At 45.4% G+C, this 57,671-nt stretch carries 62 protein-coding genes; 35 read left to right on the top strand and 27 right to left on the bottom strand.

What is annotated here, in order from left to right:
* The first annotated feature begins 159 nt into the window (after positions 1-159).
* Entirely contained in the window at positions 160-1,377 is a 1,218-nt protein-coding gene (locus O8C65_06285; GenBank protein MCZ7356524.1) for an alpha-hydroxy-acid oxidizing protein, read from the top strand.
* A gap of 27 nt (positions 1,378-1,404) precedes the next feature.
* Here the strand turns inward: O8C65_06285 and O8C65_06280 are convergent, their stop codons facing one another.
* On the bottom strand, positions 1,405-2,145 hold the full coding sequence (locus O8C65_06280; protein MCZ7356523.1) for a flavodoxin family protein: 741 nt from the start codon (positions 2,143-2,145) through the stop codon (positions 1,405-1,407).
* 419 nt (positions 2,146-2,564) lie between these two features.
* On the opposite strand from O8C65_06280, the gene O8C65_06275 reads away from it, so the two are divergent.
* Together O8C65_06275 and O8C65_06270 are read left to right on the top strand one after the other, a co-directional pair.
* A complete protein-coding gene (locus tag O8C65_06275) occupies positions 2,565-3,167 on the top strand; it encodes an ATP-dependent Clp protease proteolytic subunit (protein ID MCZ7356522.1) in 603 nt (200 codons plus the stop codon).
* Positions 3,168-3,634: 467 nt separating this feature from the next.
* A complete protein-coding gene (locus O8C65_06270) occupies positions 3,635-4,153 on the top strand; it encodes a dihydrofolate reductase family protein (protein ID MCZ7356521.1) in 519 nt (172 codons plus the stop codon).
* A 344-nt stretch (positions 4,154-4,497) separates the two neighbouring features.
* Here the strand turns inward: O8C65_06270 and O8C65_06265 are convergent, their stop codons facing one another.
* Both O8C65_06265 and O8C65_06260 read right to left on the bottom strand, forming a co-directional pair.
* The gene (locus tag O8C65_06265; GenBank protein MCZ7356520.1) at positions 4,498-5,511 is read right to left on the bottom strand and encodes a NapC/NirT family cytochrome c; all 1,014 of its coding nucleotides are present in this window, start codon (positions 5,509-5,511) and stop codon (positions 4,498-4,500) included.
* A gap of 242 nt (positions 5,512-5,753) precedes the next feature.
* Positions 5,754-6,140 (bottom strand): RidA family protein, encoded by a 387-nt coding sequence (locus O8C65_06260; GenBank protein MCZ7356519.1) that lies wholly within the window; start codon positions 6,138-6,140, stop codon positions 5,754-5,756.
* Positions 6,141-6,650: 510 nt separating this feature from the next.
* On the opposite strand from O8C65_06260, the gene lipA reads away from it, so the two are divergent.
* Genes lipA through lpdA form a run of 5 tightly spaced genes read left to right on the top strand, consistent with a single transcriptional unit; the run spans position 6,651 to position 12,213 of the window.
* Positions 6,651-7,496: a lipoyl synthase gene (gene lipA / locus O8C65_06255; GenBank protein MCZ7356518.1), complete on the top strand. Its 846-nt coding sequence runs from the start codon at positions 6,651-6,653 to the stop codon at positions 7,494-7,496.
* A gap of 41 nt (positions 7,497-7,537) precedes the next feature.
* The gene (gene pdhA / locus O8C65_06250) at positions 7,538-8,617 is read left to right on the top strand and encodes a pyruvate dehydrogenase (acetyl-transferring) E1 component subunit alpha (GenBank protein ID MCZ7356517.1); all 1,080 of its coding nucleotides are present in this window, start codon (positions 7,538-7,540) and stop codon (positions 8,615-8,617) included.
* Between the two features lies 1 nt (position 8,618).
* On the top strand, positions 8,619-9,590 hold the full coding sequence (locus O8C65_06245) for an alpha-ketoacid dehydrogenase subunit beta (protein MCZ7356516.1): 972 nt from the start codon (positions 8,619-8,621) through the stop codon (positions 9,588-9,590).
* A 10-nt stretch (positions 9,591-9,600) separates the two neighbouring features.
* Entirely contained in the window at positions 9,601-10,803 is a 1,203-nt protein-coding gene (locus O8C65_06240; protein ID MCZ7356515.1) for a dihydrolipoamide acetyltransferase family protein, read from the top strand.
* Positions 10,804-12,213 carry a dihydrolipoyl dehydrogenase gene (gene lpdA, locus O8C65_06235; GenBank protein ID MCZ7356514.1) on the top strand — a complete coding sequence of 470 codons (1,410 nt, stop codon included), beginning with the start codon at positions 10,804-10,806 and terminating at the stop codon, positions 12,211-12,213.
* On the opposite strand, the gene O8C65_06230 is transcribed toward lpdA, so the two are convergent.
* From O8C65_06230 to O8C65_06215, 4 genes are all read right to left on the bottom strand, one after another.
* A complete protein-coding gene (locus O8C65_06230) occupies positions 12,208-13,113 on the bottom strand; it encodes a formylmethanofuran dehydrogenase (protein MCZ7356513.1) in 906 nt (301 codons plus the stop codon). The two genes, lpdA and O8C65_06230, sit on opposite strands and share 6 nt — an antisense overlap.
* A 252-nt stretch (positions 13,114-13,365) precedes the next feature.
* Positions 13,366-14,598, bottom strand: coding sequence for an NAD(P)/FAD-dependent oxidoreductase (locus tag O8C65_06225; GenBank protein MCZ7356512.1), 1,233 nt, complete (start codon positions 14,596-14,598; stop codon positions 13,366-13,368).
* Positions 14,595-14,756, bottom strand: a complete 162-nt coding sequence (locus O8C65_06220) for a 4Fe-4S binding protein (protein MCZ7356511.1) — start codon at positions 14,754-14,756, stop codon at positions 14,595-14,597. Before O8C65_06220 ends, O8C65_06225 begins: the two co-directional genes overlap by 4 nt.
* Positions 14,753-16,864: a DHH family phosphoesterase gene (locus O8C65_06215; protein MCZ7356510.1), complete on the bottom strand. Its 2,112-nt coding sequence runs from the start codon at positions 16,862-16,864 to the stop codon at positions 14,753-14,755. Before O8C65_06215 ends, O8C65_06220 begins: the two co-directional genes overlap by 4 nt.
* Before the next feature lie 127 nt (positions 16,865-16,991).
* Here O8C65_06215 and O8C65_06210 point away from each other — a divergent pair, with 127 nt between their 5' ends.
* The 3 genes from O8C65_06210 to O8C65_06200 are packed head-to-tail and all read left to right on the top strand — an operon-like array spanning position 16,992 to position 19,767.
* Positions 16,992-17,618 carry an endonuclease III gene (locus O8C65_06210; GenBank protein MCZ7356509.1) on the top strand — a complete coding sequence of 209 codons (627 nt, stop codon included), beginning with the start codon at positions 16,992-16,994 and terminating at the stop codon, positions 17,616-17,618.
* A gap of 46 nt (positions 17,619-17,664) precedes the next feature.
* Positions 17,665-18,342, top strand: coding sequence for a PHP domain-containing protein (locus O8C65_06205; protein MCZ7356508.1), 678 nt, complete (start codon positions 17,665-17,667; stop codon positions 18,340-18,342).
* A 6-nt stretch (positions 18,343-18,348) separates the two neighbouring features.
* Positions 18,349-19,767: an NAD(P)/FAD-dependent oxidoreductase gene (locus O8C65_06200; protein ID MCZ7356507.1), complete on the top strand. Its 1,419-nt coding sequence runs from the start codon at positions 18,349-18,351 to the stop codon at positions 19,765-19,767.
* Here O8C65_06200 and O8C65_06195 read toward each other — a convergent pair.
* Positions 19,757-20,098 carry a hypothetical protein gene (locus tag O8C65_06195; GenBank protein ID MCZ7356506.1) on the bottom strand — a complete coding sequence of 114 codons (342 nt, stop codon included), beginning with the start codon at positions 20,096-20,098 and terminating at the stop codon, positions 19,757-19,759. The genes O8C65_06200 and O8C65_06195 overlap by 11 nt on opposite strands.
* Positions 20,099-20,164: 66 nt before the next feature.
* Here O8C65_06195 and O8C65_06190 point away from each other — a divergent pair, with 66 nt between their 5' ends.
* The 5 genes from O8C65_06190 (at position 20,165) to O8C65_06170 (ending at position 22,940) form a co-directional block, all read left to right on the top strand.
* A complete protein-coding gene (locus O8C65_06190) occupies positions 20,165-20,305 on the top strand; it encodes a hypothetical protein (GenBank protein MCZ7356505.1) in 141 nt (46 codons plus the stop codon).
* On the top strand, positions 20,302-21,129 hold the full coding sequence (locus O8C65_06185; GenBank protein ID MCZ7356504.1) for a sugar phosphate isomerase/epimerase: 828 nt from the start codon (positions 20,302-20,304) through the stop codon (positions 21,127-21,129). The genes O8C65_06190 and O8C65_06185 overlap by 4 nt, the downstream gene beginning before the upstream one ends.
* A 140-nt stretch (positions 21,130-21,269) precedes the next feature.
* Entirely contained in the window at positions 21,270-21,689 is a 420-nt protein-coding gene (locus tag O8C65_06180) for a hypothetical protein (protein MCZ7356503.1), read from the top strand.
* 4 nt (positions 21,690-21,693) lie between these two features.
* Entirely contained in the window at positions 21,694-22,116 is a 423-nt protein-coding gene (locus tag O8C65_06175; GenBank protein MCZ7356502.1) for an EVE domain-containing protein, read from the top strand.
* 221 nt (positions 22,117-22,337) lie between these two features.
* Entirely contained in the window at positions 22,338-22,940 is a 603-nt protein-coding gene (locus tag O8C65_06170; protein MCZ7356501.1) for a hypothetical protein, read from the top strand.
* 28 nt (positions 22,941-22,968) lie between these two features.
* On the opposite strand, the gene O8C65_06165 is transcribed toward O8C65_06170, so the two are convergent.
* Positions 22,969-24,159, bottom strand: coding sequence for a hypothetical protein (locus O8C65_06165; protein MCZ7356500.1), 1,191 nt, complete (start codon positions 24,157-24,159; stop codon positions 22,969-22,971).
* A 596-nt stretch (positions 24,160-24,755) separates the two neighbouring features.
* Here O8C65_06165 and O8C65_06160 point away from each other — a divergent pair.
* The 12 genes from O8C65_06160 to O8C65_06105 all read left to right on the top strand — a co-directional run bounded on the left by O8C65_06160 (position 24,756) and on the right by O8C65_06105 (position 32,331).
* On the top strand, positions 24,756-25,106 hold the full coding sequence (locus O8C65_06160; GenBank protein ID MCZ7356499.1) for a hypothetical protein: 351 nt from the start codon (positions 24,756-24,758) through the stop codon (positions 25,104-25,106).
* 402 nt (positions 25,107-25,508) lie between these two features.
* The gene (locus O8C65_06155) at positions 25,509-26,177 is read left to right on the top strand and encodes a ribonuclease P protein component 3 (GenBank protein MCZ7356498.1); all 669 of its coding nucleotides are present in this window, start codon (positions 25,509-25,511) and stop codon (positions 26,175-26,177) included.
* Positions 26,174-26,569, top strand: a complete 396-nt coding sequence (locus O8C65_06150; GenBank protein MCZ7356497.1) for a ribonuclease P — start codon at positions 26,174-26,176, stop codon at positions 26,567-26,569. The genes O8C65_06155 and O8C65_06150 overlap by 4 nt, the downstream gene beginning before the upstream one ends.
* 111 nt (positions 26,570-26,680) lie before the next feature.
* The gene (gene psmA, locus O8C65_06145; protein MCZ7356496.1) at positions 26,681-27,454 is read left to right on the top strand and encodes an archaeal proteasome endopeptidase complex subunit alpha; all 774 of its coding nucleotides are present in this window, start codon (positions 26,681-26,683) and stop codon (positions 27,452-27,454) included.
* A 6-nt stretch (positions 27,455-27,460) separates the two neighbouring features.
* Entirely contained in the window at positions 27,461-28,156 is a 696-nt protein-coding gene (locus tag O8C65_06140; GenBank protein ID MCZ7356495.1) for a ribosome assembly factor SBDS, read from the top strand.
* A 5-nt stretch (positions 28,157-28,161) separates the two neighbouring features.
* Positions 28,162-28,971, top strand: a complete 810-nt coding sequence (gene rrp4, locus O8C65_06135; GenBank protein ID MCZ7356494.1) for an exosome complex RNA-binding protein Rrp4 — start codon at positions 28,162-28,164, stop codon at positions 28,969-28,971.
* Between the two features lie 43 nt (positions 28,972-29,014).
* Positions 29,015-29,746, top strand: a complete 732-nt coding sequence (rrp41, locus tag O8C65_06130; protein ID MCZ7356493.1) for an exosome complex exonuclease Rrp41 — start codon at positions 29,015-29,017, stop codon at positions 29,744-29,746.
* Positions 29,733-30,518 carry an exosome complex protein Rrp42 gene (gene rrp42, locus O8C65_06125; GenBank protein MCZ7356492.1) on the top strand — a complete coding sequence of 262 codons (786 nt, stop codon included), beginning with the start codon at positions 29,733-29,735 and terminating at the stop codon, positions 30,516-30,518. The genes rrp41 and rrp42 overlap by 14 nt, the downstream gene beginning before the upstream one ends.
* Positions 30,519-30,520: 2 nt before the next feature.
* A complete protein-coding gene (locus tag O8C65_06120) occupies positions 30,521-30,829 on the top strand; it encodes a 50S ribosomal protein L37ae (protein ID MCZ7356491.1) in 309 nt (102 codons plus the stop codon).
* 2 nt (positions 30,830-30,831) lie between these two features.
* Complete coding sequence (locus O8C65_06115) at positions 30,832-30,969, top strand: DNA-directed RNA polymerase subunit P (GenBank protein MCZ7356490.1); 138 nt, start codon at positions 30,832-30,834, stop codon at positions 30,967-30,969.
* Positions 30,966-31,418: a hypothetical protein gene (locus tag O8C65_06110; GenBank protein ID MCZ7356489.1), complete on the top strand. Its 453-nt coding sequence runs from the start codon at positions 30,966-30,968 to the stop codon at positions 31,416-31,418. The genes O8C65_06115 and O8C65_06110 overlap by 4 nt, the downstream gene beginning before the upstream one ends.
* Entirely contained in the window at positions 31,387-32,331 is a 945-nt protein-coding gene (locus O8C65_06105) for a Vms1/Ankzf1 family peptidyl-tRNA hydrolase (protein ID MCZ7356488.1), read from the top strand. Before O8C65_06110 ends, O8C65_06105 begins: the two co-directional genes overlap by 32 nt.
* Positions 32,332-32,575: 244 nt before the next feature.
* Here the strand turns inward: O8C65_06105 and O8C65_06100 are convergent, their stop codons facing one another.
* The 16 genes from O8C65_06100 to O8C65_06025 form a co-directional block, all read right to left on the bottom strand.
* Positions 32,576-33,607, bottom strand: a complete 1,032-nt coding sequence (locus tag O8C65_06100) for a transcription initiation factor IIB (GenBank protein MCZ7356487.1) — start codon at positions 33,605-33,607, stop codon at positions 32,576-32,578.
* Positions 33,608-33,626: 19 nt separating this feature from the next.
* Entirely contained in the window at positions 33,627-33,872 is a 246-nt protein-coding gene (locus O8C65_06095) for a Gar1/Naf1 family protein (protein ID MCZ7356486.1), read from the bottom strand.
* 65 nt (positions 33,873-33,937) lie between these two features.
* Positions 33,938-34,582: a histidinol phosphate phosphatase domain-containing protein gene (locus tag O8C65_06090; protein MCZ7356485.1), complete on the bottom strand. Its 645-nt coding sequence runs from the start codon at positions 34,580-34,582 to the stop codon at positions 33,938-33,940.
* Positions 34,579-34,872, bottom strand: coding sequence for a signal recognition particle protein Srp19 (locus O8C65_06085; protein MCZ7356484.1), 294 nt, complete (start codon positions 34,870-34,872; stop codon positions 34,579-34,581). Before O8C65_06085 ends, O8C65_06090 begins: the two co-directional genes overlap by 4 nt.
* A 45-nt stretch (positions 34,873-34,917) precedes the next feature.
* Positions 34,918-35,883: an inorganic phosphate transporter gene (locus tag O8C65_06080; protein ID MCZ7356483.1), complete on the bottom strand. Its 966-nt coding sequence runs from the start codon at positions 35,881-35,883 to the stop codon at positions 34,918-34,920.
* A 48-nt stretch (positions 35,884-35,931) separates the two neighbouring features.
* Entirely contained in the window at positions 35,932-36,561 is a 630-nt protein-coding gene (locus tag O8C65_06075; protein ID MCZ7356482.1) for a DUF47 family protein, read from the bottom strand.
* Between the two features lie 118 nt (positions 36,562-36,679).
* Positions 36,680-37,333 (bottom strand): phosphate signaling complex protein PhoU, encoded by a 654-nt coding sequence (gene phoU, locus O8C65_06070; GenBank protein ID MCZ7356481.1) that lies wholly within the window; start codon positions 37,331-37,333, stop codon positions 36,680-36,682.
* A 1-nt stretch (position 37,334) separates the two neighbouring features.
* Positions 37,335-38,093, bottom strand: coding sequence for a phosphate ABC transporter ATP-binding protein PstB (pstB, locus tag O8C65_06065; protein MCZ7356480.1), 759 nt, complete (start codon positions 38,091-38,093; stop codon positions 37,335-37,337).
* Between the two features lie 16 nt (positions 38,094-38,109).
* A complete protein-coding gene (pstA, locus tag O8C65_06060; protein ID MCZ7356479.1) occupies positions 38,110-38,946 on the bottom strand; it encodes a phosphate ABC transporter permease PstA in 837 nt (278 codons plus the stop codon).
* Positions 38,943-39,947 (bottom strand): phosphate ABC transporter permease subunit PstC, encoded by a 1,005-nt coding sequence (gene pstC, locus O8C65_06055; protein ID MCZ7356478.1) that lies wholly within the window; start codon positions 39,945-39,947, stop codon positions 38,943-38,945. The genes pstA and pstC overlap by 4 nt, the downstream gene beginning before the upstream one ends.
* Complete coding sequence (gene pstS, locus O8C65_06050; protein ID MCZ7356477.1) at positions 39,948-41,051, bottom strand: phosphate ABC transporter substrate-binding protein PstS; 1,104 nt, start codon at positions 41,049-41,051, stop codon at positions 39,948-39,950.
* Between the two features lie 132 nt (positions 41,052-41,183).
* A complete protein-coding gene (locus O8C65_06045; GenBank protein MCZ7356476.1) occupies positions 41,184-42,074 on the bottom strand; it encodes a sugar phosphate isomerase/epimerase in 891 nt (296 codons plus the stop codon).
* Positions 42,075-42,179: 105 nt separating this feature from the next.
* Positions 42,180-42,587 (bottom strand): phosphate-starvation-inducible PsiE family protein, encoded by a 408-nt coding sequence (locus O8C65_06040; protein ID MCZ7356475.1) that lies wholly within the window; start codon positions 42,585-42,587, stop codon positions 42,180-42,182.
* A 121-nt stretch (positions 42,588-42,708) separates the two neighbouring features.
* Complete coding sequence (locus tag O8C65_06035) at positions 42,709-42,867, bottom strand: hypothetical protein (GenBank protein ID MCZ7356474.1); 159 nt, start codon at positions 42,865-42,867, stop codon at positions 42,709-42,711.
* A gap of 14 nt (positions 42,868-42,881) precedes the next feature.
* Positions 42,882-43,031 carry a hypothetical protein gene (locus O8C65_06030; protein MCZ7356473.1) on the bottom strand — a complete coding sequence of 50 codons (150 nt, stop codon included), beginning with the start codon at positions 43,029-43,031 and terminating at the stop codon, positions 42,882-42,884.
* A 145-nt stretch (positions 43,032-43,176) separates the two neighbouring features.
* A complete protein-coding gene (locus O8C65_06025; protein MCZ7356472.1) occupies positions 43,177-44,070 on the bottom strand; it encodes a hypothetical protein in 894 nt (297 codons plus the stop codon).
* 831 nt (positions 44,071-44,901) lie between these two features.
* Between O8C65_06025 and O8C65_06020 the strand changes: the two genes are divergently transcribed.
* The 7 genes from O8C65_06020 (at position 44,902) to O8C65_05990 (ending at position 55,605) form a co-directional block, all read left to right on the top strand.
* On the top strand, positions 44,902-46,551 hold the full coding sequence (locus tag O8C65_06020; protein ID MCZ7356471.1) for a Ppx/GppA phosphatase family protein: 1,650 nt from the start codon (positions 44,902-44,904) through the stop codon (positions 46,549-46,551).
* Positions 46,552-46,773: 222 nt separating this feature from the next.
* On the top strand, positions 46,774-47,271 hold the full coding sequence (locus tag O8C65_06015; GenBank protein MCZ7356470.1) for a hypothetical protein: 498 nt from the start codon (positions 46,774-46,776) through the stop codon (positions 47,269-47,271).
* Positions 47,272-47,419: 148 nt separating this feature from the next.
* Complete coding sequence (gene ppk1 / locus O8C65_06010; protein MCZ7356469.1) at positions 47,420-49,594, top strand: polyphosphate kinase 1; 2,175 nt, start codon at positions 47,420-47,422, stop codon at positions 49,592-49,594.
* On the top strand, positions 49,584-50,582 hold the full coding sequence (locus tag O8C65_06005) for a CHAD domain-containing protein (GenBank protein MCZ7356468.1): 999 nt from the start codon (positions 49,584-49,586) through the stop codon (positions 50,580-50,582). Before ppk1 ends, O8C65_06005 begins: the two co-directional genes overlap by 11 nt.
* Positions 50,583-50,600: 18 nt before the next feature.
* Positions 50,601-52,106, top strand: coding sequence for a YfcE family phosphodiesterase (locus O8C65_06000; GenBank protein MCZ7356467.1), 1,506 nt, complete (start codon positions 50,601-50,603; stop codon positions 52,104-52,106).
* Complete coding sequence (locus O8C65_05995) at positions 51,992-54,010, top strand: hypothetical protein (protein MCZ7356466.1); 2,019 nt, start codon at positions 51,992-51,994, stop codon at positions 54,008-54,010. Before O8C65_06000 ends, O8C65_05995 begins: the two co-directional genes overlap by 115 nt.
* A gap of 5 nt (positions 54,011-54,015) precedes the next feature.
* On the top strand, positions 54,016-55,605 hold the full coding sequence (locus O8C65_05990; protein MCZ7356465.1) for a PEP-utilizing enzyme: 1,590 nt from the start codon (positions 54,016-54,018) through the stop codon (positions 55,603-55,605).
* A 175-nt stretch (positions 55,606-55,780) separates the two neighbouring features.
* Here O8C65_05990 and O8C65_05985 read toward each other — a convergent pair whose 3' ends face one another.
* Together O8C65_05985 and O8C65_05980 are read right to left on the bottom strand one after the other, a co-directional pair.
* On the bottom strand, positions 55,781-56,554 hold the full coding sequence (locus tag O8C65_05985; GenBank protein ID MCZ7356464.1) for a hypothetical protein: 774 nt from the start codon (positions 56,552-56,554) through the stop codon (positions 55,781-55,783).
* A 427-nt stretch (positions 56,555-56,981) separates the two neighbouring features.
* The coding region (locus O8C65_05980) for a DUF4010 domain-containing protein (GenBank protein ID MCZ7356463.1) at positions 56,982-57,671 on the bottom strand (690 nt) is incomplete at its 5' end.

Raw genomic sequence — 57,671 nt, 5'->3', positions numbered from 1 at the left:
TAAGAGGAATCTATGATGGAACACGGATTACACGGATTACGGATAATGGAAAATCAGTGTAAATCCGTCCGTGCCATCAGTGTTCGATTTCATAGTGATGTTTTCAAAGGACAGAGATAGAAAAAGTTAAACGCTTGATCAGGGGAGGCCTGATTGATTATGGCCAAATGGCTCTGCACGACCTGCAATATCTATGTTTATGATGAAGATAAAGGCGACCCGTCTACAGGAATAAGTCCGAAAACAAAAGTTCCGGACTTTCCGGATTCCTGGAGGTGCCCTGTTTGTGGGGCGGCCAGAGAAAAACTTGTCCGCATTTCAGAGGAGGAATATCTCCAAAAGGCCGGGGCTTATGAGCAGAGGAAGGAAGCAAAGAGAAGTATTTTAATTGGCGTCGACAACCCTGAAACGCCGCCGGAATTGAGGCAGGAGTATGGAGTCCCCCTGGGCCTGCGCGGTATTGGTCAGGGTCTGAGCTACCTGAACAACATTAAAGCCCTCTCAAAATACAAACTGAAAACAAGGCTGATAACTGAACATAAAGACCCTGTCCTTGAAACAACCTTTCTTGGAGAAAAGATCAGCATGCCTATGCTGGGGGCTCCCATGAGCGGTCTAAGTTACGTGAGCAATATTTCCGAAGAAGATTTCGCATACAGTATACTGGAAGGGTGCAGGCTTGCAGGAACCATCGGGTTCACAGGCAATACCTCCAAAGAATACGAGGTACATCCCGGAATAGCTGCCATAAAAAAGGCGGGAGGCCATGGAGTAAATATTTTCAAGCCGCAGGCCCAGGAAGTTCTCCTGGACCTGATACAGCAGTCCGGGAAAGCAAATGGCCTGGCAGTCGGCGTTGATATAGATGGTGCGGGTTCGGTGAATTTCACCCTGGCAGGTAAGCCTGTTTTCAGGAAAACGATCGAGGAGCTCAGAGAACTTAAGAGATCAACCAGACTTCCTTTCATTGTTAAAGGGATCATGTGTGAGGAGGATGCTCTGGCAGCCCTTGAGGCGGGAGTGGATGTGATAAGCGTTTCAAACCATGGAGGAAGGGTCCTGGGCTCGACCCCGGGGGTGGCAGAAGTTCTTCCCCGAATTGTGAAAGCTATTAGGGAAACCCATGAAGGCAGAAAAGTTTTGATAACGGCGGATGGTGGTGTGAGGACCGGATTTGATGTAATGAAAATGCTGGCGCTCGGCGCTGATTTTGTCCTGGTGGGAAGGCCGCTGGCCAGAGAGGCGGTTCCATACGGAGCAGATGGTGTGAAGACGTTCCTGGAATATCTTAAGACTGATCTAAGAATCGCAATGACAATGACATCATGCAACACTCTGGAAGACATAGATGATAGGATTCTAGCTAAAGAAGGTTAGCATGGAATTCTCAAATTTCAGATAAAATCAGGTTTCTTCACTATCCCCAATTTTATATGCATCACTGTTCTTTATTTCATATGCAAGTTTGAGAACGCTGTGGACCATATTTTCCAGATCTTCCTGGGTATAGGGATTTTTCTGGATCTCATCCCAATCTTTTGTGGTATCTTCATCATTAGGGCCAACCCAGGAAGCGATCATATCCTGAGGCATATGGAATCCCAACCAGTTAAGAAAATTCATGAGGTTTCCCGCAACATGCTGGACACCATCCACATGGCCGATAACTATTAATCCAGCCACTTTATTACGAATTAATTTTTGTCCGAACCACACATCGGAGTTTTCGATACAATTCATTCTTTCAACGAATTTCTGTATCAAAGCGGAGTGATTGTTCCATCGGATGGGGGTGGCAAGGATCATTACGTCCGTATCCAGTACAGCATCATAGACGATTTGCATCTGGTCGTCTTTATATTTCATGGAATCCTGGCATGGATATGTGCAGTAATTTGGGTCCTGTGAATAATTACCTTCACAATCGTATATCTTCAGTTCCTGCAGCCTTATGAAATTGGTAGTTGCCCCATACATTTTTGCCATGTCAAGGGCCTGCAATAAGATCCTCTCGGATTTACTTATCCCGCTTTCTTGCCTGGCAGAACCTGATATGCCCAGAACTTTTATTCCTTCACTTTTTTCCAATTCGGGAGCCGGGATCAAATGGACTCCCAATTTCCTGCCGCTCGGATGAGCTGTCATAAGGAAGTAGATTAGCTGTGCAATATTAAATATTTATGTTGATGATCGCATTCACAGGTTTGAAGAAATCATAAAGGTCGATCCTGGAGAAATAGTAAAGATGAGCGCATGCAGCTATTTATGGCAAATGACGATGCTTAGTAGGGGTTAGCATACCCAAAATCAGGCAAAATTTCCAGTAAATAAAATCCTCTCTGATTTAAATAAGTTGCAGAAATTTCTTTCAAAGCTATTTTTGTTCCTCTTGGTTTCAGATAAATATTAGGACCACAGAAAAGATTTTAGAGCAATAATTTTATCACCATGCGATATAATACAAATATTATGATATCCTTCATGAAGAGGAACGGAGTGGTTCACATTCCGGGATGGAATTCACATTTGACAGATTTAATAAGAAATAAAAGGAGGATAAAATAATGGCAAATCCAAACGTGCTTTACATATCCGAGCAAACCCCGGAAGGTCAACGCCAGATGGATATTTTTTCCCGGTTGCTGGATAAACAAATAATATTCTTGAACGGCGAAATCGATGACGATGCGGCAGAGATAATCATAGCACAGCTTCTTTATCTGGAGGCAAAAGAGTTCGAAGGTGATATCCAGTTCTATATAAACAGCCCCGGAGGGGTCATAACTGCAGGGCTTGCCATCTACGATACCATGCAGTGCATCAAGTGCAACATCGAGACCATATGTATTGGGCAGGCAGCATCTATGGCCGCGGTATTACTGGCGGGGGGTTCAAAGGGTAAAAGGCTGGCTTTCCCCAATGCGCGGATGATGATACACCAGCCCCTCGGAGGCGCGCAGGGACAGGCATCTGACATAACAATCCAGGCAAAGGAGATGAACAGGCTCAAGAAGCACCTGGATGAGATACTGGTGTATCACACCGGGCAGCCCATGGAGATAATCGAGAAGGATACCGACCGCGATTTCTTCCTGACAGCAGAGGAGGCTGTGGAATACGGGTTGGTCGACAGGATAGTAAGGGCAGGAGAAGGCGTGGTGAAGTAAGGAAAGAGTATGAATGTGAAATTGCCAGGATATTTTGTATCCAAATTGGTCATGATAATCTGGTCATAAAAACGCTATAAACAGCGGGGTTTGTGACTGAAGCGATAGGGTTTCATGCACGTATAAGGCAATAGGAATCCAGAATAACCTTTTTCAAACCATAAAAATAAGGCGCTCATTTAAGAAAATACAAAAACAATTAAGGCTTACGTTCACTAGACTGAGGAACTCTTATACAATATGCAAGTAATAAAGATTTAAGCGAGTAGAAATCCCTTTGGATAAACATAATGCGGGGTATAATTAAGGGAATCGACGTTCATGCAAAGGAAATTTATACGAATCAAGTTCGGATATATCGCCGAATTGGGAGGATATATGAACAAAGTTCGGATATTCGATGCCATACGCAACTTTCAGGCACTGAACCCAAAATTTTTTAACGGTTTACATTAACTACCAATCATATGAATAATAAAATAATTCTTTACATCGCAATAAGCCTTGATGGATTTATTGCAAAAGAAGACGGAAGTCTTGATTGGCTAACAAGATACGAAAATAGTGGAGAAGATTATGGTTTTAAGGAGCTGTATAATAGAATAGGGACTGTGCTAGTTGGGGGTACAACTTATAGACAAATTGAAGACGCATATAAAGGCAAAGAAGCTTATGTATTCACTAGGAAAGAACCAAAACAGAAGGCAGATAACATACATTTTGTTAGTGGCGATGTGAAAGAAGTACTTAATAATTTGAAATTAGGGTACAACAAGAATATTTGGTTAGTTGGAGGTGCAGCTTTGGCTAATCAGTTTTTGAGTGCGGATTTAATAGACGAATATATAATCACGATAATTCCTAAATTACTTGGTAAAGGTATATCATTGTTTCAGGGGAGAAATCCTGAAAGTAATTTAGAATTATTAAATGTAAAATCCTACGATTCTGGTTTGGTTCAATTGCATTATGTAAGACATGCCTGATATAAAAACTTCTTCAGATTTCTTTAAAATACTTGACCCGCTGCGTTCCCCTCCTTTCAGTCATTGGGGTGTTAACAATGGTTATAGGATTAGGGGCTCGGTCCTCACCCAAATGCCTACAGCCTTGGTATCCCTGCGCCTGGATTGAAATACTAAAATCAGCGAACCTTTGGAAAAAACCCAAAACCATGAGCATCCTCCCGATACCTTTCGGATTTCAATCCGAGGTCGTTGACTGCAACACGATTTTTCATGCCGGATATACTGATAGAAACCATAGATATCACATTTCAAAAACCAGGTGAGAATAATAACCTAGAATTTCTGATTGAAACCGATCCGATTCAATCATCACCACCTCTTGCATTATTTGACGAATGACATCGGCTTCCAGTGCATGTAGTCTCCATAAATCGAACAGGATGACAGGTTACGCATGAAAGCGGTCTTTCAACACGTCCACCAATATGTTCACCAACTCTGTTATGCACAAAGTTAGCCGGCGTAAAACCATCCGGGGAATGGCATTGAGCGCAGTCAGTATCCATACCAGCGTGGCTCGAAGGCGGCTCATGGCAACTTACACACATCGTTGCAGTCCCGGTATAGGTTCCATGGTGACACTGATCACATGTGAGAGACTGGTGTTTTCCTGTCAATAGGAATTTTGAGTGGTCAAACGTTGCAGGTTTCCAGCCTGCCGTAGAGTGGCATTTATCGCAGTTTCCCACAATCCCGGCGATATGATTGACGGGCACTTTGTGGCAGGATTCACAATTGGGGTTTATACCTCTGTATTTATCACCCGGGTGACATTTTTCGCAGTTCAATGTTGCATGCACGCCGAGAAGTTTGAAATTGGCGTGAACTTTATGGCATAAGTCGCATTGAGCCAGTGCCATAACACGTGGCTGACCTGACTGGTTATGGACAAGTCGGTTGTGGCAATCGGCGCATAATACAGATTTGTCCATGTGCAAGGAATGTTTTGCCTCAATGGTCTTATCAGTAAGATTGCGGGTTTCAGGGTGGCATGCAAGGCATTGCTCGTTTTTTACCCGCTTGACGATTTTGATAGGCACATTATAAATGCCTGAAAAATGTGCAGCGAGCTGTTCTGCTCCCCGCACATTCTCTCCAATAAAGCCTTGCAGACCATGCTCTGAATGGCAATCAAGACACACTGCCTTCGGGCCGTGCGTTGAAGATTGCCATGATTTGTAGTAAAAATTCATTTCATGGCAGGAGTTACAAAACACAGGCTGGGATCTCACCATCTGAAACCCAACACTTCCGGCGATTATTACAATAGCCAAAATTGCCAGCGAAGTTATTGAAATTAATTTTCGAAGCGCCATGATTATTAAAAGGAAAGTATAGCATCTTATTTGTCTTTGGTTATATGAGTTTTATGATGGGAGCAGTTTTTGATAGATTAACTAAGCTCCTCAATTGAATCATAGAAAACAATCAATCCCACAGAAATTCAACACCATCGAGCATTCCATGCCGGTGCTTCCACAACCAAAATGGCCTCCCCACATTCCCTCAGCAGCAAATCAGTGATTGTGGGTTTGATCACGATATGCTTATTCCCATTTCAAATAATCTCTGCAATCGCATCAATCTCTATCTTTGCGTTTTTTGGAAGCTTTGCAACACATACAGTGGAACGGGCAGGCTTGCCCAAAGAAAAATAAGACGCATAAATCTGGTTCACTTTTGAAAAATCATTAATATCTGTTAGATAAATAGTTGTCTTGACCACACTTTCAAGGCTGCTCCCCGATGCTTCAGTAACAGCTTTCAGGTTATCAAGAACTCTTTTTGTCTGGGTCTCTACATCACCATCAATGAACTGCTGGGTCTTAGGGTCGATCGCGATCTGACCTGACAGATAGACCATTTTATTCACCTTGACAGCTTGTGAGTAAGGGCCGATAGCATTTGGCGCCTCACTTGTATTCACGATTTCCTTCGGATTCATGAAACACTATTACAATATCATTAATCATTAAACCTATGCATCATAAAGTCTGTGCCAATGAGTTGTTATTTAATGTTATCTCTTAAATCATAACCCTCTGAGCCTGAACATTACCATATAAAACAAGCAATTCGATAGAAATGCTATACTCATGAGCATTCTCCCGAATTTGTGTCCTAATTTCTATTTTTTGGATATATTCGTAGAACGACAGGCAGGACATTCAATCTTACTTACCGGCAGCCCCTTGAACTTATTTCCACAATCCCTGCATATACATTCGTATAGTCCTACGTCTCTCAACATATTAATTTTAAATTCGTCTCTGACACCGGACATATTTTTTACTCTTTTATTTTATATTTCCTGTTTACGCATTTCCATTTTTTGATGATATACAAATAATGAGCCGGGGGACATTTAAGATTACCTGTTGTCAATCTGCTGCCTTATCAAGTCATGAATTTCCTTTTCATCAGATTTATCTGAATAAAGGTAACACATTATATCATGACAAAACCCGGCTGGCTCAAAACCAGACCCCCCTCAGGGGAAAAGTTCCTGACCATGAAGAGCTCGCTGGAAGAGCTCGGCCTGAACACTGTCTGCACAGGTGCACGGTGCCCGAATGTGGGGGAATGCTGGAGCAGGGGTACAGCCACCTTTATGATAATGGGTTCTGTCTGCACGCGGACCTGCAGCTTCTGCGCTGTCAAAAAGGGATTAGAAGGTGAGCCCCTTGACACTTCCGAACCTGCAAGAATAGCCCGTGCCGTGAAGAGAATGGGCCTTGGGTATGCCGTCCTGACCTCGGTGGACAGGGATGACCTTGCTGACGGAGGAGCGGAGCATTTCGCAGATTGCATAAAGGCGATAAAAAACATGAAGGTTATAGTAGAGGCGCTGATCCCGGATTTCCAGGGCAGCGAAGATTGCCTTCGCAAAATAATCGAGGCGGGTCCGGACGTTGTCGGGCACAATATCGAAACTGTAAAGGAATTTCAGGCTCTGGCAAGGGATAGGAGGGCAGGGTATCATCTCTCCCTTGAAGTGCTCTCAAAGGTAAAACAGATCGCCCCCTACATAAACACGAAATCTTCTTTGATGTTGGGTATTGGGGAAGCAGAAGAAATGGTGCTTAGAACAATGGATGACCTCAGAACTGCGGGTGTTGATTTCCTTACCCTTGGCCAGTACCTCCGCCCTTCTGAAAAGCAGATGGAAGTTAAGGAATATGTTCCGCCTGTGAAGTTCGCTTTCTATAAAAAAATAGCCGAATCCAAAGGATTTATTTCAGTTTCCAGCGGGCCTCTTGTCAGGAGTTCATATATGGCAGAGGCATTCAGCAAAGATTAAAAAGGTCAAGAACCATTTAATTAATACTGGGAGGTGTGAAATTGCCAAGACAAAAAATTCTGGATTTGAGTGTTGACTGGCTTTCTATTCTTGATCCTGAGGGCAATGTGGATAAGAGCCTGGAGCCAGAACTTGACAATGCGATGCTTGAAAGACTTTACAGGACCATGGTGCTTACCCGAATGTACGATGATAAGGCATTGAAACTCCAGCGCCAGGGCAGGATGCTTACCTACGGTTCTTCGCTCGGGCAGGAAGCGACCGCGATAGGAAGTGCCCTTGCCATGAAACCTGATGATTGGTTTTTCCCGGCTTTCAGGGAACACGGGGTCCAGATCGCAAGAGGCATCCCCATGAAGCTTCTTTATATTTACTGGATGGGGTCTGAAGATGCGAACATGTGGCTTCCTGCCAGGAACTTTATGATTTCAATTCCCGTTTCAACCCAGGTTCTCCACGCGGTCGGGGCAGCATGGGCAGCGAAGATCCAGAAGCAGAACATAGCATCTGTCGTCTATTTCGGGGATGGCGCAACCTCGGAAGGGGATTTCCATGAAGGAATGAATTTTGCAGGAGTATTCAGGACCCCGACAGTTTTCATCTGCCAGAACAACCAGTATGCCATATCCCTGCCCAGGGAAAAACAGACCGCCTCAAAAACTCTGGCCCAGAAGGCCCTGGCTTATGGATTTGAAGGTATCCAGGTGGATGGGAATGATGTGCTTGCCGTGTACAGCGCCACAAAGACCGCCCTGGATAAAGCAAGGTCGGGAGGAGGACCCACTATGATAGAGTGTTTCACCTACCGGCTGGGTGCGCATACTACCTCCGACGATCCAACACGATACAGACAGAAATCCGAAGAGGAGGAATGGAGGAAAAAAGATCCCATAAAACGTCTTCGGATATACATTGAGAAAAAAGGTATCTGGAACCAGGGTTATGAAGATGGGCTGATAAAAGAACTTACTGATGAGATAGAAAAGGCGGTGGAAGAGGCCGAGGCCTATAAACCTGGCGTGGAGAACATGTTCAAATACGTGTATGCTGAAATGCCGCAGAACCTGAAAGAGCAAATGGACGAACTCCTTGCTTTTATCGCCAACAGGAAGGGGGGATGAGATGGTAAAGCTCAACATGGTGGCGGCGATCAACCTTGCCTTGCATGAAGAAATGGAAAGAGATCCAGCAGTCGTGGTCATGGGCGAGGACGTGGGCGTTGATGGAGGCGTGTTCAGGGTCACCGAGGGTCTTCTTGAAAAGTTTGGTAGTGACCGGGTAATCGATACGCCTCTTGCTGAATCCGGGATCGTGGGGACAGCGATCGGCATGGCAGTCTCTGGACTCAAACCCGTGGCTGAGATACAGTTCGAAGGATTTTCATATATGACTCTAGACCAGCTTGCAGCACATGCTTCCAGGATAAGGTACCGATCGCGCGGCACATATCACTGCCCCCTTGTGATAAGGTCGCCATACGGAGGAGGAGTGAAAGCCCTTGAACATCATTCAGAGGCCGTAGCCACTTTTTTTATTCACATTCCGGGAATGAAAGTTGTGATCCCGTCATCCCCGTATGATGCGAAAGGTTTGCTGCTATCGGCCATCAGGGATCCCGACCCGGTCTTCTATTTTGAGCCCAAGAGACTTTACCGTGCCTTCAGGGAAGAGGTGCCCGAAGGCGATTACACTGTGCCCTTAGGCGAGGGTAAGAAGATGACAGAAGGCGATGACCTGACACTGATAGCCTGGGGTGCCATGGTGAAGGTCTGCCAGGAGGCCATGGAAATAGTCAAGGATATCAGCATTGAACTGATAGACCTGCGCACGCTCTCACCCCTGGATGAGAAGATCATTGTAGACTCGGTCAAAAAAACAGGCAGAGCTGTGATAGTCCATGAAGAACCGAGAACCCTGGGTCTGGGCGCAGAGATAATCGCAAGGATCAATGAGAAAGCTTTCCTTCATCTTGAGGCCCCGGTCAAAAGGGTTACTGGGTATGATGTCCCTGTCCCGTTGCCGAAGCTTGAAGATTATTATCTGCCCGATGCAGAAAAAGTGGCTCTTGCCATAAAAGAGGTGGCAGCTTTTTGAGGTGATGAACATGGTCGATGTAAAGTTTCCGGATGTCGGGGAAGGCATAACTGAAGGGACACTTGTAAAATGGCTTGTAAAGGTTGGAGATGAAGTAAAAGCGGATCAGGCCGTGGCTGAGATCGAGACAGACAAGGCGATTGTTGAAATACCCACATCTAAATCAGGAAAGGTCGCGAAACTCTTTGGAAAAGAGGGGGATGTTATCAAGGTGGGAAGCTTACTTGCATCTCTTGTTCTGCCCGGAGAAGAGGTACAGATTTCTGAAGCGAAGCCAGAAATAAGACCTCCAGAAATCAAACCTCAAGTCAAGCCGCCCGGGATTCCGCCTCTGGAAAGGGTCTTAGCTACCCCCTCCACGAGGCGCCTCGCAAGGGAACTTGGCGTTGATGTATCCAGAGTTTCCGGCAGCGGTCCCGGTGGAAGGGTAACTGATGAAGACATAAAAAGGTTCGCAGGAGCGCCGGAGGCTGAAGCAAAACCTGAGGCTGAAGAAGCAGAGATGAAACTTCCGGAGGAGAGGATACCAATAAAAGGCATCCGAAAAACCATAGGCGAAAGGATGGTCCAGTCCAAGTTCACGGCGCCCCATGTTGTTTCAATGGATGAGGCAGATGTGACGGATCTTGTAAAGCTGCGGGAAAAGGAGAAAAAAACCGCAGAAGAGAAGGGCATAAAACTTACCTATCTTGCATTCATTATTAAAGCAGTCACAGTGGCGTTGAAGCAGCATCAGTACCTGAACGCATCCCTTGATTCGAAAAAGAATGAGATCGTTCTGAAGCACTACTATAACATAGGTATTGCTGTGGATACACCTGACGGGCTGATGGTCCCGGTCATTAAGAATGCGGATCAGAAAAGCATCCTGGAACTGGCAAAGGAGACAGAAAAACTCGCTGAGGAAGCCCGGAGCCGAAAAATAAAGCTCGCGGACCTAAAAGGAAATACCTTCACCATAACGAACATAGGAAGTATAGGAGGTATTTTTTCCACTCCGATAATCAACCCTCCCGACGTAGCCATACTCGGCGTGCACAGGATCAGGGACATGCCATGGGTGGTCGATGGAGAGATCAAGATAAGAAAGATACTGCCTCTGGTTCTGTCATTTGACCACAGGGCACTTGATGGCGCGCAGGCCGCGAGGTTCATGAACACCCTGATGGATCACCTGAAAGACCCGGATTTGTTCCTTGTGGATGTGATGTAGATGGTAATGGGAGATATCGTCACGGGATGCGATGTTCTCGTCGTCGGGGGCGGGCCAGGGGGTTATACGGCAGCTATACGTGCTTCCCAGCTCGGCAAGGATGTTATACTTGTTGAAAAATATGACCTGGGAGGCGCCTGCGTTTTCAGGGGCTGTATCCCTTCAAAGACCCTTATACATGCGGCCGATTTTATCTATGACATAAGGAATCCGGGCAATAGAGGAATAAAGTGTTCGGTCGAATTCGATTATAAAAAGCTCCAGCAGTGGAAATACGAAGTCATAAAAAAACTCAGGGATGGCATAAGTCATCTCTGCAAGAAATACGGTGTGCAGGTGATAAAAGGTGAGGCTTATTTAGAGTCATCGGATAAGGCAAGGATCAAATTGCCGGACGGTGAAACCTCAACCATCAGGTTCGGAAATGCCATAATTGCCACAGGCTCGCGTCCCCAGGATTTCCCGGGATTTCCCATCGACGGCAAACTCGTTATCAGCTCAAATGAGGCGCTGGGGCTAACGAAAGTTCCCCAGGACATGGTGATAATAGGGGCAGGGTATATCAGCGTGGAGCTCGGGACAATGTATGCAAAACTCGGAACAAGGGTAAAGATGATCCAGCGATCATCCCGGATTCTCACAAAATTCGATCCTGAATTGGTCGATGTGGTAAGCCAGAAATTCAAAAAACTTGGAATAGATGTGTATTATAATTCCAGGCCGGAAAGTTTGCGGACGGAAAAAGACGGATCGGTATTGACCGTCCTGGATGACAAGAATAATAAGACAGAACTCAAAGCTGACAAAATAATGATTGCCGTTGGAGTAAAGCCGAACAGCGAAAATCTTGGCCTTGAGAATACGAAGGTCGAACTTGATGGAAAAGGTTTTATCAAAGTCAATGAAAAAAGACAGTCTACGGATGCAAAGATATACGCCATTGGCGATATCGTGGGTCCTCCGTTCCTGGCACATAAGGCTTTCAGGGATGGGAAGGTCGCAGCCGAGGTTATTGCAGGACTGCCAAGCGCTTTTGATAACAGGGCGATACCAGAGGCTGTCTTCTCTGATCCGGAGATAGCCACAGTTGGCCTGGATGAAGAAACTGCCAGGAAAGCAGGTTATGAAATAACCTCTGGCAAATTCCCATTCCGGGCATCAGGGAGTGCGCTCACGATGGACAGGACGGATGGATTTGTTAAGATAGTGGCGAATAAGAAGAATGGGGAGATACTGGGGATACACATTGTGGGGGCCAATGCCTCCATGTTGATAAGCGAAGCATCGCATTCCATAGAAATGACCGCTTTCCTCGAAGACCTAGCTGGAACCATACATCCCCATCCCACGCTTCCTGAAATGCTGGCTGAGGCCGCGGAGGTGGCGCTGGGGAAGGCGATCCATTTATGATTTCATTGGGACGCCATATTTCTTAAACATCATGGCTTCAACCTGGCTTATTCCCAGGAGCTTGATAAGCATCCTGATATCGCTTTCATCAATCGCAATGGGTTTGAGCATCGCTTCGCCCTTAAGAAATATTGCACCTCCTTTCATGTTCGCCCCTACGTAGCCTCTGGACTTTCCCTTTATTATAAGAGTCCCTCCTTTCATTTCTGTCGCTGCGAACTCCTCCGTATTATTCACTATCAGAACACCCCCTCTCTGAAGCACCCCGGTATTCATTCCCGAATCTCCCTCCACGTGAATATATCCCTGCTTCATCAATATACCGGTACTCATTCCCGCATTCCCATCTACAATGACCCTGGAACCGGAATCAAGCCTGGCGGCAATGGTATCCCGGATTATATTGTCTCTGATCAAGAGGGTATTTTCTTTCAAGATATTGGGAGGTATTACCGGGATTTTCGACCCCGCCTGCAGCACCTCCGTGATGGAGCGGTATTCCCTGTAGCCAGAGCGGTCTGACTCCACCTCGATAACATTACCAAGAGGCTGTCCTATTTTTCCGCTGACATACATGGCTCCCGAGACCATGCTTATACCCATGCGCGTATCGACATCACCATCCACGATGATCGACCCAACCTTCAGCGAACTTCCTGTCCCGCCAAAGTATTTGAGATCAACCCCGAGACTGCTTCCGAGCCTGCGCCCTGCATTACCTATGATATGAACATCCTCCTCCCTCTTCAAACATGCAACGAGATCGGAGTAGGTGTAAGAAGTCCCTTCCTGGAAAGGGATAATGCCGGAGGGAGAAAGCCGACCCCCTTTATGCTGCCAGTAAAAATCGTATGTGAAATCACACAAACAATCGACAGGTTTAGACAGAACGACGTCCATGAATTGCTCTTACATTCACATTGTTTATTAAATTTGGTATTAATTTGGGTATAATCTTGGAAAATCGCTTTAAATAGTCAACCACATTGTGTATCTTGAGGAACCGAGTATTCCTATCCTATCCAAAAAAATTACTATTTTTTGGTTCCTCTAAATTTTACTAATAGCTGACAACTTTTGCTTTAGACCGCACAATCCTCTTGAGAGATTGTAATTTATCCATTAAATAAATACTTCATTTTGTATTTTCTACTACTCTATTCCTATCTCCCTCATCGCATTCCTGACCCCCAGTGCCACGCCCTCCACCTCTATCCCGCCCTTCCCTTTCGCACCGTCCCCCACGACAAAAAGATTGCGAATCGGCGTCCTGTTCCCGCTATCGCTGCCAGAAGATGCCCTGTTCACCGGCCAGCCGTTAGAATATGACTGGACCATCAGAACTTCGTATTTCTTTCCGGGGAAGAGTCGCTTCAGGTCGGAAAGTCCTGCATTTATTTCCTGCTCCAGGTCATCTGATAAAACTGCTTGATGGGACATCACAAGGTGCTTTCCAGGGGGCGCAAGGGATGGATCTATGTTTGTTACCTCATTGATGCCATTTATCCTCTGTGCAAAAGGCGTGAAAAACACACCGCTGTGACCTATCAAGGGTTCATCTGCGGAAAGACAGATCTTTATACCCTTTGACGGCCTCATCCCGCTTATTTTTCCCAAATACGCTTCATCGGTGCATTCATACATCCTGCTGGTTTCAAGATGCCCGATATCGCTGATCACAATTTCCGCGCCGGTCGTTTCTCCATTCACACTGATCCCTATCGCCGTGTCAGTCTCTGTTATTATCTTATCAACACAGGAGAGAGTGTGTATCTTCCCGCCGTTTGATTTTATGATGTCCGCCAGCGCACCGGTCACCGCCCCGCAGCCGCCCAGTGGGACCCCTGAACCCTTGTACCGATACATATTCTCGATTATCTCCAGCATCTCCCTGGCCGGTACATCTTTTGCCTGGAGGCTCAATGCCCAGCCGCAAAAAGAATCGGCAAGCCTCAGCAGGAAATCATCGTCAAAATATTTAAGGATCCAGTCCCTGAATGAGATATCGTTTTTTGGTTTGAATTTCAGCGAGAAAAAAAGTATCATCCCGAGCTTGATACGTTTTGTGATAGAAAGTTGCTTTCGGAAATCATTGAACTCGATATTCTCATCTGCCTCCATCTTTATCACAGCCATGGGGCTTGAATTAATTATTGCCACGTTAGCCCCAACATCACGCAGCATCTGTGCAAGCGGTCCCCTGGAGCCGTGGGGCAGCATATGAAGCGCCCCGGTGCTGAGTTTGAAACCTTTAAAATCCAGATTTGCAAACCGTCCCCCGATGAATGGAAGACGCTCGAATATCTCTACATCATTCCCGGCTTTTGCAAGCCTTGCTCCCGCAAGCAGGCCGCCGAGACCGGCACCTATGATGACAGCTTTCATTCTTCCCCAGAAATTGCGCTTACTGGGCAATACCTGACGCAAGTGCCGCACTCAATGCATTTTTCATCCATCACGGCGCGCCCGAATACAATTATCGCATCATAAGGGCAATAAGCGGCGCACTGCCCGCAGCCCACGCATCTGCCATCCACAATCATTGGGTTCCCGCCGCACCTATCTTCTCAGCCAGTTTTGCCAGCACTTCCTTTCGCATCCCTTCTACGAATTTAATGCTGCCCACCACGAGATGCCCACCCCCGCTCACACCCGCTCCTTTGATCTCGCTGTGCAGTTCTTTCACTATCTGGGGTATGTTCATCCCCACACCCCTTGATCGCAGCACTGCAAAATCAGGACCATATCCGATGGTGACCACAGGCTGACCATCATATTTTGAGCACAAGCGGTCATGTATTTCTCCGCTTGTTTTTCCCGGGGGTGGAAAAGTGAATTTGTGGGCGAAATTTTCCACATCGATCACATTCAACATCGCGCCGTTTGGCAGTTTCTGAGTCTTGACATTGGGCATTGATGCCTCAAGTTGCTCGGAAATAGCGGCATTTGCCTGGTCGCTCAATAATTTCACTATCTGCTGGTGGCGGATATTGGAGCCCAGATTGAGTATGTCGTTCATTATCCCTCGCCCATCGTTGAACCTCTGCCAGAATGCCTCGTAATCAATAGCCAATGCCATGTTTTTCAGGTCTTCTGGCTTATATTTATCAGCTACAAGAGATTTGTACAGGCCGGCTTCAGGCGCAGCTGACCTGTCCCCGACTGCTGAAACCGCCGGGAGATGTTTGATCTCTTCCGTGATGTCGGGATTTATCATCCGGGCGATCTCCAAGCCCAGCATGCCTGTAGTAATGCCGAAATCCCCCCCAGCATATGCGGGATTGACGTGCTCAAGCACCATTGAATCTATGGTGCCGTCCGGGTGATGGTGATCAATGACCAGGAGTTCCACGCCATAGATCGCAGCCTGTTTCATCGCGGGCATGTCCTCCTCAGTGGCGCCATTGTCCATTAAAACCACAAGCGGCATTTTCTGGGCAAAACGCTCCTGGTCTTCCAGTGCAAAAGTGAGGTCTTTTGTTACGTCCTCAAGTTCATAGAACGGCGCCTTGGAAGGGGAACGCCTGTAAAAATGACGATCTGCATCAGAGCCTCCGACTTCCCGGATAAGCGGCAGAATGGCACGCTCTATTGCAATTGCCGAAGTGATACCATCTGCGTCCGCATGGTGCCTTATGATGATAGGTCGGGACTTAAAAATAGCCTTCCTAATAAGTTTGGCAGCATTTCGCATCCTGGGCTTCAGTTTAATCAGGATTTCGCTATTAACAAGGAATTGTGTGTCGTGGGGTTCTGCTCGTCTGTCTATCGCGGATTCGATCTGTTCCTTGATGCCCGTGGCATCCCCTCCCCATAGCTGCTTCATGGCACGGATCTCGATCTGCATTGCTCCGTTCCTCATCGAAGGCTCGCCGATCACCCGGACTATAGTCTCCGACTTTATCTCGGGATAAGCCCGCTCCCCTGCTTTCTCAAATGCCGCGCACTGCACTGTCCCATCCTCGTCAGAGATGGTGAATATCGTGGGGCCTCCTGTTTGTTTTATCTGGATCACTTCGCCAGAAAGATGGATGAGTTTCCCAAGGTATTTTGAGAGTTCTGTTGTCTTCCTTCTGGGAAGCTGCTTTTCGACCTCAATAAGCTGGTACTCTTTGAGACTGCGCGGGAGCAGTTCGATGTTGCCGTTCGGGGCCATGTTTTTGACCTCGACAAAGAGCTTATCACCGATTTCAGGAATGAAATTCATATTGCTTGAATGGATAAGACCCCGGAGCTGCGGATTGATATCCACAAATACACCGAAGTTCGCATGTCCCTGAACCTTTCCTTCGTACACCTTCCCTACCTCCAGCTCACGCGTGTCACACTCCGCACTCAGTATATGAACAGAGGGTTTTTTAGCGCAGTTCTCGCAGAGGTCCCCTTTCGTTGTTTCTTTGCCGCAGACCGTGCATGTGAAGAACTTTCCCCTGCCATTGCAGGCTTTGCAGGGCTCGGTGACTGATATTTTTCCTGTGCCGCCGCATGTGGCGCATTTCATTCCTCCGGACATGAGATTACTTAAGTCTTTTTCCGACAGTTTCTCAAGGCTTATTGATTTTGGTTTTCCTGAACCTTTACAGTCGGGGCATTCCTTTTCGCTGAGGATTATGGTACCTGTACCTTTGCAGGCGGTGCATTCGGTTGTCATAGAGTTGAGTGATAGATGTGGTGCGTGGTAAAATAAGTTACGTGGGAGAACGCGTCATGGCTCATTTCATATTCAGAACGTTTTCTTATAATGCAGGTTTTATCAATCTTGAAACCAATGTGGAATTATGGCCCTTGAGACAATCATAACCCGCCTGAAAAAGCGTTATCATCCCGGCAAATTCCACTCGCCTGACCCTTTCCGCGTGCTCATAACCACCGTCCTCTCGCAGCGCACCCGCGATGAGGTTACAGATAGGGCAGCGGAAAAACTCTTTTCAAAATACAGCACATATGCAGCACTTGCAAATGCCGATGTTAAGGATATCGAGGAACTGATACGCGAAGTAGGGTTCTACCGCGTGAAAACACCGCGAATCAAGGAAATCGCGCGGATAATTTCGAACGACTTAAAGGGCAAAGTCCCGGACAATATTGATGCCCTTCTCAAACTTCCAGGTGTGGGGAGAAAGACCGCTAACTGCGTCATTGTTTACGGCTTCCGCAGGGATGCCATTGCAGTGGATACCCATGTTCATCGCATCTCGAACAGGCTGGGGCTTGTAAGAACAAAGACCCCGGAAGAGACCGAGCAAAGGCTTCTTGAAGTCCTGCCCAGGGAACACTGGCAGTATATAAACGAACTGTTTGTCAGGTTCGGACAGGATATATGCAGACCCATCGGGCCTAAATGTGGTTTATGCCCTATTATTGAGCTCTGCCCTGAGAAGAAAATAACTAAAAAGACAAGATAATAAAATCCACAGTTAACTTTTTAAATATCTTGGGAAATATCTATGTATGCGCTTTGACCTGCACATCCACTCCAATTTCTCATCGGACTCGAGCCTGACAGTGGATGACATCCTGATGAAGGCGGTAAAAAACGGACTTGACGGGATAGCGATTTGTGACCATAATACCGTGGAGGGAAGCCTTCAGGGGATCAAGCGCGCCCGTGAACTGGATCTTTCCTTACTTGTGCTTCCGGGAATGGAGGTCTCAACGACAGAAGGGCATGTATTAGTACTCGGGGTAAAGGAGAATATCCAGCCCAACCTCACGCCCCTTGAAACTATCAAGATAGCCCACCAGAAAGGCGGGCTGGTGATTGCGGCGCATCCCTTCAAGATAAGAAGCATTGGATTCGTGGATGGGCTGGATGCAATCGAGACTTTCAATTCAAGGTGTATATTCGGTGAGAACACGAAGGCAAAAGAGATGGCACTGTCTCTTGGAAAACCCGAAGTCGGGGGGAGCGACTCACATATGCTTGCGACCGTCGGACTCGGTTATACGGACATAGACGCGGAAAAAAATGAAGAAGCTGTACTCACAGGGATCAGGGAAGGCAGGACAAGCTCAGGTGGACGGGTCGCTCCTCTGTATGTTGTCATCGTTCAGGTCATACGCGGCATATTCCGTAGGCTGAACAGGTTTGGTCACAGCAAGATTTTTAATAGCAATGGGACAATCTAAGACATCATGCCGGATTATGACGTAATCATTGTTGGTGGAGGCATAAGCGGCCTCCTATCTGCCCTTGTTCTTTCAAAGAATGGGAAAAAAGTCCTCGTGCTTGAAAAAGACGGCGCTGTGGGAGGTAACTGCAACAGCTATTATGTGGACGGTTTCCAGGTGGATACGGGCCCTCATGCAATTACGCATCTCAGGGAGGGACCGCTGCGCAGATTAATGGATGAATATTTCACTTACATGCCAGTGTTCGTGGACTATGGTCATTACTATGTACGTACAGAAAAGGGGCTTACAAAAATCCCATCAAATATAAAGGAATTCGTCACTTTCGATGTCCTGCCGAGAAAAGACAGGCTCATGCTTTCGCAGTCTTTGACAAAGGCATTGACCCTATTGACTTTCGGGATGGTGGATGCAAACCAATCCATCTATGATTTCATGCCAAAAGGCCTCTCCAAAGATACGTGTGATTTTGTGGACGCGATCGCTTATTTCCTCTCCGGGAGATCCATGAAAGAGACGTCGGTCAACCGTGTGTTATACGGCAGCAGTTTTATAAGGGACAGCGTTTCGGAAGATATTTTCGATGATGCAGAGATCCCATCAAATCCATCCTATGCCTCCATAATAACCGAGAGGTTATCAAAAAACCAGCTGGCAATCCATCTTTCATCATTGGGCAGGCTCGCCACCAATAAAGTGGCATATGCCCAGGCATATCCGCGGGGTGGCTTGAAATCTCTTTTGAATGCGGTCTTATATTCCATGCCCAAAAGCGTTGAGATCAAAACGGGGACAAGGGTACGTGAGATAAGAATGGAAGGTGAGAAGGTTACGGGAGTTGCTACAGATAATGATTCTTTCAAAGCGGAAACTGTTGTTTATTCGGGTTTCGCGAAAACCCTTCCGTCTCTTGTCACATTGCCGCCTGATTATGCAAAAAATCTTTCACGCATAGACCAGACATTGAGCCTTACGATCTGGCTTGGTTTGCGTGAAAAAATTAAGGAATTTGATTATACGGGGTCTGAGGTATGGTTCAAGGGCGGCGCTTACTGGGCAATGCCCATCAGTAATTACGATCCATGCATTGCACCAAAAGGAAAGCAATTGATCGGGTTCACCTTTGTCATCCACGACAAAGAGAACATAGAAGGCGAGAAAAAGAAGGCGCTTGATCTTATCCTGAGAGCCGTTCCCGGCATCGAGAACAAAATTGAGATGACGCATTACCAGGTGACCATTCCAGAAAAGGCTGCCGTCACCATCAATGGATTCTTTGCCGGGGTCCGCTCACCGATCGCCAATCTATACCTTGTTGGAACCGACACCGATAATAGAAGCATGGGTGTTACAAGGGCTGGATATTCGGTGCTTGAACTCCTGAAAGCTATGAAAGAGGATAAAAGACTCGTCACTTCTTGATTTTTCTCTTTTTCATATAATCCGAAAACCCGGAATTCAGAACTACGATAATCCCGGCTGTGAAAACAAGTAGCCCAAGAACTTTCGGATTTGAAACCCTGGTAAGAAGGAGGATTACACCGGTATGAAGGATTATAAGACCTGTGATAAGAGAAGCTATCTCTTTGTATTTCCGGAAAAGCGTGAAATATACCAGACCGCTGATCCAGGTACCCAGGCCCAGGTATTCGTATGAAATATTGCCTTTATCAGGATCGTAAATCCGGTAGTACAGCCCTATAATTAGAAAAAGGGCGCCTAAAAATACCAAAACTGATTTTTTCTTATCCATATCGATTTTCCTTGAACCTTTAATACTCATCAGCACTTAATTACACCCCCTGACAGGTACTGAAAAATGAAGATAATCCAGATGGATGCGGGTGCGTGCAACGCAGCAACAGAAATGAAAGAGTGCAACATCCCAGGAGCCGCAAATGGCCTTGACGGCTCTCCGCCTCCTCCATTTGAACATTCAAACATGCCGGTGGAAGAATGATCATAGGCGCTTCTTCTTTTGCTTCACCTCTGGATGAGCTTCGAAAGGAGGTGGAGTGCATCGAGTTCTATGTTCCCAAGCTTCAAATATACAATGGGAATAAACTGTTGAAATATCGTGTGCGTGAGCTGCGTGATATCCTTTCCACAGGCAATACCCTTACTACATTGCATGCCCCCTACTGCGGGATCACACCCGGCTATCCAATAGATCTCATTGTGGACACAGCGAACATGGGGAGAAGAGAGTTCGGTCTCATGGAAGAAAGCATTGATCTTGCGGTTGAATTAGGTTGCAGCGTGGTGGTAGTTCACCCCGGGAAAATAACAGGGGACAGGGATGCGTGTTTCACAGGCATGGTGACAAATCTCAGGAGGCTTGCCCATTTTGCGGAAAATAGCGGGATAGTTCTTGGGCTTGAGAACCTGAGCGGCACGGACCCCGCGAACCTGTGTTGCACGGCAGAGGAACATATGCGCGCGATCACGGAAGTGAATTCACCCAATCTGAAAGCTACCTTTGACATAGGTCATGCTAACCTCACGTGCCGCGGAGACGCTGTTAAACTCCGCAGCTTCATCATAGACATGGGTGATAATGTTGTACACGTCCACGTGCATGACAACGATGGCATGCCGGCTGACAGGTATTTCGGTGATGTGCATGGCGCGCCCGGGAACGGGAACATCGATTTTTCACTGTTAAGAGAACTGCATTTCGACGGCGTTTATAACCTTGAGGTATTTTCAATGCCTGATGTACGCGCGGGCAAGAGGATCCTTAAGAATCTGGAGCAGTGGACGCTGGATAAATACTCTGCATAATTGCAATATTGCTTACAGTACAAAAACAATCAAGGCTGCAGAACCCGGAAAATAATTTCATGATACGAGACAAATACGAATTGGGCGCATAAGACTATATATTACAGAAGTTAAAATAGACTTATTGAGAGGGAAATATCATGTGGGAAAGAAAAGTAAGCCGCAAAACAACCGCAAAAAAAGAACAAATCTGGAAGCTTTGGTCTGATGTTACTCACTGGAAAACTTGGGATGAGGAACTTGAATATTCTGAATTATTCGGAGATTTTAAAACAGGAACAAAAGGTGTTTTAAAACCTATTGCAGGTCCTGAAACTAAATTTGTGATAACGTCTTGCGACTATTTGGCAGGATTTAGTGACAGATCGTTTTTACCCTTATGCAAAATGGATTTTATTCACATGTTAAAGGAAACTAACGGTGGGCTTGAAATCACTCACAAGGTTCAAATTACAGGAGCATTAACATTTCTATTTTCAAAAAAAATTGGGAAGAAGGTTGAAGCTGGTCTCCCTAAGTCTGTCGAAAAGTTAATTGAATTAGCTGAAAAAGGGGATTAGTCCTATGGAAAATCAGAAATTCTGGATAAATACGGTCTCAAAAGAACATGTGATGCTGGGCAAACAAAATGGGTTTGTGCAATCCGGTCATGGAAAACCAGCACCTTTAAAACGCTTAAAAAAAGGTGATCGAATAATATTTTATTCACCCAAAACATCCCTAGAAAATGGAGAACCCCTTAAATCATTTACCGCTATAGCCTCAATCATTGATGATAAAATTTATCAAGTAGAATTAAGTGATGATTTTAAACCATATCGGATAAATGCTCAATACGAGGATTGCAATGAAGTTAAAATTGAACCTTTAATTGAGAATTTAAGTTTCATTAAAAATAAGAAATCATGGGGTTATATGTTCAAGTTTGGATTATTTAAAATTGATAAACGAGATTTTGATTTAATTTATTCAAAAATGAAAATTTAAAGGGAAGATATGACTTTTAATTTCGATAAACCTAATGATAGTCCGGGTTTCCTATTATAGCATGTTACCAATCTCTGGTATAGACGAACATAAGTTCGGATATGATGCTAAAATGAAAGGATATCCGAACTCGGATATCAGCGAGTTATACGCAATCGGAAGACCTTATAGAAAGATTTATAAATTATCTTAACACTGAAAATATTAGAGCTGATAATAACATGAAACAAATTCAGGCCTTAAGATATGGCGGTTTGGTTGGGGTGATTGGAGCGGCAGTGTACATCATTAGCTTAATTATCCATCCTTTTTACGAAACACCAGAAACGATTGTAAGCCAGGCTTGGCTTTGGGCGCATATTCTTGGCTTTGTGAGTTTATTGTTTTTGCTTGTTGGCCTTGTTGCTATTTATTTTAAAAACGTAGAAGCTTTCGGTAAGCTTGGGACGTTGGGATTTGCGCTGAGCTTTATGGGTATTGGTGGCCTTAGCTGGATTAATGGTTTTGCCGCGATGGCCGAACCTGTGCTTATTTCACAAGCTCCAAACCTATTGGATCCAAACGGACCATTTTTCGGCGGATTAGCCGGTATCTTTTTTGCGATTACTGTGATTATATCAATAGTCGGTTTTCTCCTCTTTGGTATAGCAGCTTGGAGAATAAAAGAAAAATTTAGTGGGATAGCAATAATTATAGGCACTTTGCCGCTTGTTCTGTTTTTTATAAGACCTGAAACTCCTGAGGGCATTTATAGCATTGCTTTAATTATCAATAGTCTGGGGCTTCTACGATTGAGCTATGGGGTTTGGTCAGCAAAAAATTAAAGGCCTTTTGAAGAAGACTTTATTATGCTCAGTCATACCACATACTCCCAACAGAAAGCCTGATAACCTGCCATCCCCGGGTCAGCTTCTCCTCCCGCTCCGTGCTTATACGCACATCTCTTCCCCAGCCGTTATCCCGATTAATGGAAAGGCTGAACATCGTGCCATCTTCCTCCGAATATACCCAGGCATCCACGGGAACGCTGATTCCTCCGTACCCTGTAGCATTGCTCGTGCTTAGTGTGAACCCGTTTACAAACTTTTCATTAGCCTCCGGATTTGTTGCCAGCGATCCTCCAGTCTGGTTCATATTTATTCTGGTTGAACCTGACCCGCTTATTTTGAAAGCTTTACCATGGTTTGTATCAATTACTTCTGTTGTTGCATTACCCGAAATCTCTGGATTTCCGTACATTTCCATTACACTCCCACTCTCAAGCAGAACCGGAACAAACACTGTTATCCTTCCATCGCCTGAAGAAACATCAATCGAAACATCGGTAGTTGCATATTTTACCGCACTTATAAACATTAATGCGGAAATAAACAGTATAATGAACGTCAGGACTATTCCTGCACCCCTGGCTATCTTTAAGAACCGTGGAATTTCCCTTGGAGTATAGGATGTTCTCTCCATAAAATACATTCCGATAGCTATTGAAGCACCGGCTATCCCTATTGCAAGCAATGGAAAAAGAATCGCTATGAAAAACGCTAGTAAAGCACCTTGCGTCCAAACCGAATTAAGATAAACGGTTATGTTTTGACCTAAAACATATATTCCATAACCCAATGCTGCGCCTAAAGAACTTGAAATTGTCATTAAAACCATGTTCTTGATCTTTGGAAAACCTAAGATGGGACCTGCAAAAACCAGTGTAATAAATAACGGATCAAGAAGACCGCTCATTTTAATAAACTCCCCTGCTAAAAGAACGCCAGTGACAAGTGCTCCAAAAGCCCCCGCTACGGCACATGTCATTGATATCCTCGATGATTTTTTTTGTCCCCCGAAAATGAACCCTACATAGAGGCCATAGAGGCCATAAATTACCAAAATTGCAAATACAACTCCCAGTACCATAAAGAGATAAGCCGCCGTTAAGGATGGTATTGTGTAAAAGATTATATAACCCACCCCAATTCCCATCAACAGCCCAAGTGCGCCATGTATTCCGTAGCCTCGGAGACTTTTTATATCAAACTGATTGCTTTCCATATTAACCACCATAAATTTGTCTATAAAAAGACAAGTTAGACTTAACTTAATAAAATATTTCTATTTATAGTTATGTGCATAAGATCTGATAAAAAGTTGGGAATTATTATCACTAACTTTTCGATTTTTTTAATAAACATCGCCTTAAAAATATATATTGTTGAAAAAGCTGTTAATGCCATAACAAATTCGTATCCTGGAATTCTGTTCTTCCCCGGCATGACATCTGGCGGTCCCGATCGAATTATTTCGGTATTTGTTGCATCTGGAGCGTCGGATGTTGCTTCTGTCGACGTCCGTGGGTATCATATTGGACGGATAGAATCTCATATCGGCTGAATTTGAACCACGAAGCCCAGATTCCTGATAAGATTTATTCTGCTTCCAGGAATTAAATTAATAGCATATTCGTTTTTCATTTCAATATGATCGTGATCTTTCAATATGATGCATGATATGGATGTCAGACTTCCAAAAATCACAAAAATGTTATCATATATATTATCAGCTTTGTTATCGAAAACTATTTAACCTGATAATTATCACCATATATATACATAATCTCTATCATGAATTTAAATAAAAGGGGTGATTAGATGACAAAAGAAATGTTAGCGTATGAAGATACGCTTAAAGATATCGAGAAGACTTTGGGAGCAGTACCTAGCTTCATGAAGTTTTTCCCCGAGGAAAAACTTGTCCATGACTGGCCTTCATGGAAGAGCTTTGGGAAGATAGACCTGGAGAGTGCCACCAAGTTCTGTATTCAGTGCCGTAAGGCTACTTTATGGAAGAGCCTGGGGGAGATAGACCTGGAGAGAGTACGATTCCTGTTAAGTACAGATGAAATGATAGAAGAAATGCTGAGCGAAACCCAGGGTAATATTGTACCCACATCCGTAAAACCTCATGCAGCCGCTGAGGCGGCGCAAGAAGATAGCGCTTAATCTTGTACTCATACCAGTGACATATTTAGAATTGAAATCCGAAAGCATTTGAGTCCATATTCCAGAGTTTTATTCCCTTCAAATTGCTCAAATCTAATATCTGCTAACCCCTGCATAGTCCTAAATTCGAAAATGCTTTGATAGAGATAGAAAAGAATTTTTTTAGGGAATAGACAGACTAATCAAAAAACATTTAAATATTGAGCATAATCTCATAGTTGAGATATCGCAAGGCATTAATCGCTTATCGGAAATCAGTGATGTTGTGTTGGTGTGTGTGGATGCACACGCGCTGATTCTCCCGATTCCAATCGGGAGCCCGTTACTCATTAAAAATAATTATCAGTTTTATAAAATTTCTTTGCATAAGTATATTACAGGAAAGAATTATTAAACCAGCCAATGTCCCTTTTCGATGCCAGATTCTATGATTTTAATCTTCATCCTGTTCCCGACAGCAGAGACTCGATTACAGGACTTGCTTTTGAAGCCAGGAGGCTTGGATATTCTGGAATTGCCATTACCAATTCCACGGTGAACCTTGAAACAGTCCCTGAACAAGATGATTTTTCAATTTATTCTGCTGCGGAGATCTCATGCAAACCTTCAAAACTGAGGGATGAAATAAGAAAATGTAAAGAAGGCAGGATACTGATCGCCAGAAACGGAGACGAAGAGTTCAACCGGGCTGCTGTGGAGACTGATGAGCTCGATATACTTCTTCAGCCTGCCAGATTCAACAATGTCCTTGCAAAAACAGCCGCCGATAACTCTATTGCTCTCGGTTTCAATATCGGTTCAATTATCAGAACACGGGGAGAGACACGCACCAGGGAATTTACAATAATGAGAAACAACCTGAAGCATGCCCGAAAATATGACATGAAAATGATCCTTGCAAGCGATGCATATTCTCATTATGACCTCCGGTCGCCAAGAGAAATGAGCGCTCTGGCAGGTATTTTCGGGATGACACCAGATGAAGCGGTCAATGCCATGAGTGCAACGCCTCTTGAAATCCTGAAAAGAAAAAGCCTGGATTATATACAGGCTGGTGTTGAACTGATATGAAGACACTGCCTGTCCTTCGGGACAAGAAACGGTATCTGGCCTTTGAGGTCGCATCCGAACAAGAAATAACAAGGCAGGAACTGGTGGGAGAAATTTCAAACTCGATGCGCTCATTGTTCGGTGATGCGGGATGCAGTGAGATCAATTTCGGGCTCATGTCATTCGGTGGAATATATGGAATCATTCGCTGCTCAAAGGAGAATACCGAAAAAACAAGGGCAGCTCTTGCCTGCATAAATAAAGTCCGGGGATTTCGCATTTCAATCCTGGTGCTGGGAATATCAGGCACCATTAAAGGAGCCATGGAAAAGTTTATACAACAGCGTCTCATTAAAGAGTTAGAACCAGATAAAGACAGACAAGAACACTCAATTCCTGTAGCCGGAAAATAATTGTTTCGCATTGAAACGAAATGGATATATTCCCGGAAAATCCTCTTGATGTGAAACAAAATATTTCGAACCCAACAGGAATTACGTTTTTGAAATCTTGGAGATGATATAATGCAAATGGCACCACAGATGGGATACGACAGGGCAATAACAGTATTCAGCCCTGATGGAAGGTTGTTTCAGGTAGAATATGCACGTGAGGCAGTTAAACGGGGGACAACTGCTGTAGGAGTAAAAGCAGTGGATGGAGTAGCTCTATTGGTGGATAAGAGGGTTACAAGTAAACTCCTTGAAGCCGCCTCAATTGAGAAGATATTCCAGATAGATGATCATATTGGAGCAGCCACCTCGGGGTTGGTGGCAGATGCAAGGATGCTTATTGACCGCGCGCGCGTGGAGGCACAGATCAATAAGGTCACTTACGATGAGCCTATAGGCGTTGAGGTGCTGGCCAAAAAAATCTGCGACTTCAAGCAATCATATACCCAGTATGGCGGCGTCAGACCCTTCGGGACTGCGCTCCTTATCGCAGGCGTTGACGACAACAGGGCGCGCCTTTTTGAGACAGACCCAAGCGGCGCTTTGCTTGAATACAAGGCCACAGGCATAGGCTCGGGAAGAGCAGAGACAATGGAGATCTTTGAAAAGAAATATACAGATGACATTAACCTTGAGAATGCTATAATTCTCGGACTTGATGCACTCCACAGCACCACGGAAGGAGTTTTTAACGCTGCGACTATCGAGATCGGTGTGATCGAACTCTCGACCAGGAAGTTCAGGAAACTTCTACCATCCGAAGTAGAAAAATATGTTAACCAGGTTATAAAGACGCACGCTTCAGAGGAGAAAGGAAAAGAAAAGAAAAAGAAAACAGAAGAGTGAGTTAATATGGTTGCCCTTGATGAGTCCATAATAGCGCGGCTCAAGACGCACGGCAAGACATTTGAAGTTTTTGTTGACCCGGACGGATCGCTTGCCTTAAAAAAGGGGGACCAGGTAAAAATTGAGGACATACTTGCAGTGGAGGATGTATTCTCAGACGCAAAAACAGGGGATAGACCTGCTGAGCAGGATATCCTGAATGCTTTCGGGACAAAGGACGTTCTTAAGATCGCAGAAAAAATCATTCTTGATGGCGAGCTTCAACTAACAACAGAGCAGAGAAAGAAGATACAAGAGGATAAAAAGAGGCAGGTAATAACTGTCATTGCCCAGAATGCAATAAATCCCCAGACAAAATCCCCGCATCCCCCTGCGCGGATAGAAGCCGCTATGGAAGAGGCTGGCGTTCATATCGATCCCATGAAGAGCGTGGATGAACTTGTGAATGTCACAATGAAAGCGATACGGCCGATAATCCCGATACGTTTTGAAGAAGTGAAAGTGGCGATGAAGATAAGCCCGGAATATGCTGTAAAGGCTTACGGGAACATCGCGAAGTTCGGAAACCTGATAAAGCAGGAATGGCAGAACGATGGTTCATGGATAGGAGTCATTACCATACCCGCCGGGATGCAGGATGACCTGTACAAGCTTTTAAACCATCTTACCAAAGGCTCTGCGGAAACAAAATTGATAAAGTGATTGAAATGGATAAAAAATTAGTAATTCCGGGTGATTATCTATCAGATGATGTAAAGATAGCGGACGAAGGTACCTATGTTGAAAATGACAAGGTATACTCATCGGTCTTCGGTATAGCATCTTTTAAGAATCACATACGGGTCGTCCCGCTTTCCGGCAAATATATACCAAAGCCGGGGGACATGATAATCGGCACTGTGAATGAAGTAGCTTTTTCAAACTGGATAGTCAATATCCGGTCGCCATATGAGGGGCTTCTGCACATATCAGAATTTCCAAGACGGATCGAGAGCACGGACATGTCCAAATATCTCAAGGTGGGTGATTCTATAATGACCTTCGTGAAGGATGTCGACGCCAGTATGAAAGTTGAGTTGACCCTGAACGACCAGAGATTGAGGCAGATAAAAGAAGGTCGAATAATAGAAGTGACGCCTTCCAAAGTGCCCAGATTTATAGGCCGCAGCGGCTCCATGATAGCGATGCTCAAAAATGAAACTAACTGCAATATCTTTATCGGGCAGAATGGCAGGATATGGATAACAGGCAAAGACAAGGATATGGACCTGGCAGTGAAAGCCATATTCAAGATCGAAAGGGAGACGCATATTTCTGGTCTTACGGACAGGATTACCAGGTTTTTAAAAGAGGAAAAAGGACAAACAGTTAAGGAAATAGAACCTGGGAAGAAGGAAGAAGCCACATTGAATATAGAAACTGAGGGAGAGAAAGAATCTCAGGCGGAAAAGGAAGAAAAAACTGAAGAGGAAAAGTCCGGAGGTATTCTGGATGAGCTCCTCAGTGATGAGAAATAGATTTTTTTTATAACGAAAGAGGAAGAAAGAGAAGAGGAAATTTATGAGTAAACCGGAAAAGTTGATTGAAAACGGTATTCGCCTTGACGGCAGAAAACCAGATGAGTTAAGGCCCATAAAAATCAAGGTGGGTATTTTGAACAGAGCAGATGGCTCATGCTATTTTGAATTCGGCAAGAATAAAGTGATCGCCGCAGTTTACGGCCCAAGGGAAGTACATCCGCGACACATGCAGAAATCAACAAGCGCAGTTGTTAGGTACAGGTATAATATGGCATCGTTCTCGGTCGAGGAGCGAAAGCGTCCCGGACCTGACAGGAGAAGTATCGAAGTCTCCAAGGTAAGCCGGGAGGCTCTTGAACCCGTGATCTTCGAGGAATATTTCCCGCGCTCTGCCATTGACATTTTTGTAGAGGTGCTCCAGGCAGATGCGGGCACGAGGACTGCGGGCATCAATGCTGCCTCCATAGCCCTGGCTGATGCAGGTATTCCTATGAAAAGCCTTGTCTCGGCGTGTGCTGTGGGAAAAGTGGATGATACCCTGGTCCTTGACCTGTTCAAGGATGAAGATAACTACGGGCAGTGTGACATGCCTGTTGCGATGACACCTGATGGGAATATCACCTTGCTGCAAATGGACGGTCATCTTACCAGGGATGAATTCAGAGAAGCCCTTGAAATGGCAAAAAAAGGGTGCCTTGAGATCCACGAAATGCAGAAAAATGCCCTTATGGAAAAATACTCCTCGCAGATAGAAGGTGATGTCAATGAGTAATGAGATAATGGCAGAACTCCGCAAGGATTATATCTACAATCTCATGATCAAAGGCGAGCGGGAGGACGGACGGGCATTTGATCAGTACAGGGAAATAACCATAGATACAAGGGTCATCGACAAGGCCGAGGGTTCTGCGCGCGTGAAGATAGGGGACACTCAACTGGTTGTGGGTGTAAAGATACAGACTGGTACGCCATTTCCCGACACGCCAGATCAGGGAGTCATCATTACCAATCTTGAGCTAATCCCGCTTGCATCACCCGTATTTGAAGCGGGGCCCCCGAGAGAGGATGCTATCGAACTTGCAAGGGTGGTGGACAGGGGAATAAGGGAGTCCCAGTCTATTGATCTTTCCAAGCTGTGCATTACACCGGGAGAAAAAGTGTGGATGGTATTCATCGATGTCCATGTACTGGATGACGGTGGAAATATCATGGATGCCGCATCCCTCGGCTCTGTGGCGGCACTCTTAACTGCAAAGCTGCCCAACAAGCGTTTTGATCTCGGTGAAGATACGGATGTCCCCATGAGGGAAGTACCTGTTTCCGTGACCGCTGTTGAGATCGGAGGGGCGATAATGCTTGACCCATCCCTGGATGAGGAGAGCATAGCAGGCACCAAGCTGACCGTTACATCCAACCAGGACGGGGCCATATCTGCCATGCAGAAGAGCGGCGTCCATCCCCTTACCACCGAACAGATAAATTATATAGTGGATATTGCAATTGAGAAGGCAAAAGAAATCAGAGAGAAATTCCTGGTGATATAATCATGGTTGAAATCAAAGCGAAAGGAAGAAAAACAAGGTCTGCCGGGAGATTCGGCACCAGATATGGTGTCAAGAACAGAAAACTTGTGGCCGATATTGAAGAGAAGATGCATGCCGACTATGCATGTTCAAAATGCGGCGCGGTAAAATTAAAAAGAACGGCAACCGGTATCTGGCAGTGCAGAAAATGCAAGGTAACATTCACCGGCGGCGCGTATGTACCGCAGACCTCTGCGCATCTCACAGTACTTAGGGCCGTGGCGGGAGAGAAGATCCCTGCGGCAAGTGGATCTCCAGCGCAGGAAAAGTAAGCATGGTATACAAATGCACACGCTGTAAAAGGGCAGTTGAGATCGATTATCAGTATAGCGGCATCCGCTGTCCTTACTGCGGTCACCGCATCCTTGTAAAGGAAAGGCCCGTGCTCGTAAAGCGCGTTAAGGCTGAATGATCATTACCACGGCCCGAAAACCTTCTTCAAAGATCCGGACATTCTGCAAGCATCTGAGCAGGTTCACGGGCTGTGATTATGTTCCCCGCGGTAAAACCAGCCTGCAAGAACTTGGAGCTGAACCTTTTTTGATGGTCGGTGAATATAAAGGGAACCCGGGAAGTTTTATTTTTTTCAATAATAGAGAGCCTCTTCTTTCCATCCGCGCGAATGTTTCCCTGGATAGAGAGGTCAATCCGGGACAGGAGCCGGCTATTCAGGGAAACCTTCCTTTAGCCGCTGCGCTGAGCAGGGCGACAGGTTTTAAATTGGGAGGATGCTCGGAAAGGATTATCCGTGTCAATGACAAAATTGAATTTGTCGATAAGGATGAACCTGTCATTAGATTGAAAATAATAGGAATCAGAGGCGAGGGGATTGTTCGATCTGTTCAGGAAAGAAGAGATTAATAACCTGAAAGCCAGAGTAGCACAGCTTGAAGAGGAGAACAGCAAACTCTCGCTCCAGCTTGGAAAGAGGGAAGAAAAAACAAGGAGAACAATATCGACCAAGCAGGAAGTAGACAGGGAATTGAATGAATCAAGACAGAAAATCTTGTCGCTTGAGAGTGAGATACAGAAATTGAATATGGAGACAGCAGGTGATTTGAAGTTCCGTTTTTCAGAAAATCTGCCTCGAAGCAGGTTTGAGGATGTTCTTTTTTTGGTCGAATCTGTGCAGTCAAAAACTTCCACACTGGTAAGTATCTATCTTGAACCGGGCGAATCTCTTGGAAACGTGGCAAAAGACAGGATTAATCAGATCGGCATTAATGCGATTTTTCTTATTGAAAAAATTCAGTCATCTGTGGGAAAAGCAATCTTTTACGATATCGGCGGGATTATAAGATTGGCAATGATCCCGGTATTCCCGATATCTCATTCTGAATACGCGCTTGAGCGGAGATTCAACCTCGAATCATTGAAAAAAAGCATGGACAGCGATAAAACCCTAGTCATAAATGCTCATGCGGGCGAGACATTCGCAGGCATAATCGAAAATGATGCTTTCGTGGAGCATGACGTCGTAAGGAGCAGCGTGATGGGGAAACACTCAAAGGGCGGCTGGAGCCAGAAGCGTTTCCAGAGTCTTATTGAAGAGGATGTGAAGCACCATTCCGACAAGGTAAGGGCATCGCTCGGTCTGATGATCGAGAAACATAAGGATATACAGTATGTCATCGCGGGGGGAGAGGGGAAGTTGATAAAGATGATTATGGAAGGGTATAATTATCCTTTGATAATGAAAAGCATGGATGCGCAGGGTTTGAACCCACAGCAGGTGCTGAGAGATGCGATGTCGGTAAGGATGTATGGGATTTAGTACTGCCGCTGTATTTTAAAAAAGTTTTGCTGTTGAATAACAATATATTTTCAATTGAAAAAAATCAATCCGAGAGGAGATTCAACTCCCCTCTCAGCTTTTCAGCCCTGTTCTGAAACCGGGCGCGCTGGACATCATCTTTCGCTCGCTCGATCTGGTGTTGTACCTCTTCAATCATGCCCTGCAGGCGGGATTTTTTCAGGTCTCTTTCGATCTGGTCCTCGATGACTGAATCCTTACATCCTTAAAGTATTATTTCGATATCCAGCTCTTCTGCCAATTCCTTGTATCTGTTACGGATCGTTACCTCGGTGATGCCTGCGACCTCGGCGACCTCTCGCTGCGTTCGCCTGTCACCGCACAATATGGAAGCGATGTATATCGCAGCTGCGGCAACACCCGTTGGGCCACGTCCGCTCGTGAGTTCTTTCTCGGAAGCCTGCCTGAGAATTTCCACAGCCTTGGACTGCACCTCGCCGCGCAGGTTCAACCCTGAGCAGAACCGTGGGACATAATCGATGGGTGAGGTGGGGATCAATTTCAGACCGAGTTCCCTTGAGATGAACCTGTATGTTCTCCCGATCTCCTTTCTGCTCACTCTTGAGACTTCACCTATCTCGTCAAGCGTCCTTGGAACATTGCACTGCCTGCATGCCGCATATAGTGCTGCTGCTGCCACGCCCTCGATGCTCCGTCCTCTTATCAGGTTCTTCTCCACAGCCTTCCTGTACACCACTGCTGCGGTCTCCCTCACGTTCCTGGATAACCCGAGCGCCGATGCCATCCTGTCAAGTTCTGACAGCGCAAACGCCAGGTTTCGCTCCGTGGCATTGCTAACACGGATGCGGCGCTGCCATTTCCTGAGCCTGTATAGCTGCGCTCTGCTCTTTGATGAGATGGATTTGCCGTATGAGTCCCTGTTCCTCCAGTCTATCATGGTGGACAGGCCTTTATCATGGATAGTATAGGTCATGGGTGCGCCTACACGTGAGCGCTTCATCCTCTGGTCATGGTCAAAAGCCCTCCATTCTGGTCCCTGGTCTATAAAGTCGGCGTCAACAACAAGACCGCATTCGTTGCAGACAAGTTCTGCACGTTCATAATCATGCACAAGGGTATGACTTCCGCACTCCGGGCACTCCACTGTTGCTTTCTCGAACTGGCCGAGCTTCTGTTTTTCTTTCCGCTCCTTTATACTTTCCTTGATTTTTTCGCGTTCAGATTTCTCGACTTCCTTAACTTTTTCAACTTCTTTGATCTTCTCAACTTCTCTCATTTATTCACCTTGTTCAGAACTACTGCAAGTAGACTCTTTCATTTTTCAACTGTCTGATTTCGGACTCTGGCACATTTTTGAATATCCTGACAGAAAAGTAGGGGTTATTTACCGGACCGAAAAGTTCTTTTATTTTTCCGATCCTCCTCATCTTTTTTGTAATCACTGTAGAGTCCTGAAATGGAGCACCTTTTTCAGTGGTCTTATCAGAACGAACTATCAACAGATCATCAATAATATGAAGAACAGTTCCCAATCTTTTCAATATTCGCCTCTACGGAAGTGACCTATAGAGGTCATCTAATATTTATAGGTTTCGCAATTCATTTATTAAAGGGATTTTATGATATTTAAAGGTTGTGAGATTGTTGCAGCCCTTGCGCCCTTTTGATCAAGACCTGCTCCCATTGCGATATTGAATGCGGTTTCATCAGTGATCAGATCTTCCGGGGCATGTGTATCCGTATTTACGGTAAGGTTCGCTCCGGTTTCTTTTCCCATCCTGACCACATGGCCATTGGTTCGGTTGTGACCGTTACGCGAGGTTATTTCGAGAGTTATATCGTTCTCCCTGGCAAGTTCTGCATCTTCTACTGTGATTAAACCCGGATGAGCTAATATGTTGATATCCAGCGACACTGCCATATGGTTAGTGCCTGGGGATACTGGCTCAACAATGGTCTCACCGTGCACCACGATAATTTCTGCCCCAAGGTACCTTGCCTTTTCCACAAGCCTTGGCATCTTTGCCGGTGGAACGTGGGTCAATTCCACCCCTACAAAAATCTGGATATCATAATCGTCTTCGAGGAATTTTACCGTCTTAATGCAAGAAAGAACATGCTCGATATTTGTGAAATCGGCATGATCGGTTATTGCGATCGCCTTGTACCCTTTCACAACGGCACGCCGCACGAGTTCACTCGGTATAAGCTCGCCGTCGCTGAAAGAGGAATGTGTATGAAGGTCTATCATTTTTGTCCCCGGCTTTTATTTATTTTCTGTGCTATCTGCTTTGCTAGTATGGATTTCGGACCTTTCTTATCTACAAGCACCCTGCCGCTTGTGGCCCACCATGATTTGGGATGAGCTTTTTCAGGTTCCACTATGGGAGTAAGGTTCAACTCAACGGCTGCTTTCTCTATCTCCTTCAAAACGGGTGATTTCACCGAATCCTTCATGGAAAGGATCCTGCCTTCAGCCCTTGATTTGGTGGCGTCGAGATAAACTGGCCATATGACAAGCTTGGTTTTGTCCTTCAACATTATGCACCTGTTAGCTTTTTAAAACTCTAATACTTTTCTGAGAAATCAGAGTAGAGATGACATAATTAAATAAACTGAGGCCGAAATCAGAGCTGCAACAGGTATCGTAAGGATCCAGGCACCAACAATCTTCCGCGCAATACCCCACCTCACGGCAGAAAGCTTATCTGTTGCTCCCACCCCCATTATTGATGAGGAGATCACGTGAGTGGTGCTCACAGGAATTCCCAGAGCCGCCATGCTTGCAAGCACAAGACCGCTTGAGGTTTCAGCGCTAAATCCCTGATAAGGGCGCAAGCGCGTAACTCTCTGCGCCATTGTTTTCACAATACGCCACCCGCCAAAGAAAGTGCCCAGACCGATTGCTCCCGCGCATGAAACGATCACCCACAACGGAATAGGAAGTCCGCTGGTGCTCATAGGTGTCGATATGCTCGATGAAACAAGAAGGATTGCGATAATCCCCATCGTCTTTTGTGCATCATTAGTCCCGTGCGTCAGAGAATAAAACGCCGAAGAAAAAAGCTGAAGCCTCCGGAAATAGTGGTTAATGGTGGAAGGATGGGATTTCCTGAAGCCTCTCATTATTAAAAGAGCAAAGAAAAACCCTATGACGAGGCCGATAATGGGGGAAATTACCATGAAAAGCACAATCGTTTCGACACCTTTAGCATTGACGGAACCTGTCCCGGCAGCAGCTATCCCTGCTCCTACAAGGCCTCCAACCAGGGCATGGCTGCTTGATGTGGGAAGAGCCAGGTACCAGGTGATTAGATCCCAGATTATAGCACCCATAATAGCTGCAAAAATAAGGTTTACAGTTATGACATGGCTGTCAATTATGCCCTTTCCCATAGTTGTTGCGATGGCCGTGCCAAAAACAAGCGGGCCAGCAAGATTGAAAATGGCAGCCATGGTAACAGCTTTTATGGGGGAAAGTACCTTTGTTGCCACTACTGTGGCAATGGCATTGGCCGAATCGTGGAATCCATTGATGAAATCAAAAACCAAGGCAATGATAATAGTAAAGATGACGAAAATTTCCAGAACGATCGCCTCTTAACTATTTTTTACAACAATGTCGCTGATAACGTTTGCAGCATCCTCGCATTTGTCTGTTGCAAACTCAAGGCGCTCATACACCTCTTTCAATTTCATTATTTCAATCGCATCCTTTCGTTTGAAAAGCTGGGCGACCGAGGTTTTATAAATATCATCGGCAATATTTTCAAGGCGGTTTACTTCGATACACCTTTTTTCGATTTCCTTGGGGTTCCTGAGGTTCCGTAATCCCGAAAGGGCGATATTTAATTCAGTGGTCTGCTTTACAAGTACTTCAGCCAGCTTTATCATGTTCTCTTCCGGCTTTGTTATTTCGTATAGAACACAGCGTGCTGCGGTGCCATCGATATAATCAAGAACATCATCGAACGCCGAGGCAAGCGCTGATATATCCTCGTGGTCGATGGGGGTAATGAACGTCTTGTTGAGCTCTTCAAATATCTCATGAACAAAATCATCTCCCTGATGTTCGATATCCTTTATCGCCTGTTGTTTTTGTTTGATATTGTCGTAATTTTTTAGCATATCAAGGAAAGCATTCGAGCCATCAAGCACGTTCTGTGATTCATTTTCAAGCATATTAAAAAAGTGTTTATCCTGAGGAAGGATCCATTCTTTAAGTCCCATGTTTCAATCTCCTTATCCTAAATTAAGTTATAGCTAAAATCGTTTTCCATTTATAATGAAGACTTCGTTATTCATACGGATTATAAGTACGTATGGTTCTTGCGACAAAGGGAGAATGTCAATTCAACTCCGCCCGTTCGCCTGTCACCATGAACACCACGTTTTCACAGAGATTCGTTATGTGGTCACCTATCCTCTCAAGATACCTTGCCACAAAGGTTAGGTGCTGGGCGCCGGTTATCTTTTTTGGGTCCTCGATCATATAGGAAATCAGCTCTCTTCTTACCTGGTCAAAGAGCATATCGACTTCATCATCCCGCTTTGCAATAGTCTTTGCAAGCTCCACATCCTTATTTTCAAAAGCGGTCATGGTATTCGCCAACATTTGCTGGCATGTCTCTGCCATTCTCGGTATGTCTATGAGCGGCTTCACTGGCGGCACATTAGCTGTAATCTTTGTAATAACCGCTATCTCTAAAGCAAGGTCACCCATCCTTTCAAGGTCAATGGACATCTTTAATACCGAGATTATAAGTCTCAAATCCCTCGCCATAGGCTGCTGGAGTGCGAGCAGTCGCATGCAGCCCTCCTCAATGCTCTGATCGAGGGCATCAATCTCAATATCCATATCAATGACCTTCTGGGCCATTCCCACATCCCGATTCTTGAGGGATAGAACCGAATCTCCTATCGCCTTGCCTACAAGGCTTCCCATGCTGACTACTTCCTCCCTTAACTTATGAAGATCTCTGTGATACGCTTCGCGAACCATATTATCCAAACCTCCCGACTATGTAATCCTCGGTACTCTTTTCCTGTGGCTTCTTAAATATCTGATTTGTTTCTCCAAACTCTATTAACTCTCCATAAAGAAAGAAAGCTGTAAAATCGCTTACCCTTGCTGCCTGCTGCATATTATGCGTTACTATAATAAGGGTATATTTTTCTTTCAGTTCCATCATTAAATCTTCAATCTTGCTTGTGGATATAGGGTCTAAAGCTGAGCAGGGTTCGTCAAACAGGATAACCTCTGGCTCAACAGCTAATGCTCTTGCGATGCAGAGACGCTGCTGCTGACCGCCTGACAGACTCACACCCGATTTATTGAGGTCATTCTTCACTTCGTCCCATAGTGCGGCTTTTTTTAGACTCTCCTCGGCAATGTTATCAAGGATCTTTTTATCTTTCACTCCACTGAGCTTCAATCCAGCCACAACATTATCACTAATAGACATCGTAGGGAAAGGGTTGGGCTTCTGGAATACCATACCTATGCGCCTTCTTATGTCTACAGGGTCGACATCGCTTTCATAGATATCCTTGCCATCAACCAGTACTTTTCCTGAGACTTTTGCCCTGGGTACAACTTCATGCATCCGGTTGAGGCATCGGATAAATGTGGATTTTCCGCATCCGGAAGGGCCTATGATGGCGGTTATCCTGTTTTCCTGGAAACCAAGATCAATATCTTTTAGAACATGCTTTGTTCCGAACCATGCATTGAGGGCTTCAACGGTAATCTTATTCTGCACTTTTATACTCCTATTCTTACACTGAATATCTTCTTCTGATAATGAACCTCACACCAATATTTAAAATAAGAATCAGAATGATCAGAATGAGGGCTCCTCCCCAGGCTTTGGCATGCCAGTCAGGGAAGGGTGTTATTGCATATGTGTAAATCTGCACCGGCAGTGTCGATATTGGTTTGTCTATTCCGCTAGCCCAGAACATGTTCCCAAATGAAGTGAAAAGGAGAGGCGCGGTCTCACCAGATATTCTTGCGATTGCCAGTAATGCTCCAGTGATTATACCGCTCCTGGCAGTGCTCAAAACAATATATAATGTTGTTTTCCACCGCGGTATCCCAAGGGCAAGGGAAGCTTCTTTAATTGATCCAGGCACAAGTTTGAGGGACTCCTCGGTAGTTCTCGTAACAATGGGGATCATCAATACAGAGAGAGCTACCCCGCCTGCAATTGCAGAGAAGCTTCCAAAATAAAGGACTATGAAGGTATAACCGAACATCCCTGCAGCTATCGAGGGCGTGCCGGTGAGGACATCAGCCACGAAACTTACAAAACGTCCAAACCTGTTTGCCCCATATTCTGAAAGATATATCCCTGAAAGAATGCCTATGGGAAGCCCGATTAAGCAGGCAATCCCTACGACTATAAATGTCCCCTGGATAGCGTTCCCAAGCCCGCCTCCTGCTTCACCCACAGGTTTGGGGAGCTGTGTAAGAAAATCCGGGTTTATAGATGATATCCCATTGATGGTTACTGTGTAGAGGATGCTCAGCAGTGGGATTATGGCGATAGCAACGCAGGCGGCGGTCAGGAAGGACATAGTTCGGTCAATTAATTTTCTTTTATTCCATTTCATGCCCTCTCGCCTCCTTCCACATTAAGCATTTGACGAATCCGTCTAAAAAGGTGGATATCATTGGATTCATCAAACTTCCACACCAAAATCCTGGCTGCTATGTTGATTATGACGGATATCACCAGAAGCAAAAACCCGATCTCAATAAGAGATGAGACGTAAAGCTTGGACGGTGCCTCCATTAACTCGTTTGCAATAACCGATGCCATGGTATCTGATGGCGCGAAAAGGGATGCCTTGATGTGGTGGCTGTTCCCGATGACCATGGTTACTGCCATTGTTTCGCCGATAGCACGTCCAAATCCAAGAATTACCGCCCCGAATATTCCAGATCTGGCATAGGGGAGTACCGCAATCCGTGTGGTCTCCCAGCCTGTAGCGCCGAGAGCGATGGCTGCTTCCCGCTGTTGCGTCGGCACTGTCATGAGGACTTCCTTAGACACCGATGAGGTTATCGGGATAATCATTATTGCAAGTATCATGCCACCGGTAAGCATGGACGGACCGTACATTGGTCCCTGGAAGAGCGGCAGAAAACCAAGATATGTTGAAAGAGGCGGCGCAAGATAGTCGTGGATGAACGGGGCGAGAATGAATATGCCCCAGAGCCCGATAATGACGCTTGGGACGGCGGCAAGCAATTCTATGATGAAAGATAGGGGCGTCCTCAGCTTTTCCGGAGCGAGTTCTGAGAGAAATATCGCTATCCCGAGGCTAAATGGGACAGCTATGAGCAGGGCAAGGAATGATGAAACAAGAGTCCCGAAGATAAAAGGCAGGGCGCCGAATACCTCTTTCACTGGATCCCATACAGAACCTGTCAAAAAACCCGTGCCAAAAGCATCTCTTGAAAGTTGAGACTCTATAAAAAGTTCCCTGAACAATAAAATTGCAAGGATTATTATTCCCAGAGCAAATGAGCCGACTACAGCTTCAAAAATAAAATCGCCTGAGAGTTTGCTCCGGCTGATACGGAAAGAAGGCAATCTCGATCTATCCATCTAGATTAGCGGTTGTCCGTTGTAGTTCATAAGTTTTATGGTTTTTTCATTCAGACTTACGACTTCTTTTGGCAGCGTCACATACTGGAGATCGGAGGAATAACTCTGTCCATCGTGTACTGCCCACCAGAGGAATTCAGCCAGTGCTTTACCCTTGGTCAGTTCTGCCTGGTTTTTGTAGACAAGAAGATAGGTAAAGCTGCTTATGGGGTATGAATTGTCTCCCGGGGCATTCACAACACTTACGGATGACCAGCTTGCGTCGCCTGCGGGCAGCGTTGGCACAGCTCCAGCAACGGCGCTTGCCGTTGTCTCAAGTGTGGGTTCAATGAATATCCCTGCCTTGTTCTTGATATATGAATAGGAGATGTTGTTCTGAGCCTTGGCATAGATAAGTTCGACATACCCTATAGCGTAAGGGTTCTGGCTCAAGATACCTGCAACGCCCTCGTTGCCTTTCCCGCCAAGACCGACAGGCCAGTTGACTGATGTACCTTTTCCAACCTGTGATTTCCAGTCAGGGCTTACCGCTGAAAGATAATCCGTGAATACGAAAGTCGTGCCGCTTCCATCGCTCCTGTGTGCTACGATAATGTCTTTTGGCGGGAATTGAATATCAGGATTAAGTGAGACTATCCTCGGGTCGTTCCATTTTGTGATTTTTCCAAGGAAAATGTCAGCAATTACATCGCCGCTCAAATTCACTCCCTTCTGTATGCCGGGCAGGTTATACGCTACGACCACTGCACCTATGGTTTCGGGTATTTGCAGGATGCCTGTAAGATTTTTATATACCTGCTCTGAGAGAGGCGCATCACTTGCGCCAAAATCTACCGTTTTTGCAGTTATCTGCTGTATTCCCGCACCGCTTCCCACGCTCTGATAATTGATCTGGATATTTGGATTTATTTTGCTATGTTCCGAACTCCATTTGGATATCAGAGGGTATGGAAATGTTGCACCCGCACCATTTAAGGTTATAGTTGCCGGAGGCTGCGCCGTTGTTTGTACTGTAGGCTGTACTTGGGCAGGCGGCGTGCTTACACACCCAGCTACCAGCACGCCTGCCAGAATCAAAATTAGTATTATCTTTAATCGATTCATTTTCTTTTTTTCACCAGCAGGAATTTTAGCATCAAATAATATATAGCTTCTCCCAAGAATCTATAGATGCTATAGAAAATCAGTAAATTATGATTCCAGGGAGATGTTTAGAGGAGATATAAAATCTAAGCCTTATTGAATGCATGCGATAGCAGGTTCAATAGAATACGTAATTGCAGGGGGCTTTAAACCAAACCTTAAACTGCAAAATTCTCTGATTTGTGTAAGGCTTGTGAGGGTATATTCTCTCGGTGAGTTCTTAATTTCCAAGATTAAATTTCTTGCATTTGTCTTTAATATGTTTTTGAAAACTTCCCTGAAATTTATTTTTCCAAGCCCTAGTGGAAGGTGGCGGTCTCCAAACATTGCTTCTTCAGACTCCAGAATGCCAAAGTTATCATGAAGATGCATTTGATGTATGTAGCCACCTAATTCAAAATAATCTTCCAGGGATAATCCATAAGCATTGGAGGCAATAAACGCATGACCGATATCCAGATTTATCTTTAAATGCTCCGAATCTACCATTTCAATCATATGGAAAATTTCTCCAGGAAACACACCAACTTTATTTCCACCGTTCCTGTCAAACAGGTTCTCCAAAAGGAGGATGACGCCGTATTCTTCGGCAAGACCACATATATGTATTAAATTAAGAATATTCAAGTTAAGACATTTTCTTCCGCCATTCTGACTGCCTGGATGAACAACTATATATTCTGCTCCTATTTCTGCGGCGATTATGAAGACCTTCTCCATAACAGTAAAAATTTTTTCATTATTGGTTGAAAAATCGATCTTTAATCTTTCAATCCTGGAGTCAATGTGTGGGGCATGGATAGTGAATTCAGTGCCAAAAGATGAGGCAAGATAGGCAGTTTTAGACAATAGTTCCTTCTCTTTTTGTTCGTCTAAAAAATCCATTCTATCAAGACCAAGTTCAATGATATCCACTTCACATGGATCTATTGCTCCTCCAAAATCTTTTATCTGAGGAGAGTTTATGCCAATTTTTGTATTCATATATTATAGCTTCACGCTATATGTAATATATTTTATCTCAATAATCTATATATTCTAAAGAAAATCAGTATAATTAGATTTCCTATCAAAGAGCTGCAATCACTCTCAAATCTTTTCTGGCGAGTACTTTACAGCCAGCATCCTTATCACTCCAAGCACCAGCAGCAGCGCTGAGAGGGCGAAAATAGTTTCATATCCAAATGATTTGGAGTAAAGCCCGACAGTGACCTCACGCATAGCTATTAAAATCGTGACGTCGGTTATGTCGGTGAGTTTGATTCTTTCGAGTTTCGAATAGTCTGCAAAGGTTTTGAAGAACTCAATTACAATAAAAAGCGTGAGAACATTAGTAACTATTTTGTTAAAACCGCCCTCCACCGAGTCTATCGCCACAGAGCGCATATCAAGTAAAATCCGCAGCATCCCTGCGATAAGGGTTAACAGCAATATATACAGGACGATGGTAACAATGGAATCAGTAATTTTTTTGAAAAATTTTGGATGGTCAATCATTTAAATACCATCATCAAAGCAAGTAAGAAAAGAAGAATTATCAGAAAAATTTCAATCCTATTCAAGCTCATTTTTTAAGATCAATAAGGTCGAGGATAAATGCAGATTCAATCCGGTTTCATCATAGAGTAACCAGTTTAGTTATGGATGCAGAGCATATATGATATTCTTCAGCTATTGCCTGCGTTGCTTTTGCTAATGCATCCTGTGCATTCAATCCATTCACTACAAATTCCTCTCTTTTTTCGCAGATGTATATCAGAATGTCAAGTGTATTCATAGTCTCAACTCTTCCTACTTGGCAGAAAATCCGCCGCGCAGGAACAGGTAAATCTCCTTGTCTTCCTGATTTATTTCCATAAATCCTTCTTCCGGTGGAAATCGTGTGCCGCAGGAGAGGGATTTTTTCATAATTTGTTTCTTTTCTTTCATTTCTATCACCATATCGAAATTCCACCCACAGAGTTATATAATTTATCACAATAATCTATATATGCTACATAAAATCAGTAGAAAATTATTCTGTTCATTGGCCGTTATTTTGATAATGGATACGCTATGGCACAGTTCTCGCATTAAACCAGCATACCTATATGTTCTCATTCCATTTTCTTTTACCCTTTAAATTCAAGATAATTTCCCCCGAGACACCGAAAAAATACGATAATGGTAGCCCGATATACAGTGCAGCGCCAATCAATCCCAGGGCTTTGGTCCTTCTTGTAGTTTTATCTATTTCCAAGTATAATATGTCCTGGCTTTTCTCTCCTGTCAGGGAATCATAAATCATTTTAATGCTCTCCGAGGCTATTTCTTTGCTCCACGAAATGCATTCTGACAGAGGCGTTCTTGTTCCGCCAAAGGAGGTTTTTCTGTTTATGATGGATTTCCTAAGTTCCTCTGAGGTTTTTCCCTCAAAAATTGTGTATCCGTTGCCTATCATATTTATTGAATGGGCATCGCTGCTCCCCAGCTTTGCCAGTCTTCCTGAAGTGAAGGTCTGGGCCATTAAATTAGAGTAGGCATCACGATGGTATGCATTGAATACTTCCACTCCGTCCAGTTTTAAATTATGTATTTTAGTTTCGAGAGAGTGGCAATATGGGCTAAAAGGATGTGCAGCTATAGCAATACCTCCCTGGCCGTGTATAAGGTCTATAGTCTCAGGAGCGCTGCGCATGGGTTTGATCTCTTCCTGGATGAACAGCGCCAGGATCTCTCCGTCTGCGCTTGAAATCTCTTCTCCAACTACAACCTCGATATCCCGTGAATGTTTTTGGGCGATGATAGCACCCCGGATTGTGTTGTGGTCTGTTATGCAAAGGACATCAAGTTCTTTCCTGCGGGCAGCCTCGACGGCTTTAACTGGCTCGGTAACAGATTCAGGGAAATGAATAAAAGAACATTGTCCGAACCCTGAATACCTGGTGTGTACGTGAATATCTGCTTTGCCAATATGATTCTTCTGTTCGATATTTTCCATGCAGAACGATTATTACATTAACAAAATAAAGACTATCTTAGTAAAATATATAATGTATATAGATTCTTACCCTTTGTTCCGACCGTAGCGGTTGGGGTATTAACATAAAATAAAAAGTTAATATATTCTAATATTCTATATTCTAATCATATAAATATAATATGGACAATCTACGCCGATTTTTTCTATACCCAGGCGAGAAGCAACTGAACTAAAAAGTAATAGAACTTGCTTCCGCTGAGCAGCTCTTTAATATTTACCACTTTAACTTCTTCTTCTCCTTTTAACGCCTGAAACCTTCCTTTGCACAGTTCAAGATTAACACATCCAGCAACAGCTCTGATCCCGATGCGGTCATGTCCATCGGGCTCATGGCAGATAGCGTAAAGAGGATAGGAAACTATGCTGCATAATCGCTGAGTTAGCCATTGATGTCTCTAAAAGTATATAGGCTAAATAGAAGGCAGTTATTTTTTTCTCAAGCAACATTTCAAGGTATGATTTACGGATTGTTAGTCCTCACCTAATCCTTTATGTTCTTCGATAACCCTGTTTGCAAAGTCCATATTGCATTTTGTAGAGGAACTAACCGAATCGTTGATAAGCTTAAGAGATAGTTCCTTAGATAAATAGAATATATAATCTATATACATAAGTTATTTAAAAACCTCTGACTAAGATTTAATTAACACTTGAATGAACGCTATGAAAACATTTTGTGGGGGCTTTAATTTTAGCAAGTTGAGTCCTTGCCCAGACCGTATTGAAGGGGATGGAAATGGCAACGGTAGAAAACATGATATAATAGAACCTAATCATGATTATAATTATATGAGAATGCACCTTGATCAACTTGAGGAAAAGATACTGGCGTTCATAGATATTGGGACAAACTCTATCCGACTTATACTCGTCAGACTCAACCCCAATCATTCGTATACTGTGCTGCGGCAGGAGAAGGAGGTTGTCAGGCTCGGCGAGAACGAGTTCAAGAGCAATCACCTCCAGCCAGAGGCAATGGAGCGAGCGGTTCTGGTTTGCAAAAAGTTCGCGGAACTCGCAAAATCCTTCGGCGCTGGAGAGATTATCGCTATAGCCACTTCTGCGGCACGGGAGGCGAAAAACCAGGTAGAATTCCTTGAACAGCTAAAAGATGAGGCGAAGCTGGAAGTCAGGGTCATACCTGGAAAGGAAGAGGCACGTCTCATCTATCTTGGGGTCTCGAGCGGAGTCCATATTGGCAAGAGGAAGGCAATCTTCATCGATATAGGGGGAGGGAGCACGGAGCTTGCGATAGGCGATCAGTTCCAGCAATATTACGTCGACAGCTTCGAACTAGGGGCAATAAGGCTCACTACTAGGTTCATTCAGGATGGGGGGACAGCACCTGTGCCACAGGATGTTTATGCAAGGATGAAGCTGTACATCAAGAACAGAATTCTCAAAACAGCTCAATTCATGAAGAGTGCGAGGATAGAGTGCGCTTTCGGAAGTTCAGGCACTATCGTTAACCTGGCCGAGATAGCGATGAATCTGCATGAACGGGACGGCGCAGGAAGAAACCTTGTCCTGAACTACAAGAATCTAAGGAAGGTAGTTTCGACACTCTGCGCGCTTGCCCTCGATGAGAGAAAGAAGATCCAGGGAATCAACCCCGAGAGAGCGGACATAATCGTTGGGGGCGCTGCTATCCTCGAGACAATAATGGAGGAGTTCGGGCTTGAAGAGATTACAATCAGCGACAGGGGCATAGTCCACGGAATGCTCATGGATTACCTGTCAAAACATGAAGGGTTTCCGCAGTTCCAGGAGATGTCTGTCAGGGAGATGAGCGTGCTCCAGCTTGGAAGATCATGCAATATCAACGAGCGGCACGCCAACGCTGTCATATCTCTTGCACTTTCGCTTTTTGACAGTTCTAGGAGGATCGGGCTGCACGACATGGATGAACGGGAGAGGGAGCTATTGAAGTACTCTTCGTTCCTGCACGATATCGGCGGCTTCATAGCATTTAAAAGTCATCATCTCCACTCGCATTACATAATAGGCAACACAGAGCTCCCCGGCTTTGACCAGATCGAGATAAATATAATGGCAAACGTTGCCAGGTTCCACAGGAAGAAGCTTCCAAAGAGAAAGGACCAGGCTTTAGCTCTGCTCGATGAGCACTCTGCGAATACCGTGATTATCCTATCCATGCTGCTGCGCCTTGCTGAGAAACTCGACAGAAGCCATACCTGCCTCGTAAAAAAGGCAGAATTCACCGGGAAAGATAGAACAAAAGTCGATCTCGCTATATGGCCTGATGGCGGCTGCGAGCTTGAAGTGTGGGGTGTAGAGTCGAATGTGAAAGCATTCGAAAAAATATTCAGGAGGAAGCTCAATTTGAATGTAATCCAGGGCTCTCATTGGAACCGTGAATTCTCCAGTCTTAAAATAGGGAGGGAAACTGCCGGGGTTGAGAATGCACTGCATGCATAAGATGTGATTATAACTTGTCTTCTTAGGTAAGTACCAATCATTCACGAAATGACCATTTACAACCATTCTAATCACACGGCTTCTGCTGGTTTTCTATATAGATTATAGAGATTAAGTATATAACATCAGAATTTTAACAATAATTAAGGGTCATTCGTTTTTGCCACCTGATAAAAAAGGAATGACCCATGAAGCTGATAAACGGACTGGGAGGCCTATATAATGAAATTAGATAATATCGAGCTATTCAAAGAAGAGATTTACAGGAAAGATCTCCAGCTCATTCAGAAGATTCACAGAAGAGACATTTTACTCATTGAAGAGAGGTTTAAAAAATGGGAGAATGGCAACGGCTGGGATAACTTTATCAGAATGGTGGAAGGTGTTGCAGATAATGGCAAAGAAGCGACCAATGTTGAATTCACACCCATTAAGATGATGTGTAAGTTCATTGAGAACGGCGGCGATCCTTTAGTCTATCTTAAGGCGATCAGCATATCGTATCCAGAGCACCCCTTCTGCCAGATTCTGATCGAATCCGAGACCGTTGGGCAGTTCTTAAACAGGCTTAAACCGCTGGAAGCGAAGCTTCCCATCATTTTCCATGATAATGGTAAGAAATGGCTTTCTGATTTGTTTGAAGTCTCAAAAGGGTTTGTAAGAGAAGAGTATGAATCCGAGACACAGAGCGCAGTAAATACCGTGGATGCATGCGCTTGATATATATCTCTTCAGAAAAATCAGAATGTAGTATGAGCAGTTCTGAGCCAGGTCAATAAATACTTAGAAAACAATTCGCATGATGAGAAAGGGAGTTTCGGGATTGGGATGTCGAAAATTTACTACTGATCAACAGGATGCCTGTATTATGGAAAAACAACAGATGGATATAAATTCCGAGGAGAGTGTTATTGAAAAGCCATTGAAAATCAGTACGGAAAGCGTTTCTCTTGATGATCCCGGAAACTTCATCAATAGTGAGCTTAGCTGGCTCAAATTCAATCAGCGGGTGCTTGAGGAAGCAATGGATGAGCGCCAGCCAGTCCTGGAAAGAGTGAAGTTTCTGGCTATTTGTGGAAGCAACATCGATGAGTTCTTCATGGTTCGGGTTTCATCCCTGCGGCGTGCCACAGGGACGGTCAAAGCACGCCCTGACAGGATGTCACCGTCAGAACAACTGGAAGCGATTCAAAAAGAGTTAATTCCACTTATTGCTGATCATGCACGCGGCTGGTATGAACTCTTACCAAAGCTCCACAGCGAAGGTATCCATATCGACAGATATAGCGACCTTGAGGAAGAACAGAAGGTTCTTCTGCGACGCTTCTTCGAATATGAAATATTTCCGACCCTAACCCCTCTGGCATTCGATGCGGCTCATCCTTTTCCATTCATTTCCAATCTCACGATCAATATTGCTGTTGTGGTCAGGGTAACTCAAGGTAACTTTGAAAAACAAATGTTTGCACGCGTCAAGGTACCCACCTGTTTATTCCCGCGCTTTATCGGTGTGCCGGAAGTGGAAAACGGTAAGAATACCGAACACAGCGCTGCCAGCTGGAAAAACACCCACTTCGTCCTGCTTGAAGATCTCATTGCCGCAAATCTGGACATGCTCTTCCCGGGCATGGAAGTGGTTGCATCGTATCCTTTCCGCATCACGCGCGATTCTGAAATTAAGGCTCATCTGAATGGGGAGTATGACCTTGCGACCCAGGTTGAGGAAAGTATGGAGTTTCGCCGTACCGGGCCGCCAGTGAGGCTTGAAGTGGATGTATCCATGCCCGACGACATCCGTCACATGCTTGCCAATAAACTTGCACTGCCTTCCTACCTGGTCAGTGATATAGAGGGTATCATGGGGACTGCAGATTTATGGGAATTGATGAGACTGGACCGCCCCGATCTGAAGGATAAACAGTTTCTTCCTTCAAATCCTTCATTCTTAGATAACGAAAAAAGAATTTTCCCGGCTATGCGCAACCGTGATGTCCTGTTCTACTATCCTTATGACAGTTTTTTGCCCTTTATCAAATTCTTACATCAGGCTGCACAGGATCCTGATGTGCTGGCTATAAAAATAACGCTTTACCGGATCGATGCCAATTCCCCCGTCATTGATGCACTTATTAAGGCGCGGCAGAATGGTAAGCAGGTGGCTGTTGTTGTGGAACTGACAGCGCGCTTCGATGAAGAAAAAAATATTGGGTGGGGGCATGCACTTGAGCGGGCGGGTGTGCATGTGGTATACGGGAGACCGGGACTGAAGGTTCATGCCAAATTATGCCTTGTTGTCAGGAGAGAAGGAAAGGAAATAATCCGATACGGTTACCTTAGTTCGGGGAACTTCAATTCCGTCACAGCCAGGATCTATGGCGACCTTGGCTACTTTACCTGCAACCCGCAGATCTGTGCAGATATGTCCCACCTCTTCAACGCACTCACAGGTTATTATGGAAAGCAGAAGTATCACAAACTCCTTGTTGCGCCTTATGATTTGCGACGGGAATTCCTGGGACGCATCGAAAGAGAGATCACACGCCATAGAGAGCACGGGGACGGATATATGGCATTCAAGAACAATGGCATAACTGACATGGAGATAATCCTGGCTCTTTACAGGGCGTCTCAAGCAGGTGTAAAAATCGACCTGAACGTGCGCGCCCTGTGCGCCCTTCGCCCCGGAATTCCGGGGGTAAGTGAGAATATCACTGTAACATCCATTGTAGGACGTTTTCTCGAACACGCACGAATATACTATTTCAGAAACGGCGGGGATGAAGAGGTCCTGCTCGGAAGTGCGGACCTCAGGACACGGAACTTTGACGACCGGGTGGAAACGCTCTTCCCTGTGGAGGATCCGGATATAAAATCTGTGATAATCAAGGATATACTCAATGTCCACCTGAAGGACAATGTAAAAGCAAGGCGGTTATTGAGCGATAGTACGTACGAGCGCGTTACACTTTCTCCCGGAGAGAAAGAGATGAATTCGCAGGAGTGGCTGATCGGGAACAGGGGGTTGTGGCACGGTGATTTCTAAGAGGAAAGGATCTCTGAAAAACTTCACTGGATATTGCCTTTTCGGAGCGGATAGACTTCGCCCGCTTCTTCGGTCCCTTTCCAGGGAGATAGAAGGCGTGCGTGAGGCGAAGGACATTGAGTTCATTCACAGGATGCGAGTCGCATCAAGGCGGATCCGCTCCTGCCTTCCACTTTTTGAAGAGTGTTTCCCTCCTAAGAAGTACAGGGACTGGCGAAAAGAGATCCGCAATATCACTCGCGCTCTTAGGGAGGCACGGGATGCAGATGTGCAGATAGCTTTCCTTAAGGCATACACCGAGAAGCTAAAAGAGGAAAGCCTCCGCCCTGGTGCGCAGCGCTTCCTCCTGCGCCTCAGGCAGCGCAGGGAGCGGACGCAACCGCGTGTGATCGAGGCCATTGACAGGCTTCATGAGAGTGGCGTGGCGGAGGATATGGAAAAGTTGTGCCGTAAGATGCGCAAGGGTAGAGCTGAAGTCAATTCTCCAAAGATTTATCAAAAAGCGATTGTCCACATAACAACGCGGCTTGATGAGATATTCGCTCATGAAGCCTCAGTTTACATCCCTGAAAATATAAAAGAGCACCATGCCATGCGTATTGCTGTAAAGCGCCTTCGCTACACGATGGAGGTGTTTTCACCCCTTTACGAGGAGGAACTGGAGAACCAGCTTCTGGTCTGCAAAAAACTCCAGGATATGCTCGGAGATCTGCACGACTGCGATGTATGGATGGAATATTTGCCTCAATTCATGGATGATGAACGGGCATATTCTCTTGATTATTTCGGGCAGGACGACTCCTTTGGGATTCTTGAGCCCGGACTGCTGCACTTCCAGCAGCATCTGCGCGAGCGCCGTTCTGCGATATACGAGGAGTTTGTAGCATACTGGAAAGATATTCAGGAGCAGAATATATGGAATGACACGAAGCAATTTATCCAGTTAACATTCGATGAAAAATCTAAGAATCAGGCAAAAGTAAAATAAGTATGGAGTGTGAAATATATGAAAGATAAGAAAAAAAGCAAGAACACCAAAGTATCTTCGTGGTGGGAAGAGAGACCTAAAATACTGCGAAGTACGACAAAACCTAAACTTGCTAAAGCAGAAACAAAAATAAAGAAAGCTGAGGCAGAAAAAGAAACTGCAAACCTGCCTGCTCTGGAGTTATCCCAACCCGCAGAACACGAAGCCTTTCTACTCATTGGGGACGTTCATGCCAACCTGCCTGCCCTGAAGTCTGTCCTGGAAGATGCCAGCAACAGAGAGGTTTCAGAGATATGGAATGTGGGTGACCTAACGGGGTACGGTGCTTTTCCGGATGATGTTGTCAGGAGACTGCGCAAGGAGAACGCCCAGAGCGTGGTTGGGAACTATGACCTCAAGGTTCTGAAGGTCAAGGAAAAGAAAGAGGAAGAGGAGGGAGAGAAAAAAGAGTCGCCTGAAGACTGGAATGCCATCAAGTGGACATATAACAATCTTTCTAAGAAGAACCGCAAATACCTCAAATCTCTGCCTGAGGAACTCAGACTGGAGGCTGGAGGAAAGCGAATACTTCTTACCCACAGGAGCCCTTTGCCCGAAATAGGCCCTGAAACGCCGGATGAAAAACTTCGTGAGTTTGCTCTTCTCGCTGATGCTGACGTGATAATCTTCGGGCATTCGCACCGTCCCTTTTCCCGTCAGGTTGATGGTGTATGGTTTATTAACCCCGGGGGCGCAGGAAGGCAGGATGATGGTGATCCTCGAGCCAGCTACGCGATCCTGTGGATAAACCCCTTTGAAGTGAAACACTACCGTGTCGACTATGACGTGGAGAAAGCCGCAGCAGCCATACGGGAAAACGGCCTTCCTGAGGTTTTCGCCCAGATGACTCTTCAGGGGCTATCACCAGATGCGGTGGCTCAGGAACTATCAAAGAAGAATGAAAACCGCCTGGAGGAAGTTCGGAAGACAGCTCGCAGCGTTTCCTATAATGAGGGGCACAGTAGTCAGGTGACAAGGCTGGCTATGCGGCTCTTCGATGAACTCGGAGAGCTTCACGGCCTCGGTGCCGAGGAACGCTTCTGGCTCCAGTGTGCCGGCATACTTCATGATATCGGGTGGATCGAAGGGCAGAAGGGGCATCACAAGACCTCACTCCGCATCATCCTTGCCGAGCCGCACCTTCCCTTTGACGAAAGGGAACGAAATATCGTAGGTTCAATCGCCCGTTACCACAGGAGAGAACTTCCAAATAAAGGGCACCGGTACTTTGCTGCTCTGCGACGGGACGAGCGGCAGAAAGTAAAGGCGCTGTCAGCGATTCTTCGCGTGGCGGACGGACTGGATTTCACGCAGCAGAGCCTTGTTAAAGATATCACATCTGAGGTTTCCCCCGAGCAGGTGATTGTCAATTGTGCTATTTCAGGGGAAGCAGAAACCGAGAAGGACAGAGCCATGAAAAAAGGAGATCTGTTCGAGAAGGTATTCAATCGGGACCTCGCAATTTCATTAGACCTTGTACCATGAAGAAGAATATCCTGAAAGAGATGGGCGAAGAAGAGTTCCTCCTGCCTGAGCTAGTGAACGCGGCGCTTGTGGCCAATGACAGGATTAAGTACTATTTCACGCTGCTCCAGACAGCCCAGTCCAGTGCTCTGCATCCGGACCGTGAATTCCCCAGTCTTAAAATAGAGAGGGAAACTGCCAGGGTTGAGAATGCGCTACTTGATAGTGTAGTGCAGGAGGCAGAAGGACTTGGTTCCGGGACATATCGAATTCCCTATGCAGGAGAGATACTCTCAGCTATAAAAGCATGCATGCAGGAGATGTCTCTTCCCATTCTGGCACGTGGGGAGGCGCACGATTTTGATAAACGATTCACAGAGCTACTGGAGGGCTGGCCAGATGGCGGAGAAGAAGCCCTGAGCGAGCAGTTTCTCCAGAAGATAACTTCGGGCGACCGAAAAAGCGGGGACAGCCTCCACCTCCTCGTGATGGACATGCACAGGGTACTGAATTCCATGCAGGGAGAGCTCTCGCAGGAGAATATCAACGGGGCCATGACCTACCTGCTGGAGGAGAACGACAGGGTACTGGTCAGGGCGTTCATGGCGGGGGTTAACCGCACAGCACCTCTCAAATTTGATCACGCCGGCCTGGGGACAACCGCCACGCGCATGGGCTCAAGGCTCGTCATTCAGAACGATATAGGCTTGACCGATGCGCATGTGCTGGTGGTGAACATCGAAGGAATGACTGCCTCCATCGTGCACACAGATATTCATGTGCCCAGGCTAAAATTCTTCCAGAGCCTTTTCGACGCATGGGATGTGAAGTGGGAGGATACCCTATCAAAGCGCGTCGGTGATCAGTTCGAAAAGGAGACATATAATCTCTTGACAGGGAGATATACGGCCAGGGACCTGACAGATCTTGGGGCCTTCTTTACCCACCTTGGATCAAGGCTAGTGTTCCTGATCGACTGGAACAGGGCACGTAAGCGGCTTGGGAACTTCCTCCCCAATAAAGACTGCATCACAGTTCTTAAATGGGCGGCAGACAATGAGGTTGGACATATCGCTTTCTTCAACCTGGGCGGGGAAAGGATCATCTATGACGCCCTTTTACTGTCTGTGCCCTGCGGAGAACCACTTCATCAAAGATTGGGCCGTGAGAAGTGCATGGAATATTTTCAGTGGGTGCTCCAGACGGCAGCGACCGATCTTTTGGCCGGCAATTCCCGATCTCTCATTCATAATGAAATAAAGGCTGAGCTCTTAGGACAGCTCGGATCCGCATATGATGATCTCATGGGATTGTGCGAGGAGCATGCATCACTCATAATCGAAGCAGCAACCGCGGTGAGCGATTCCCTTCTCCATCGTGATGGGGACGTCGCAGCCCGCAGTGCGCAGAAGGTCCGGGTCTGGGAAGGTCAGGCAGATGAACTCGTGAAGAAGGTTCGAGCCCTTTCCAGGAGGATTGAAGATGCATCGTTCTTTGCCGCGCTGATTAACGCGTCTGACGATGCGCTTGACCATCTCGAAGAGGTGTCGTTCTTTGCCACACTCATTCTCCCGGATGCAGGATCAAGGGAAGTCCATGCTGATCTGCGCACAATGGCCGAGATAGCGCAGAGGTGCAGTCAGGAATTCTTAAAAGCCCTCATATCTGCCCGGGAAGTTCATAAAGGTTACAACCGTGATGAGATGGCGGACTTCCTCAGGGCTTCGGACAGTGTGATGGGCCTGGAAATGGAGTGTGATGAGGCGCTGCGGAAAACTGTGCAAGGGATCCTCAGGGAAAGTGAGGACGATAAGGGGTTATTGGTTTGCTTTGAGCTTACCCGCAGTATCATGACATCTATAAGTTCTCTCACGAATGCTGCAGGCATCATGCATGAAAACATTCTCGAAAGCATAGGGAGATAGGTTTTATGCCAAGCGATGTTCCAAGAATGGTTACGTTCGGGCATGGCCGCCAGGGCGAGATAACATCTGAGGATTTCGGAAATAAGGCAGCTTATCTGGCGAGAATAGCAGAACTTGGGATTCCAGTTCCACCCGGCTTCTCTTTGAACGTTTCAATCTGCGAGGAATACTACCGGAATGGAGGGAGACTCCCCGGAGACGTGCCTGACCTCCTGCGTCAGGGAATCGCATTCATTGAGAGAGCCACAGGACTGATATTCGGCGGACGTAAACCGCTTCTTGTATCGGTGAGATCCGGTGCCCCGGTCACGATGCCCGGAGTTATGGATACATTGCTGAACGTGGGTCTCAACAGGGAAACACTTCGGAGAATGATATCCCTGACAGGAAACCCCCGCTTTTCCTGGGATTGCTACAGGAGACTGATGGAAAACTTCGGTGAAGTAGTGTTCTCGCATGACGCCGGGCAATACAGATCGCTCTTAAAGGATGCCATGAAAAAAGAGGGTGCACTGGATGAAGTGGAGCTGGAATCCAGCAGTCTTAAGCGCCTTGCAGGGGAATATGAAAGGATATTTCTGGAGGGAGGCCACAAGATCCCGGAGGACGTTCATGAACAATTGGAGCTTGCTGTGGTCGAAGTCCTTCGGTCCTGGATGAACCCCAGGGCGCAGGCATTCCGCAAGATGAACCTGGTGAATAATGTCCGCGGGACCGCTGTCACGGTGCAGGCCATGGTCTATGGGAACATAGGTCCGCGTTCCGGGGCAGGCGTTGCCTTCACGAGGAACCCCTGGACAGGGGAGAACGAACTCCTGCTCGACTTCAAGTTCGGAGCCCAGGGAGAGGATGTGGTATCCGGTGCACGATCAACCGTCACACAGAGAGAGCTGCTGGAAACCATGCCCCAGTTAGATCAGGAACTCCTTGCTGTTGGCAGGAAGATCGAATCCCATTTTAAAGATATGCAGGATATAGAGTTCACGGTGCAGGAGGGGAAGCTCTATATCCTCCAGAGCCGCGACGGAAAGAGGTCGCAGCTTGCGGCTCTTAGAATTGCCATAGAGCTGTGCCAGGAAGGAATCATCTCGCCGCAGGAAGCGCGGGAGAGGCTTCGAGAAGTGGATATCGAATCTATCAGCATCCAGAAGGTAATCTCTCATGATTCTCCCCTTGCTGCGGGAATATCCGCGTCCAGCGGTGTAGTCTCTGGTCGAATCGCATTCACAGGCGAGGTGGCGGAAAGGTTCTCTGCTGACGGGCCTGTTATCCTGGTCAGGGATATGGTCACCCCTGACGACATTCCGGGAATCGCCATCTGCGCAGGAATACTCACTGCCCGCGGGGCAAGAACCTCACATGCTGCAGTAGTTGCCCGCCAGATGGGCAAGGTCTGTATTGTGAACTGCACTGATCTTGATATTGACGTTCCCAATCATAAGTGCCGGCTGGGCAGACGGGAGCTTTCTGAAGGAGATGAAATCACCCTGGACGGAAATGCTGGCTTAGTGTATCTTGACCATGGAAAAGTGGATGTGGTATATGAGAAGCCACTCGCGCTGATCGACGTCGTTAAAAGCTGGGGTACTATATAATTGTAATATATTCAATAAAAATTTGTAGATAAATAATGAGAACTGAAAATAAGAAAATATTCCTGGGGGGTTATTCCAGGAATACCGAAAGGCGATACAGATTATCGGCGTTTTTGTTTTTAGAAAAATTCCTCTCATCGACAAATATCCTGGTCATGCCAAAGCCTTTTTTATTTTACTTCGCCTCTTCCGAAATAATATTTCCAATCAACAAATGCGTGAACCATTTATCATCAGCAGGGATGATATACCAGGGAGCAGTTTTTGTATTGGTATTTATTATTGCTTTTTCATAAGCCTTTTGATAATCATCCCAATAACCACGCTCTATAATATCGCTGGAAGAAAATTTCCAATGTCTTTCTTTGTTTTCAATTCTTTCTAAAAAACGTTTACATTGTTCCTGCTTCGACAAGTGAAGAAAAAATTTCAAAATACGTGTCCCACTTTCTGTAATACTTTTTTCAAAATGATTGATTTGCTTGTAACGCTTCGCCCAAAAATTTTTGTCTATTTTCTCAATGGAATCAATACCAGGAATTCGTTCCACCAGAACTATTTTCGGATGTACTTTTGAGATAAGTACATTTTCATAATGCGAACGGTTGAAAATAGCTATCTGTCCATGTTCTGGCAATTTTTGATAATGACGCCATAAATAATCATGTTCTAATTCTAAATCGGAGGGATGTTTAAAACTATGAACCAAAACACCTTGCGGATTAACACCACTCATAATATGTTTAATGCTGCCGTCCTTCCCCGAACTATCCATACCTTGTAGAATAATCAATAAAGACTGGCGATTCTCGGCATATAATTTATACTGAAGTGCCGCTATTTTTTCCGTATCATTAAGGAGCATCTTCTTTAATTCTTTTTCCTCAGGCTGCTTAAATGTCGATGAAGTCTCTAATTTTGAGAGCTTAAAATCGTCCTTAGATTTCACCTTGTAGTTATCTATATGCATAATCATATTATTAAACACATTTCGAGGACTTATTTTAGTAACAGAATAAAAACCGAATCAAAATCAATGCTTCAGTTTATATCGTATTGGTAAGAGTTTAAAGTTTAAAAGTTTTTGGTTGAGCAATGATACAACTTTTTTATAGACAACTAATATTAACTTTGTTTTATAAGCAGAGCTTACATTTTATAAAACAACCCAGACCCAAGCAAACAAAAATCAATGCGTCAGCTTAGCTCGTACTGCGTGAACATGTCGACACTTTTTTGCCAAAGTAGATAAGCCCTTACGGTGAATTGTAACTCAGTATCCCTTCTATCTCCTGTGTTAGTTTCGGTGTTTGTTTTGAACATCCTTGGAATGGAAAAAGCAAGAATATATGATACCTCAAATGCGATTATTATCCCTAAAAGTTATGATTTATTAAAATCGCCCATATAATAAGAACAACCGTACCAAATATTATGAAGCGGGTGAAGGACTTTTTTATCAATTGCATAAGTTCAGGCGGTCCTGACAATTTTACAAATATCATATTACTGCCTACGCTTATTATACTTGCAAGGACAACGGTTATTGCAGCCGTATTGTATGAAACCGTGTGGTTAACAGCAAGCGCCGTCACCGACGCGATTACCACTGCGCTACTTATAAATCCACCCAGCGCAGTCGCGTAAACTCCTGCAACACCTGCCCACAGGTAAGCAAATCTTGAAATAAAAGATAATGCCGTGAACCCGAAGGCAAATTTTACCGCCGGAGATAGCGCAAACGGGGACTGCAATTGTATTGTCTCGTTTGAAACCATATGGTTACTTGATTTAATAGCTGTGGCTGCGAGAAACAGGATAATGACAATCTGCACAGGAGCCATCAATAAAAGCACTTTTCCGCTCGGGTCTACAATCAATGCTATGACCATGTTCCTTGCCAGCGTTGCAGCATTTGAAAGGATAATCCCCAGGTAACTGGATTCTATTAACTCGGTTCTTTTTTTTGCCATCGCAGCAAGGGCTCCTGTCGTTGCCTGACTGTTCACAAGCCCGCCAAGCATCCCGGAAACAGGTAAACCGCGTTTTGTCCCGATCTCCTTCAT

The organism is Candidatus Methanoperedens sp., from assembly GCA_027460535.1.
GTDB lineage: Archaea > Halobacteriota > Methanosarcinia > Methanosarcinales > Methanoperedenaceae > Methanoperedens.
The sequence above is the reverse complement of the archived record's forward strand: the minus strand, read 5'-3'. Positions and strand labels throughout refer to the sequence as shown.

Excerpts from the sequence above, each read along its gene's own strand:
- ppk1 (MCZ7356469.1), top strand. The coding sequence starts at position 47,420 with ATGGAAAAACAACAGATGGATATAAATTCCGAGGAGAGTGTTATTGAA.
- O8C65_06200 (MCZ7356507.1), top strand. The coding sequence starts at position 18,349 with ATGCCGGATTATGACGTAATCATTGTTGGTGGAGGCATAAGCGGCCTC.
- pstC (MCZ7356478.1), bottom strand. The coding sequence starts at position 39,947 with ATGGATAGATCGAGATTGCCTTCTTTCCGTATCAGCCGGAGCAAACTC.
- rrp41 (MCZ7356493.1), top strand. The coding sequence starts at position 29,015 with ATGAGTAAACCGGAAAAGTTGATTGAAAACGGTATTCGCCTTGACGGC.
- O8C65_06045 (MCZ7356476.1), bottom strand. The coding sequence starts at position 42,074 with ATGAATACAAAAATTGGCATAAACTCTCCTCAGATAAAAGATTTTGGA.
- O8C65_06175 (MCZ7356502.1), top strand. The coding sequence starts at position 21,694 with ATGGAAAATCAGAAATTCTGGATAAATACGGTCTCAAAAGAACATGTG.
- psmA (MCZ7356496.1), top strand. The coding sequence starts at position 26,681 with ATGCAAATGGCACCACAGATGGGATACGACAGGGCAATAACAGTATTC.
- O8C65_06000 (MCZ7356467.1), top strand. The coding sequence starts at position 50,601 with ATGAAAGATAAGAAAAAAAGCAAGAACACCAAAGTATCTTCGTGGTGG.
- O8C65_06265 (MCZ7356520.1), bottom strand. The coding sequence starts at position 5,511 with ATGGCGCTTCGAAAATTAATTTCAATAACTTCGCTGGCAATTTTGGCT.
- O8C65_06030 (MCZ7356473.1), bottom strand. The coding sequence starts at position 43,031 with ATGGTGATAGAAATGAAAGAAAAGAAACAAATTATGAAAAAATCCCTC.
- O8C65_06190 (MCZ7356505.1), top strand. The coding sequence starts at position 20,165 with ATGAAGATAATCCAGATGGATGCGGGTGCGTGCAACGCAGCAACAGAA.
- O8C65_06075 (MCZ7356482.1), bottom strand. The coding sequence starts at position 36,561 with ATGGGACTTAAAGAATGGATCCTTCCTCAGGATAAACACTTTTTTAAT.
- O8C65_06195 (MCZ7356506.1), bottom strand. The coding sequence starts at position 20,098 with ATGGATAAGAAAAAATCAGTTTTGGTATTTTTAGGCGCCCTTTTTCTA.
- O8C65_06140 (MCZ7356495.1), top strand. The coding sequence starts at position 27,461 with ATGGTTGCCCTTGATGAGTCCATAATAGCGCGGCTCAAGACGCACGGC.
- O8C65_06155 (MCZ7356498.1), top strand. The coding sequence starts at position 25,509 with ATGTCCCTTTTCGATGCCAGATTCTATGATTTTAATCTTCATCCTGTT.
- O8C65_06025 (MCZ7356472.1), bottom strand. The coding sequence starts at position 44,070 with ATGGAAAATATCGAACAGAAGAATCATATTGGCAAAGCAGATATTCAC.
- O8C65_06220 (MCZ7356511.1), bottom strand. The coding sequence starts at position 14,756 with ATGATTGTGGATGGCAGATGCGTGGGCTGCGGGCAGTGCGCCGCTTAT.
- O8C65_06160 (MCZ7356499.1), top strand. The coding sequence starts at position 24,756 with ATGACAAAAGAAATGTTAGCGTATGAAGATACGCTTAAAGATATCGAG.
- O8C65_06150 (MCZ7356497.1), top strand. The coding sequence starts at position 26,174 with ATGAAGACACTGCCTGTCCTTCGGGACAAGAAACGGTATCTGGCCTTT.
- O8C65_06215 (MCZ7356510.1), bottom strand. The coding sequence starts at position 16,864 with ATGACAACCGAATGCACCGCCTGCAAAGGTACAGGTACCATAATCCTC.
- O8C65_06260 (MCZ7356519.1), bottom strand. The coding sequence starts at position 6,140 with ATGAATCCGAAGGAAATCGTGAATACAAGTGAGGCGCCAAATGCTATC.
- O8C65_06270 (MCZ7356521.1), top strand. The coding sequence starts at position 3,635 with ATGAATAATAAAATAATTCTTTACATCGCAATAAGCCTTGATGGATTT.
- O8C65_06020 (MCZ7356471.1), top strand. The coding sequence starts at position 44,902 with ATGAGAATGCACCTTGATCAACTTGAGGAAAAGATACTGGCGTTCATA.
- phoU (MCZ7356481.1), bottom strand. The coding sequence starts at position 37,333 with ATGGTTCGCGAAGCGTATCACAGAGATCTTCATAAGTTAAGGGAGGAA.
- pstA (MCZ7356479.1), bottom strand. The coding sequence starts at position 38,946 with ATGAAATGGAATAAAAGAAAATTAATTGACCGAACTATGTCCTTCCTG.
- O8C65_06240 (MCZ7356515.1), top strand. The coding sequence starts at position 9,601 with ATGGTCGATGTAAAGTTTCCGGATGTCGGGGAAGGCATAACTGAAGGG.
- lpdA (MCZ7356514.1), top strand. The coding sequence starts at position 10,804 with ATGGTAATGGGAGATATCGTCACGGGATGCGATGTTCTCGTCGTCGGG.
- O8C65_06115 (MCZ7356490.1), top strand. The coding sequence starts at position 30,832 with ATGGTATACAAATGCACACGCTGTAAAAGGGCAGTTGAGATCGATTAT.
- lipA (MCZ7356518.1), top strand. The coding sequence starts at position 6,651 with ATGACAAAACCCGGCTGGCTCAAAACCAGACCCCCCTCAGGGGAAAAG.
- O8C65_06205 (MCZ7356508.1), top strand. The coding sequence starts at position 17,665 with ATGCGCTTTGACCTGCACATCCACTCCAATTTCTCATCGGACTCGAGC.
- O8C65_06165 (MCZ7356500.1), bottom strand. The coding sequence starts at position 24,159 with ATGGAAAGCAATCAGTTTGATATAAAAAGTCTCCGAGGCTACGGAATA.
- O8C65_06110 (MCZ7356489.1), top strand. The coding sequence starts at position 30,966 with ATGATCATTACCACGGCCCGAAAACCTTCTTCAAAGATCCGGACATTC.
- O8C65_06225 (MCZ7356512.1), bottom strand. The coding sequence starts at position 14,598 with ATGAAAGCTGTCATCATAGGTGCCGGTCTCGGCGGCCTGCTTGCGGGA.
- O8C65_06275 (MCZ7356522.1), top strand. The coding sequence starts at position 2,565 with ATGGCAAATCCAAACGTGCTTTACATATCCGAGCAAACCCCGGAAGGT.
- O8C65_06185 (MCZ7356504.1), top strand. The coding sequence starts at position 20,302 with ATGATCATAGGCGCTTCTTCTTTTGCTTCACCTCTGGATGAGCTTCGA.
- O8C65_06285 (MCZ7356524.1), top strand. The coding sequence starts at position 160 with ATGGCCAAATGGCTCTGCACGACCTGCAATATCTATGTTTATGATGAA.
- O8C65_06015 (MCZ7356470.1), top strand. The coding sequence starts at position 46,774 with ATGAAATTAGATAATATCGAGCTATTCAAAGAAGAGATTTACAGGAAA.
- O8C65_06245 (MCZ7356516.1), top strand. The coding sequence starts at position 8,619 with ATGGTAAAGCTCAACATGGTGGCGGCGATCAACCTTGCCTTGCATGAA.
- O8C65_06100 (MCZ7356487.1), bottom strand. The coding sequence starts at position 33,607 with ATGAGAGAAGTTGAGAAGATCAAAGAAGTTGAAAAAGTTAAGGAAGTC.
- O8C65_06170 (MCZ7356501.1), top strand. The coding sequence starts at position 22,338 with ATGAAACAAATTCAGGCCTTAAGATATGGCGGTTTGGTTGGGGTGATT.
- O8C65_06085 (MCZ7356484.1), bottom strand. The coding sequence starts at position 34,872 with ATGTTGAAGGACAAAACCAAGCTTGTCATATGGCCAGTTTATCTCGAC.
- rrp42 (MCZ7356492.1), top strand. The coding sequence starts at position 29,733 with ATGTCAATGAGTAATGAGATAATGGCAGAACTCCGCAAGGATTATATC.
- O8C65_06280 (MCZ7356523.1), bottom strand. The coding sequence starts at position 2,145 with ATGACAGCTCATCCGAGCGGCAGGAAATTGGGAGTCCATTTGATCCCG.
- O8C65_06035 (MCZ7356474.1), bottom strand. The coding sequence starts at position 42,867 with ATGAATACACTTGACATTCTGATATACATCTGCGAAAAAAGAGAGGAA.
- O8C65_06090 (MCZ7356485.1), bottom strand. The coding sequence starts at position 34,582 with ATGATAGACCTTCATACACATTCCTCTTTCAGCGACGGCGAGCTTATA.
- rrp4 (MCZ7356494.1), top strand. The coding sequence starts at position 28,162 with ATGGATAAAAAATTAGTAATTCCGGGTGATTATCTATCAGATGATGTA.
- O8C65_06180 (MCZ7356503.1), top strand. The coding sequence starts at position 21,270 with ATGTGGGAAAGAAAAGTAAGCCGCAAAACAACCGCAAAAAAAGAACAA.
- O8C65_05990 (MCZ7356465.1), top strand. The coding sequence starts at position 54,016 with ATGCCAAGCGATGTTCCAAGAATGGTTACGTTCGGGCATGGCCGCCAG.
- O8C65_06120 (MCZ7356491.1), top strand. The coding sequence starts at position 30,521 with ATGGTTGAAATCAAAGCGAAAGGAAGAAAAACAAGGTCTGCCGGGAGA.
- O8C65_06210 (MCZ7356509.1), top strand. The coding sequence starts at position 16,992 with ATGGCCCTTGAGACAATCATAACCCGCCTGAAAAAGCGTTATCATCCC.
- pstS (MCZ7356477.1), bottom strand. The coding sequence starts at position 41,051 with ATGAATCGATTAAAGATAATACTAATTTTGATTCTGGCAGGCGTGCTG.
- O8C65_06040 (MCZ7356475.1), bottom strand. The coding sequence starts at position 42,587 with ATGATTGACCATCCAAAATTTTTCAAAAAAATTACTGATTCCATTGTT.
- O8C65_06230 (MCZ7356513.1), bottom strand. The coding sequence starts at position 13,113 with ATGGACGTCGTTCTGTCTAAACCTGTCGATTGTTTGTGTGATTTCACA.